Raw genomic sequence first — 49,358 nt, 5'->3', positions numbered from 1 at the left:
CTGCCTTGTGAAGCTACCCGGGTGACGCGCCGCTTTCGAGGATCCGCATAGTGGTGGTGTCCGGGTTGAGCAGGATTGCCGCCTCATCCCTGCGGTGGCGCAGCTCGTTGTCCAGGTAGGACTGCACTGCTTCTGCCATGGGCACGTTGCGGTTTTCCTTCTCCGACATGTACCAGCGGTGTTCCAGGACCTCGTGTACCAGCTCAGCCTGCTCCAGCTTGCTGCCAAGCTCCCTCGGCACGGATTTGACGATCGGCTCGAAGACCTGTGTGACCCACAGATGGGCGCTCAGTTCCTCGTCCATGTCCGGGTTGTTGTCCGCCCGGTAGGAGTCAAGGTCGTTCAGGAGCCGGCGGGCCTGGTTCTCCTGTGCATCCAGCCCGGTGAGGCGCAGCAGCCGCCGCTGGTGGTGGCCTGCGTCGACCACCTTGGGCTGGAGCTGCACCTGTGAGCCGTCCGGCGTGGTGCGGATGGTGAGTTCGTCGACGTCGAACCCCAGCTCGTTGAGGCGGCGGATACGGGCGTTGACGCGCCAGCGCTCACCGAGTTCGAAGGATTCCTGCTCGGTGAGTTCCGCCCAGAGGTTTCGATAACTGTCCATGATGCGTTCACTGGTGGCCAGCGGATCGATGCTCTCCTCGACCAAGCCGCCCTCGGCCAGGTCCATGAGCTCCCCGGCAATGTTTACGCGCGCGATCTCCAGGTCATATTCGCGCTGGCCGCGGGAGAGCTCCGGATAGAGTTCACCGGTTTCGGCGTCGACCAGATAAGCGGCGAAGGCTCCGGCATCCCGGCGGAACAGTGTGTTGGAAAGAGACACGTCGCCCCAGTAGAACCCCGCCAGGTGCAGCCGGACCAGCAGGAGCGCCTGCGCGTCAATCAGGCGGGTCAGCGTGACTTCCCGGAGCGTCTGGGAGAACACGGCCCGGTACGGCAGCGAAAAACGCAGATGGCGCGTGACCAGCACCGGGGCCAACTCGTTGCCCTCCGCATCTTGGCGGCCGGTAATGACCGCAACCGGTGCAACGCAGGGGACGTTCAGCCGCCGAAGCTTGCGCAGCATGTGGTATTCCTGCCGGGCCACGTGTTCGCTGGTTTCCTTGATGGCGATGAGCGAATCGCCCATCCGCGCGAACCGGACAACGTGCCGGGAGATGCCGCGGGGAAGTGCCGCGAGGTTTTCCTTGGGCCAGTCTTCCAGCGGTATGGACCACGGCAGGTCCAGCAGGGCCGGGTCCATCGAAGCGGCAGTAATGTTCAGCGATCCGAGAGGCTCCTGTGTGGCCTCGGAATGGCTGCGGGGGAGCTTGCCGGGCTGCTCCCAGTTGGTTGGTTCGTCTCGCCAGTTGGCGCGTGGAGCTTCAGTCATTGGCATTGATGCCTTCTATCGGCGCTGGGATGGGGGTTAAACCAGTGCGGTGGCCTTCCCCTGAAGTCTAGATCAGGGGATAGGCCACCGCACGCGCACAGTGTTGCTAAAGGTTATGCTTCGTCAGCAAGTCGCTTACCGGTGCTCGTGTCAAACAGGTGCACGTGGCCTGCCTTCGGCTTCACGAACAGGGTGTCGCCCTTAGCCGGGGGCCTGCGTGCATCCACGCGTGCCGTGATCTCGTGCTCCTGGCCGTCCAGGAAAGTGTGCCCGTAGACGAACGCGTCTGCGCCGAGTTCCTCGACCACATCCACTTCGACCTTCAGACCCTCGCCGTCGGCGGCCACATCCATGTCTTCCGGGCGGACACCGAAGGTCACGGTGTTGCCGGCAGCGGCGTCGAGAATGCTGCGGGGAACCGGGTACACCGTGCCGCCGAACGTCACGCCGCCCTCGGTTACCGGCAGTTCCAGCAGGTTCATGGCGGGAGAGCCCATAAAGCCGGCGACGAAAACGTTCATCGGCTTGTCGTAGAGGTTGCGCGGGGTGTCGACCTGCTGGAGGACACCGTCCTTCAGCACGGCAACGCGGTCGCCCATGGTCATGGCTTCAACCTGGTCGTGCGTGACGTAGACGGTGGTGACGCCGAGACGGCGGGTCAGCGATGCGATCTGGGTGCGGGTCTGCACACGCAGCTTGGCATCGAGGTTGGAGAGCGGCTCATCCATGAGGAAGACCTGCGGGTTCCGCACGATGGCGCGTCCCATGGCAACACGCTGGCGCTGGCCGCCGGAGAGTGCCTTGGGCTTGCGGTCCAGGTAATCCTCAAGGTCCAGCAGCTTGGCGGCCTCGCGGACACGCTCCAGGCGTTCTTCCTTCGGGACACCGGCGATCTTCAGCGCAAAGCCCATGTTGTCCGCCACGGACATGTGCGGGTACAGGGCGTAGTTCTGGAACACCATGGCGATGTCGCGGTCCTTGGGCGGAACGTCGGTGACATCGCGGTCACCGATGAGGATGCGCCCGGAGTTGACGTCTTCCAGGCCGGCGAGCATTCGCAGCGAGGTGGACTTGCCGCAGCCGGAGGGGCCTACGAGCACCAGGAACTCGCCGTCGGCGATTTCGAGGCTGAGGTTGTCGACTGCAGGGCGCTCGGTGCCCGGGTACAGACGTGTAGCTTGGTCAAACGTTACCGTTGCCATGATATTTCCCTTCACGGGCAGGTACGTGCCCGACGATCCGTTGTGAATGGGTGGATGTTCAGTTGTGAAACAGCAGTAAAACAGGAGAAAAACAGTGACGGACGCCACGGAAGTGCTCACTGATGGAAAGTATGCCACGTCCGTCAAGCGGACAGAAGCAAAACAGGTAGCCGGGAGGTTAATTCCCGACGGCGGCCAGGCGCAGCTCGTGCAGGTGCTCCAGAACGGCGGCGAACTCCTCGGGTGACTCCACCCGGAACTGGGCCGCGGTTTCGCCTGGGCCCACCTTGATTCCCACATCCGCGTCCTGCAGCACGGCGAAGCCCCGTTCATCGGTGACATCGTCGCCGGCGAACAGCACCCCGGTGGCGCCGGTCAGCTCGCGCAACGCCACGATGCCCTCGCCCTTGTTTGCATGGACCACGGACGCTTCCAGGACACGCTTGCCGTCCGTGACCTGAACCCCGTCAAGTTTCCCCAGCCGCGCACGGGCCGCGTCCACCGCGGCAGCGGCGTCGTCGTCGGAAGCGCTGCGGGTATGGAGCACTACGCCCGCCGGCTTGTCTTCAAGCCTGCAGCCGTCCCATGCCTGGGCCACCTCGGCGACGGCGGCGCGGGCCCGGACCAGCAGGTCCGCCTGCTCCGGCGTGAGCTCCAGGGGCGCCGCGTTGGGACCAGTCCAGGTCTCGGCGCCGTGGCTGCCAACCAGCAGGGTCTCCGGCTCGGGCTCGGCCACGGCCCGCAGGCTGTCCAGGGCGCGTCCGGAAATCAGCGCCGTGGAGGTTCCCGGCGCACTGGCCAGGGAACGCAGCGCCGCGGCTGCGGCCGGAAGCGGCCGGGCGTCCTCGGCCCGTTCCACCAGCGGAGCCAGGGTGCCGTCAAAGTCGACGGCGACCAGCAGGGAGTCAGCGGCGGCGAGGGTAGCCAGGGCAGAGCGCAGGTCCATCGGTATCACTGGGGCTCACCTTCCAGGCGCAGGGCGTTGAGGAAGTTCTGCGACCAGCGCTCGACGTCGTTCTGCAGTACCTGCCGGCGCATCAGGCGCATGCGGCGCTGGGCTTCGCGCGGCTGCATCTGGATGGCGGAAACGATCGCGTCCTTCAGTCGGTCGATGTCATGCGGATTGACCAGCACGGCCTGGCGCAGCTGGTCTGCGGCGCCGGCGAATTCGCTAAGCACCAGGGTTCCGGTGTTCTCCGTCCGGGCTGCCACATACTCCTTGGCCACCAGGTTCATGCCATCGCGCAGGGCGGTGACGAGCATGACGTCCGAAGCCAGGTAGAGGGCAACCATTTCCTCCACCGGATAGGAATGGTGCAGGTAGCGGATGGCCGTGTTGGACATGGTGTCGTAGGTGCCGTTGATGCGGCCGACGGTTCCTTCCACCTCTTCGCGCAGTAGCCGGTACTGTTCCACGCGCTCACGGCTGGGGCTGGCCACCTGGATCAGGGCCGCGTCCTCGACGCTGATCCGGCCATCCTCGAGGAGTTCGCCGTAGGCCTTGAGGCGGTGGCTGATGCCCTTGGTGTAGTCGAGGCGGTCGACGCCGAGCAGGATGACCTTGGGGTTGCCAAGCTCGCGGCGGATCTGCTTGGACCGCTCAATGATGTCCTCGCGCTGGGCCAGTTCGGTGATCTGGTCCACGTCGATGGAGATCGGGAAAGCCTCGGCGCGGGAGATGTAGGTGTTGCCTTCCTCATCGGTGATGTGTACCTGCTGCTGGCGGACCGAGTGTCCGGCGAAGCGGCGGACACAGCGCAGGAAGTTCGCGGTGTCGCTGGGGCGCTGGAACCCGATCAGGTCCGCGCCCAGCAAACCGGCGATGATGTCCCGGCGCCACGGCAGCTGGGCGAAAATCTCCAGCGGAGGGAAGGGGATGTGATTGAAAAAGCCGATCTTCAGGTCCGGGCGGGCCTTGCGCAGCATCTGCGGAACCAGCTGCAGCTGGTAGTCCTGCACCCACACGGTGGCGCCTTCAGCGGCGACTTCGGCAGCGGCCTCAGCGAAGCGGCGGTTGACGGTGCGGTAGGAATCCCACCAGGTTCGGTGGAACTCCGGCGGCGCAATGACGTCGTGGTAGAGCGGCCAAAGCGTGGCGTTGGAGAAACCCTCGTAATAAAGCTCTACCTCGGAGGCGCTCAGCGGCACGGGCCGCAGGTGCATGTTGTCGTGGTCAAACGGTTCCAGCGTTTCATCCGGCGCACCGTGCCAGCCAACCCACGCGCCGTCGGCCTTTGCCATGACCGGCGCCAGCGCCGTCACGAGGCCGCCGGGGGAGCGGCGCCACGCGTCGCCGCCCTCTGACCCGTTGTCCGCTACGCGGTCCACTGGCAGGCGGTTGGAGACCACAATGAAGTCGTAATCGCCGTACCCGTCCGTTGAAATCTCTGCTTTCGATTCAGCGGCAACAGCGTTCACCTTTTTGCACTCCTAAGTTGACTTGTTTGTTCGCCACTCTATCCAACGGGGGAACCTTTGTACCCACTCCGGGCGTTGACGGTGGGGTGCAGGGATATCGTTGTCCCTGAAGACCGCGTATCTAATGCCGCCGGAGAGGCGGCCGTTTGAGAGACAGAAGGAACTATGAGCGACCGGAATCCCAAGGCCACCAAGGCCGAGCGCCAGGCCGCAGCCCGCGAAAAGGCACGGGCCCTGCGTGAGGCACAGCTGAAGAAGGAACGCCGCAACAAGCTGCTGACCCGGTGGGGCATCGTCGCTGGAATCGTGGCAGTGATCGTGATCGTTGCTGTGATTGTCATCAACAGCGTCCGCGGCGGCATTCCCGACGCCGGACCGGCCCCGGCCAACGGCAACGTCGACGGCGGGTTCACCCTGACATCAACGACGTCGCTGGAACCTGCGGACACCGGCGAGGTGGACGTCAACAACCTTCCCGAAGCGACCACCACCAACGAGGCAGGGGATACAGTGCCTGCCGGCGTTGAAGCGGCCGGCCCGGGCGAGCCGATCCAGATCGTTGAGTACGTGGACATCAACTGCGTCCACTGCGCCGATTTCTCCGCCACGTACTCAGACCAGGTCAAGACCTGGCTCGACGCCGGTGAGGTCACCCTGGAATACCGCACGGTTGCTTTCCTTGACCGCAACTCGCCTACCAATTACTCCTCCCGTGGCGCCAACGCCGCTGCCTGCGTAGCCGACAAGAACCCGGAGTCCTACTGGGACTTCATGAAGGCGATCTTCGCCCAGCACGCTGCCGGTGAGGTCAACAACGCCGCCCTGGTTGACATGGCCGAGTCCGTGGGCGCTACCGAGGCAGCTGACTGCATCGAGAACGACGGGTTCCGCACCTACGTCAAGTACGCCGACGCCCTGGCCCGCGCGGCTGAAGTCGGCGGCACCCCCACCGTCTACGTCAACGGTGCCGAGGCAGACCTGAACTCCTTCGTGGAGACGGTCCAGAGCGCTATCGACGCCAACAAGGCTGAGGCTTCCTCCTAGCTCCGCTCCTGTCCGGCATACCCGCCGGGACGGAACCAAACCGGTTTCGTTCCGGCGGGTGTGCTGGGCTAATCTTGTCTAGCGCTGTTCTGTTGTTTGCTGGTTACCGCAACGACGGCGGCGCGGGGCCGGGTTTCCGGTCCATGCCTCCTTAGCTCAGTTGGCCAGAGCACCTGTCTTGTAAACAGGGGGTCGCCGGTTCGAATCCGGCAGGGGGCTCCACGAAACCCCTTCTGATCAGGCGATACGCCCGATCAGGAGGGGTTTTCTTATGGGATGAACAAGGTCAGCTGGACGTTTAGGACAAGCTTCAAGCCGGGTCCGGGCCGTGATCAGGCGTTGGCGCTGACTACCCGAAGGTCGTCTGCACGGTGGAGGAGAGCCCAAGCCAGTTCAGGACGAACGGTGCGAGACCGATGGCGGTCAGGACACCGGCGAGAATCCACAGGGCCAGTTTCCGTTTCTTCGACTCGCGCAGCCGGGTCGCCATCGCAACACCTGCGACTACGAGTGGCAGTCCCGGGACGACGGCGGACGCAAAAATCTCCAGGGCGATGAAGCCCGCAAACATCCAGTCGGTCCGGCTGTAGAGCCTCTCGTCTCTGTTCTGTCCCATTGGCTTACTCATCGGGCCATCCACAACGCATGCGTTCCCTTCGGCTTTCGAGGATAATTCCCCATCACACCGGCGACGCTAGCGAAGGCCCGGCCCTGATCTCAAAGCCACAGGATGTTTCGGCCCAAAGGGGCCCTAACATCCCGCAGGTGGTTGTTATCGCCCGGCCGGCCCGCCTAGGGCCCGGCTGCGGAGAGCGTCAGTCGTCTACCAGCCGGCCGACCCTGGCCTTTCTGACACCGGTGCAGTAACCACACGTGACGCCCGGGGGTCACAGGAAATGATCTTGGCATGGAGCCCCTACGCAGGGCGCCGTGGCCGAGCCAGGAAGGCTCGGCCACGGCGCGTGGTGTTAGCTGTGCCCGGATTGCACCGGGAACATCGCAGGCTCAGACGGTGACTGCTCGGTCCGTCCCGTGGGACCCGGGCAGACCGGCTGAAGAACCGCTCGGCAGGTTAGCGCTGCGCACTTCCTGGTACTGGGGCAGGTGGGTGTACAGCTCATCGCGCAGCGGGTTGCGGTGCCGCTTGAGAATGGTGAAGAGCTGGTAGACAGCGACGGCGACGTTGGCCGCCAGCGAGATGGCCGACACCACGAACAGTGCGGTCGGGTTGTGCGAGGACTCGACGGCGAACTCAGACGTGCTGACGAACGACGGAACCGCCATCGTGAACATCATCCACAGTGCCAGGGTGTGGGCGCGGTGCTGCAGCCATGCACCCTTCTTGAGGAAGAACGCGGGGATGGTGCAGGAGATAAGCAGTGCCGCACCGGCGTAGAACGAGTGGTCACCGACGCAGTTGTAGACGTAGGCGAAGTTCCACAGGTCGTAGGCGATGATCCAGAACCACATCATGTCCGGCCAGATCATGTCCTTTGACTTGTCGCGCGAGATGATGATGCCCGTCCAGCCGCAGATGGTGAGCAGGTTCAGGATGCCGGCGACGGCGTTCATGTAGTTCCACGGGCCGCCGACCATAAACACGCCGTCGTGCATGCCCTGCAGCCCCGCCACCTCGAAGTCGCGGATGACTGCCTCGGCGATGTTGATCGCCAGGATCAGCGCAGGAAACAAAAGCATCCAGCGGTTCTTCGCCAGGCGCGGGACGTACCGGATGAGCATAAAGCCCAGGCACCCAAGCAGTGCGGAGTAGACCTTCACCCAGTGGAACCACGTGCCCGTGGACGATCCGTCACCGGCCGTCGTCGGCCACACAAAAACGGTCAGCAGGATGGGCAGTGCCACGAAAAAGGCCAGGCCGGCCCACTTCCAGCGCCGTGTCACCTCATTGAGTGCGATGAGGCCAACCAGGACGACGCCGAACATCGCCCAGGAGTACCAGGGAATCGATTCGTACAAGAACATCTAGGGACCTCTCCTTAGCAGCCCAGTGTCATTAATGCCTTCGGATTAAAGGTAAAAACGCCCGCGCCGCAGGTCATTAGACAGGTGGGGCGATGTGTCCAGCCGTGCCCGGTGTTACCTTCAGGCATGACCGATGAGGTCCGCCCAACGAAGCGTTCCACGGATGCAAGAGCGGCTCTCGCAGCCGCGCTCAAGGCCCGGCTGCGCTCCCAGCCGCTCGATAAGGTGACAGTCACCGAGTTGGTGCGGGACTGCGGGCTGACGCGGCAGGCGTTCTACTACCATTTCCCGGATGTGCGGCAGCTCGCCGTCTGGGTGTTCGAGACAGAAGTAGCCCGCCGGGTCCGAGCCTTCGCGGCCAAAGAGGGATGGGCCGACGGCCTGGTGAGGTTGATGCTGTACATGCGCGAGAACCGCTCAACGACCCTCGGGGTACTCAACGGGGTGGGCCAGCCAGGGCTCGAGCGTTTCCTGTTTCGGCAGATGCGGCCTGTCACTGAGGCAGTCATGGATCAGGACGGCGGCGGACCGCGGCGCCCGCAGGACCGGGTGCTGGTGGTCGACTTTTACACCTCAGCCGTGCTCGCAGTGGTGCTCCGGTGGGTCGCCGACGGCATGGCCGAGCACCCCTACCGCGTGGTCGGCGATCTTGAAATCATGCTGCACGGCGCCGTTCGGGAGTCAGTCCGCCGGCTGGATGCACGCGCTGCGCCGCAGGGAACGAAGCGCACGCAGTAAGCCGGCAGTTTCCGGGACCGTGAAGGCTGCTGGCACTAGGATGGCCGGCAAGGTCCAGACCGTCCCCGGACGGCGCCGGGATGCCGCACTGCAGAAACGAGGATTTCGATGAACCACAACACGGCTCCGGAGGCCGGTGCATGAACGCCCTGGTCCAGGGCTCAATCGGGTTGTTCCTGCTCGCGGCGGTGCTCGGCGCAGTGGCCCGCTTCATCGGGGCCGGTCAGCTAAGCCGCAACCAGGCGATCGGGATCCGGACCCGGGCCACCATGACCTCCGATGAAGCGTGGACGCGCGGACACGAGGCAGCGCTGCCGTGGATGCGTGCCGCAGCGCTGGGCGGGCTGGCAGCGGGCCTGGCCTGCGCCGGCGTCGGAATTGCATTTGAAGGGGACCCGGACAACGTTCTAACGGGGGTTTTGACCTTGGGCGGCTATGCCCTGGTCACCGGACTCATCATCACCGCAGGAGTGGCTGCGAACCGGGCCGCCTTAAAGGTCTGACACAGGAAAACCGGCACGGTGACCTGTTTGATATCCATTTGTGTCCTAAAGCGGCGAAGGCAAAAAGCAATGTTCGCTATTCTCAAGGTGGAACAACGCACAAACTCAAGCGCCGGGCCGAAGCCGGTGATTTCCATGGGGGTGGAATCACCGGCTCCGGGCCGGCACCTGTCTTTTAAGCGTGGGTGGAGCTGTCCCGGTAATCGGTGTACATGTACGGGTTATCCATGATGCGGGTTTCCGGGATGTCCGGGTTCATGTCCTGCTGCCAGGCCTCGGGACCCAGCTCCGACTGCAGATGTTCCACGGTCGTCTCCACCCGGCGGCGCAGGGCATCGAGGTCCACGCCCATCAGCCGGTGGTCATATTTGACTGTTCGTCCGTTGACCAGCACCGTGTGGACGTCGCCCCGTCCGGCCTGCAGAGCCACCTGGCCGTAGGGATTCAGGACCGGGAAGGCCGACGGCGAATGATCGTTGCGCAGGAGCACCACGTCAGCCTTTTTTCCTGGTTCCAGGGACCCGACGGCGTGGTCCAGTGACAGCGCTGCCGCCCCGCCGCGGGTGGCCCAGTCCACTACGTGTTCGGCCCGGAGCGAGGAGTGGGTGACCGTATCCCCCTTCTCATGGGCGCGCATGTGTTCGTACGACCGGTCGGCGCCGAGGGTGGTGCGCATGGCAGTGAACAGGTCCGAGCTGAACCAGACACTGGTGTCGATGGAGAGGGACATGGGGATGTCATGCCGGCGCAGGACCCACGACGGCGGGTAGCCCTGCCCGCAGCTCTGCTCGCTTTCGGTGGACAGGGACACAGAACCTCCGGTGGCAGCAATGCGCTGGTAGGAATCCTCGCTCAGCGTGGCTGCGTGGACATAGACGGTCCCGGGGACCATAAAGCCGTGTTCGTGCATCAGCCGCACGCCGTCGTCGTTCGTGGCGCCCCAGACGCCGGCATGGGTGGTGACCGGCAGGTCCAGTTCGCGGGCCACCTCGAATGCCGCCTTTTCCGGGAACGCCGGGTCTCCGGTGACATCGAAGGCCAGCTGGAACTTCATCATGTCCGTGCGCGGGTTCCGGCGCTTGACGAAGTCCGTGAACTCCGGCTGGGCGGTCCATTCCCAGGGCCCGGCAAAGATGTTTCCGGGAGCGAAGACAAAGCGTCCGCCGGTCTCTTCCAACGCGGAAAGGGCGGCTTCGGCATGGTCGAGTGTGCTTAGGCCGTGGGACCAGTCCACGGACGTGGTCACCCCGGCGTCCAGCGCGTCCCAGGCGGAGAGGGCATTGCCGGTGGCGATGTCTTCGGGGCGGAAAGCCTTGCCGTGCTCCAGGTAGTACCAGACGAAATACTGCGTGAGCGTCCAGTCCGCGCCGTAGCCGCGCATCGCCGTCTGCCACATGTGACGGTGGGTATCCACCATGCCGGGCATGACGATGCCACCGGCGGCATCGATTTCGAAGGTACCCCCGGGGACTTCGAGCGCCGGGCCGACGGCGGCAATGTCCTCACCGATGACCAGCACGTCAGCGTGCTTCAGGACGCGGCGGGTGGCATCCATGGTCAGGATCGTGCCGCCCCGGAAGACGACGGGCTGGTTCTCCTGAGGGGTGGGGGAAGTGCTGTTCATGCTGGGCTCCTGGAAGAGTTGGGGAGGGCAGGGACGGAGGTGCGGTGTGGGTTATCAGGCGGTAGGACTTTCAGCTGTTCTGCGGCGGACAAGGGTGAGGAAAACCAGGGCAGCGACCGCGGCCAGCAGGACTGCAGCCGTTCCGACTGCGGTTCCGCCGAGCAGAGGGGCCAGGCCGGGGAAGCGTTCTGCCAGCAGCGCATCGGCGGAGAACGCCCCTGCCCCGGTGAAGGCCAGGCCGGAAGCAGCCGCAGCGAGGACAAACGGGTACTCGCCGCCTCCGGCCGCGTTCCAGAAGGAACCGGCTTTGAGCTGTGAGACGGCGCCGGCTACGGCCATGGTTCCGGCGGCGGCGGCAGCGCCGAGCGGAAGGAAGAGGCCCAGCAGCAGGGACAATCCGGCCAGGGATTCAGCGATGGAGGCAGTGCGGACCATAACCCGGCCCGGGCGCAGCCCCAGGGACTCGAAGATCCCGGACATGATGTTGAGCCCCTGTCCCTGGAACCAGCCGAGGGACTTCTGCGCGGCGTGGGCCAGCAGGACGGAACCGATCAGCAGGCGAAGCAGCAGCAGTCCTTCATCCACGGGTTCCTCCGGTTCCGGTCGTCCCTGCCCCGGCGGGTGTCACAGTGCCGTGGACGGGTAGGGGCGGCCCGTCCAGTGTTCCAGCCGCTTTGCCCAGTCCCGCTGGTAGGACAGCGGACCCTTTTCCCGGGTCCAGTCTTCCTCGAAGACGCCGATGAACAGGGTCAGGTACAGGAAAAAGTGGCAGCCGTTCTCGAACAGCCAGACGTAGTCATAGGTCTCCAGGGCCGTCCGCTCATCTGCGGTGAAGGAGAGCCAGGTGGTCCGTTCGGCCGGGTTCAGCCATTGGCCCACTTCTTCCTCCCACTGCATAACGGCAGCCGCGGGATCGGACTTGTAGCGGGCCACCCACGAGGGGTCGCGGTCCACGGTGAAGAGGAACTTGTTGACGTAGTACCTGCTCAAGCCGTTGCTCCTTCGCGGTCCGCGTACATTGGGCCCACGACTGCGCCGGAGGAAGCCGCAGCACGCACGGCAGCCTTCAGGAGGTGGTCCTTCTGGGTGGGATACCAGGTCATGAACATTTCCCGGGTATGGAACAGATCCAGCTGGTCCACGTAATCCGCTTCTTCCCCGGCCGCGATGCCCATCATCAGGATCAGGTCCATGAAGCCGTGGGTTGCGTTGCCCGCAGCTGCCATTGACTCGTGGGTGACGTTGGCAAGGATGGCGTCGATGTTGCCGGTGGACAGCCATTCAATGGCCTTGGCGTCAAAAGCAGGATCCGGGCCGTGCTCCCCGAACATCCGGGGACCGCCCAGTTCCAGGGACAGGTGGCCGGTTCCGACCGCTGCGACCTTCCGGTCCGAGGGGAACGCTTCAATGACACGGCGGATAGCCTGCCCAAGGTCCCAGAACCGTTTGGGGGAAGGCAGCGGCGGGGCGAAGATGTTCGTGTAGATCGGAACAATCGGCAGGTCCGCCTCCGGCCGGACGGTGATGATCGGGCAAATGATGGAGTGGTCGATCTTCAGTTCGTGGCTGAAGGAGAAATCGAATCCGGCGTCCATGAGGCCCTGGTGAAGATACCCGGACAGCTCGGTGTCGCCGTCGAGCAGGTAGCGGGGCAGGCCGAATTCGCGCTCCTCGTTGTAGAAGGTGGCGTCGTACTTCTCCTGCTTGCCGATCAGGAACGTTGGGTAGTTGTCCAGGAAGAACTGGTGGAAGTGGTCCGCGCCGACCATTACCAGTACGTCCGGCTGCGCGGCGGTCAGGGTTTGCCGGTATGCCTCGACTTTCCGCTGCCATTCATCGGCCTGGGGCATGCGGGACTCGGAGTGGTCGGTCGTGGCCTTCAGATAGAACGGATGGTGCGTGCTGGCCAGCACTGCGGTGAGCTCGGCCATGGGGTCCCCTTTCCGGGAGAGTTTTCAGATGGTGTCGGGATCGACGTAACCCGCATTGCGGTCCACGGTCATGTAAATGCTGTTGGCAATGGGATTCCGGCGTTCTTCAGCCAGCTGGCCCAGGAGCCCGGCCGCACGGGCCAGCAGCGCGAAGCCCCGCAGCAGTTCCTGGGGCAGCCCGAGATCCGCCAGCGCAGCGCCGCAGACACCGGCCCCGTTTAGCGGCAGCTGCCGGCCAAGGGCTTCGCCGCTCATCCGGCCGACGGCCTCGAACAGGCGCAGGTGCGGGCCCCGCAGGCCTTCTTCTTCGGCGATGCCGATCAGCACTGGGGTGCGCGGGTCGCCGTCCTTGTGGTTGGGATGGCCCAGTCCCGGGACCAGCTTGCCCTGGTCCCGGCGGGAGCGGATCGCCTCGAGTGCCAGCGCGTCCCAGCCGGCGTCGTCACCGGGCAGTTGTTCCTGTCCGTCCAGGACCTCCGCCAGGAACAGGGCACAGTCCTCGGTCACGCCCAGGAACCGGGACCCGCCGCCCAGCAGGCCCGCTGCCAGTGCACCCTGCAGGGAATCGGGGGCGCTGAGGTAGGTGAGCCGGGCCGCGATGGCAGTGGGGGTGAAACCGTGGTCGGCCAGCGCAACCAGCACGGTTTCGAAGACCCGCAGCTCTGAAGCAGAGGGCCGGCGCATGGCCACCAGCCAGAAGGCGAGTTCGCCGAAGCTGACCTTGCCCATCAGGTCCCCGGCCAGGTCCTGGCCCAGAAGCCGGATTTCAGTCCGGCTGGAGGTGCCCAGGGAGGTGGGGAAGAACAGGCCCTGCCCGGTCTGCGCGCTCATCGGGATTCCTTCCGTTCGGCGGGGGAGAGCTCATCGCTGAGCCAGGCCCGAATCCGTTCGGTATGTTCTCCCAGCCCGGGCGGGGCGAGGTCGTAGCGCGGTGGAGTGGCGGAGTAGGTGACGGGGTTGCGTACCACCGGAACGCTGTTCTCCCCGGAGCCGGCGTGGACCACCGGCTCCAGGCCCAGCTCCTGCGCGTACTCCACGCCTTGGGCCACGGTGTTGATGGGCCCGCACGGGACTCCTGCTGCGTTGAGCCGGTCGAACCAGTAGGAGGCCGGGTGAGTGGTGAGCTGGTTGGTCAGCAGGGGACGCAGCTCTTCGCGGCGTGCGGTGCGGTCGCCGTTTTCCGCGAACCGCGGGTCAAGTGCGACTTCGGGGATTCCGAGCACCTCGCAGAGCCGGGTGAACTGTGCGTTGTTGCCCGCTGCGACCACCAGGTCGTCGTCGGCGGTTGGGAGCGGCTCGTAAGGAAAGAGGCTGGGGTGTGCATTGCCCATCCGGAACGGAACCGAACCGCCTGCAACATAGGCCGCCGTCTGGTTCACCAGGCCGGAGAGCGCAGCGGACATCAGGTTGGTTTCCAGCAGCTGGCCTTCACCGGTGGCGTCCCGGTGCCGCAGGGCGGCGAGGATGGCGACGGCGGAGTGCAGGCCCGCCATGACGTCGAAGACGCTGATGCCGGCCCGGTAGGGGGTTCCGTCCGGGTCCCCGGTGAGGCTCATGAGTCCGGACATGGCCTGGACAATCAGGTCGTATCCCGGGAGGGCAGCCCCTGCCTGTGTGCCGAAGCCGCTGATGGAGCAGTAGACCAGGGACGGGTTGGCCTGGCGGACCGTCCGGTAGTCCAGGCCGAATCGGGCCAGCCCTCCCGGCTTGAAGTTCTCGATCATGACGTCCGCACGGCGCGCCAGTGCCCGCGCCGTAGCCAGATCGGCGTCGTCCTTGAAGTCCAGGACTACTGAACTCTTGTTCCGGTTGATCGAGGTGTAATAGGTGGACACGCCGTCGGGCCGGACGGGAGGTACCCAGGAACGGGTGTCATCGCCGGCAGGGCTCTCCACCTTGATCACCTCTGCGCCCAGGTCCGCGAGCAGCATGGTGGCGTACGGTCCTGCCAGTACCCGGGAGAAATCCGCCACCACCACCCCTTCCAGGGGCTGGGGAGATGCGGCTGGGGGAGATTCGGGCACGGTACTTCCTTTCGGAGGAAACGGCGGCTATCGTCGTCGTGTCCGCTAGGCGGACAACTGTCCGCCAGTTCGGCGGTGGCACAAGAATGGACGCTTGCCAACACCGTGTCAAGGGTCACAGATCCAAAAGAAAATGGGGGACCAAAAGCATGCCGGGAGAACGTGGTCCGGATTTCATAGAGGCGCTGGCCCGGGGGCTGGACGTGATACGGCATTTTGGGCCGGACGGCGCCGAAATGTCCCTGAGCGAGGTGGCAGCAGCCACCTCGCTGGCGCGGCCAACGGTGCGCCGCATCCTGCTCACGCTGGCCGAACTTGGTTACGTCAATGCCCATGAAGGGCGCTTCAGCCTCACGCCCAGGATCCTGGAATTAGGGATGGCATACGTCGGGTCCCTCGGACTCTGGGACATGGCCCGGCCACACCTGCAGCGGCTGGTTTCCCGGACCGGGGAATCCTCCTCCATGGCGCAGCTGGACGGTTCGGACATTGTCTACGTGGCCAGGGTGGCGGTGCCAAAGCTCATCGCTCTGCGGGTGGAGATCGGCACAAAGTTCCCGTCCCTGCGCACCTCCCAGGGGAAGGTCCTGCTGGCCGGACTGTCCTTTGACGACGCGCGGCGCGCTCTTGGGGAACATACGCGCTCCGGACTGCCGTCGGCACCGGTGCCCCCGGAGAAAGAACTGCGGGACATGCTCGACGGCGTCCGCGGCCAGGGCTGGGCGCTCGCCGACGAGGAGCTGGCCCCCGGAGTCCGCTCGGTTGCCGTCCCGGTCCAGGATGGATCCGGCAAGGCCGCGGCCGCCATGAACGTGACGGTGCACGCGGCTGAAACCAGTGTGGAGAAGCTCCTGGGTGAGTATCTTCCGCTGCTGCAGGAGGCCGCCGCGGATACGAGCGCGGACTGGTCCCGGTGGCAGGCCCGCCCGCGCTCGGCCTAGCTGAGGGCTGATCCGTCAGCGGGCGGCCGGACGGCTTTCGCGTTCGGCGCTGTCCAGGATTGCGGTCAGCCCCGCCCGGAACGCCGTCTGTGAATCCAGCCGCCGAAGGTCGGCGTGATGCTGGTCGAGGAGCGGGTAGCCCGAGAGCCGGGTGAAGATGCCCGGATTCAGCCATGGCTCCTGTCCCGCTGAGCCGGGACGCCGCTGAACCTCCATTGAAATGCCGGTTCCCAGCGCCAGGGTGTAGCTCTCGAGGGCAGCGTAGTAGTGCACTACCCGGTCCGGCGCCAGGCCGGCGTCCGTGAGGCATTCGAGCACGAACTCGATTGCCTGCAGTTCTCCGGGTCCGTATGTGTCAGTGGCGAAGGATTCGCTGCCCAGGGCTGGGTGCTGCATAAAGGCCTCAAGCAGCTCGCTGATGTACGTTTCCAGCCGGGTTCGCCAGTCCTGTCCGGCTGCGGCGGCCTGGGTGCGCTGCAGGGAAAGATTGAACAATCTGTCCAAGGCGGCCCTAATGACCGCATCGCGGTTGCGGAAGTGGCGGTACACGGCCGTGGCGTCAACCTCGAGCTCCTGCCCGAGTTTGCGGACTGTCAGCCGCTCCCCGGGTTCCTGCCGCGCAAGGCGCAGCACGGCGTCGATGATGCTGCCGGGGTCAAGGCGATTGCGCCGTTCCTGCGGCGGGGTTGGCTGCGCCTGCGCCATCTTCTCAAATCCCTTCCGTCCGATCCGGGTCATTTCCAAGCTACAGGATTACCCGATCGACCTGCGTCGACAACTCTGTCATCAATGATGTCAACACTGTTGACCAAACGTGATCCGCGTCATATCGTGTGTTTGGCAGAGCTGGAAATTCCTATGAAAGGACCCTTCGTGCACGCGGAAACACTCCTGGAGAACGGGTGGCTATACACCGGCATCGATGCCGGTCCGATCCGGGCCAGCCTTGCCATTGCAGACGGCCGAATAATCGCCGTAGGCCCCGGCAGCAGTCTGGAAGACGTGGTCGGTGCCGAAACCAGGCGGGTGGACCTGCAGGGCCAGCTGGTGGTTCCGGGCTTCCAGGACGCCCACATCCATCCGGTTTTCGCGGGGATTGAAATGCTCCAATGCGATCTCACGGGTGCCGGCACGGCTGAAGAAGCACTGGCTGTGATTGCGGAGTACGCGGCTTCTCACCCCGAGGAGCCGTGGATCCTGGGGGCAGGCTGGTCCATGGAGCTCTTTCCCGGCGGCACGCCCCTGAGACAGCAGCTTGATGCCGTGGTGCCTGACCGGCCGGTCCTGCTGCAGAACCGCGACCATCACGGAGCGTGGGCCAACACTGCAGCGTTCCAGGCCGCAAACATCACGGCCCAGACTCCCGACCCGGAGGGCGGACGCCTGGAACGTGAGGCTGACGGCACTCCCGCCGGCACCGTGCATGAAGGTGCAGTGGACCTGTTCAACCGGGTCAAGCCGGAGATTCCGTACGACCTCGCGTACCGGGGGCTGCTCAAGGCGCAGCGGGAGCTGCTGGCACAGGGAATCACTGCGTGGCAGGACGCCTGGGTGCCGGTCCCCGAGGGCGGGCATGCAGACCACCTTGGGGTTTACATGGACGCCGCTGCAGCAGGTGAGCTGCTGGTCCGGGTCACGATCTGCCAGTGGTGGGACCGGACCGCAGGGCCGGGCCAGCTGGAGGACATCCGGGACCGGCGCGACGCCGTCGCCGCAGCCTTTGAACCGTGGCAGCTGAAGGCCAGCTCCGTCAAGGTGATGGTGGACGGGGTAGCCGAGAACTACACGGCAGCCATGCACCACGTGTATCTGGACCACCACGGGCACCCCACGGAGAACCGGGGAATCGAGTTCTTCGACCCCCAGGAGATGAAGCAGTTCGTTACGGCAATCGATGCCGAGGGCATGCAGGTCCATTTCCATGCACTCGGAGACCGGGCAGTCACGGATGCCCTCGATGCGCTGGCGGCGGCACGCTTAGAAAACGGAAGCAGCGGCAACCGGCATCATCTGGCTCATCTCCAGGTAGTGCGGCCGGAAGATGTGCCGCGCTTCGCGCAGCTGCAGGCCGCTGCGAACATGCAGGCACTTTGGGCCTGCCACGAAGACCAGCTGGACACTCTGACCCTGCCTTTCCTGGAACCGGGTGCTGAAGAACGCCACTATCCCTTTGGTGAACTGGCAGCACACGGCTCCCGGCTGGTGGCTGGCAGCGACTGGCCGGTCTCCACCGCCGACCCGGTCGCGGCCATCCATGTGGCCGTTAACCGCCGGTCACCGGGCTCGGACCTGCCGCCCCTGGGCGCGGATTCCCAGAAACTCAGTCTCAAGCAGAGCCTGGATGCCTACACGCAGGGCAGCGCCTGGATCAACGGCCTGGAGGAACAGACCGGAACGCTGGAGCGCGGCAAGCTGGCGGACCTGGCTGTGCTCGACGCGAACCTGTTCGACCTGGACCCGGAAGACCTGCACCGCGTACGGGTGACCCAGACCTGGATTGGCGGGAAGTGCGTCTACCAGCTCGGTGCCGCCGGGTCCGCAGCCGCCACGCACGCCGCGGTGGCGGGGTGAAACCTGCCAGGGACAAGGTGCTGAACAGGGCCCGGCGGTTCAAAGCTGCCGCTGCCTCAGCCGCAGCGGCAGCTTTGGTCCTGAGCGGCTGCACCGCACAGCCGCAGGGCGCGGAAGGCTCCAACGGGCCCAAATTCACGCTCAGCAGTTCCAGCCCGGACCCCGGTTCGGAGATCGACAATTTCAACTGGGCTATGTATGCGGAGCCCTTCTCGCTGGATTACGCCTACGCGTTCGACTATCCGGACAATACAGTGCTCTCCAACGTGTGTGAGTCGCTCTTCCGCTGGAACGCAGACTTGACCACTTCACCGGGGCTGGCCGCGGGATTCGAGAATCCTGATCCCCTCACTTGGGTTTACACCATCCGTTCCGGCGTGAAGTTCCACGACGGAACACCCATGACGGCTGCGGATGTTGCTGCTTCGCTGCGGCGCCACCTGGATCCGGAGGTGGGTTCTTTCTGGGCGTCATCCTTCCAGAATGTTGAATCGGTTGAGCAGACCGGCGACTACGAGGTCACCGTGAAAACGGTCCGTCCGGACTATGTGTTCAACTCTTCTTTGGTTGGCGCCCCCGGAGTCGTGGAATCGGCCCGTACGCTCACGGAAACGGGTCCCGACTACGGGAACTCCACCACCGGCGTGAACTGCACGGGCCCCTTCCAATTCGAGTCCTGGAACGCCGGGGAGAGCATCACGCTCACCCGGTTCGAGGATTACTGGGACAAGGACCTGATGGCCAAATCCAGGCAGGTGACGTTCCGGATTCTTCCTGACGCCAATTCACGGATCAACGCCTTCCAAACCGGAGAGCTTGACGGCGGATTCATGATCCCGTCGAATGCGATCGACATCCTCAACGCCAACAAGGACGCCGGCACCATGTATTTCGGCAAGGACTCATCCGTTCAAAGCATGGTCTTCACGGGTCTGGACGGAACTTTTAAGGATGTCCGGGTCCGCGAGGCACTCATGATGGCCCTGAACCGGCCGGCCTTGATCAATGCTGCAGAGCAGGGCTACGCCGTCGGCACCGATTCCCTGACCACCAGGAACGTGTGGAATGAGGCGGCACCGGCGACAGTCGATGATGCCTTCGCTGCCCTGCCGGCCATTCCCTACGACGTCGAGGAAGCCCGGAAGCTTGTGCGCGAGGCCGGAGCAGAAGGCAGCAAATTCGTCTTCGCCACGGCATCGCTGAACGCTGCGTTCGACATCACGGCCCGGGCCATTGCCTCGGCCGCCAAGGAAATTGGGCTCGAACCCGAAATCCAGACCATGTCCAACGACAAGTACACCACCCTGTTCTCCGACCCGGAGGCCCGGGCCGGAGTCGACCTGATGGTGACCTCCTGGTACCTGTCCGCCAATGAGCCACTGGAAATGTACAGCGTGCTGCGCACCGGTGACTTCAGCAACTACGGCGGGTGGAGCAGCCCAGAGTTCGATGAACTGGTCAACGCGGCCTTTGAAGTCCGGGACCCGGACGAACGGGCGCGCCTGACTGCGAAGGCAGCAGAGCTGGCCGGCGAGGAAGTCGTCTGGGGCCCGCTGTATGAGAGCGTCACCACGATGTGGCTGGGCAACCGCATAACCGGCGCAGATCCTTCCATCAACTACATGTACTTCCCATGGGCAGCCAAGATCGGGGGTCGCTGACGTGACCACAGCAGTACAGGCACCACCCATCTCCGGTTCTCCGGCACCCGGGAGAAAGCCCGGAGGACGAACCAGACGGACGGCAGTCTTCGTTGTGCAGAAGCTGCTGGTCCTCGCCGCAACGCTCCTGACCGCTTCGCTGGCTGTCTTTTTCTCCCGGTTCCTCGTACCCGGGGATCCGGCGCGCTTCCTGCTGCGCGGACGCAGCCCCAACCCCGACGCACTCGCGGAGATCACCCGCCAGTACGGGCTGGATAAGCCAGCCTGGGAGCAGTACCTGAACTGGCTGGGCGGCATCTTCCAGGGCGACTGGGGGCGCTCCCTCACATATCGGCAGGATGTCTCCGAAGTGCTCCTGAGCCGGCTGCCAACCACCCTGCAGCTGGTGGCGCTGGCCGCCGTCTTCATCACCCTCCTGGGTCTGCTGGCGGGAACCATCGCCAGTCTGAACAAGGGCTTCGGCGACAGGTTCATCCTGATCACCCTGACGGCCGCCGGCGCAGTCCCTCCGTTCGTGGCGGCGATCGCCCTGGTTGCACTGTTCTCGGTAGGCCTGGGCTGGTTCCCGTCGTTCGGGAGCGGTGAAGCCGGGTGGGACCGGATATGGCACCTTGCGCTGCCCGCGCTGGCGCTGGGCATTACGTACATCGCCATGGTTGCCCGGGTGACCCGCTCTTCCATGAACGACCAGCTGGTCCGCGAACACGTGGAGGTGGCAACCAGCCGCGGACTGCGGCGCGGTTCGGTGGTGACCCGGCACGTCCTGCGGAACGCGCTGGGTCCCATCCTTACTGTCAGCGGTGTGCTGGTGGCCGGGCTTCTTGTCTCCAGTGCCATTATCGAGCGCACTTTCGGCCTGGCCGGCATCGGACAACTGCTGGTGCAGTCGATCGACCGGCTCGACTTCTCCGTGGTGCAGGCCATCGTGATGGTGGTCGTAGCTGCCTTCGTCCTGGTCAATACCCTTGTAGACCTCATTCAGCCGCTTATCGACCCGCGGATTGCCGCCGGAACGGAGTCCCGATGACGCTGGCACTTCGCCTTCCCCGGCCGGCCGGGCTGCTCCGGTACGGACAGTACCTTTCGCCTCTGGGCTGGGCCGCCGCGGGTTTCGGTGCACTGGTTGTGCTGCTCTCCGTCCTTGCTCCCGTCCTGGCGCCCTATGACCCCGACTATGTAGACCTGAACAATGTGCTGGCGGGCCCGGGAGGCGGGCACCTGCTGGGTACCGACGCCCTGGGCCGTGACCTGCTGAGCCGCCTCATGCACGGCGGACGCACCTCGCTGCTGGGCCCGGCAATCGTGATGGTGGGGTCCACTGTTCTTGGCCTGCTGCTGGGGCTGGCGGCCGGCTGGTCCCAGGGCTGGCCAGGGCGGCTGCTTAGCCGGTTCTTCGATCTCCTCTTCGCTTTTCCGGCACTGCTGCTGGCCATGCTGGCCATTGCACTGTTCGGCAAGGGCCTCACTGCACCGGTCATTGCCATGACCATCGCCTATGTTCCCTACGTGGCCCGCCTGACACAGTCCCTGGTGATGGCCGAGCGCGGCAGGCCCTATGTCCAGGCATACCAGGTACTCGGATTCACCACTCCGTGGGTGGTCCTGGGCCGTGTGCTGCCCAACCTCGTTCCCACCGTCGGCGCACAGGCCACCCTCAATTTCGGGTATGTCCTTGCGGACCTAGCGGCTCTGTCCTTCATTGGGCTGGGTATCCAGCCGCCCACCAGCGACTGGGGAGCCATGATCGAAGAATCCAGGGGAGCGCTGCTGGGCGGACATCTGCTTCCTGCCTTCTGGCCGGCGCTGGTGATCGTCCTGGTGGTGGTCGCCGTGAACATCATCGGCGAGGAGCTCTCAGACCGAATCGGAGGAAAACTCGCATGATCCCGCTCTTGGACATCCAGAACCTGACCCTGGGTTTCCCGGGCAGGGCACCGCTGCTGGAGGACGTGTCCCTGCAGGTAGGCGACGGAGAAGCCGTTGCACTGGTGGGGGAATCCGGATCCGGAAAATCCCTGACCATCCGGGCCGCCCTTGGACTTCTTCCGGAGCGCGCGGTTGCCTCCGGGAAAGTGTCGGTCCGCGGGCTGGACACCCTGACAGCGAGCAGGCAGCAGCTGATGGGCCTGCGCAGGCGGGGCGCCTCGATGATCTTCCAGGACCCCCGGGCCGGAATCAACCCCGTCCGCACCGTGGGGGACTTCCTCGGGGAGTCGCTGCGGCTGCAGGGGCTTTCCCGGGCGGAAACGGCCCAGCGCTCGGTCGCTGCGCTCGAACAGGTGGGGCTTCGCCGGGCCCGGGAACTCACGGCCCAGCATCCGCATCAGCTTTCCGGAGGAATGCTCCAGCGCGTCATGATCGCGGCAGCACTGCTTAATTCCCCGGGGCTACTCCTCTGCGACGAACCTACGACTGCCCTCGATGTCACCACCCAGGCCGGAATCGTGAGCCTGCTGCGTAAGCAGCAGCAGGCACGGAACATGGGCATGCTCTTCATCACGCACGACCTGAATCTTGCCGCCAGCCTGTGCGAACGTGTCTATGTGCTGCGCAACGGCCGCGTTGTGGAGGAGGGAGCCACCCGGGACGTCTTCCAGGCACCCCGGCAGGAGTACACCCGCCAGCTGGTCAGCGCTACACCCACCATTGAACTGGACCAGGTGCCGGCCCCCCAGGCCCCGTCTGGCGGGCAGCCTCTGCTTGAAACCTCCGGGCTTTCCAAACGCTACGAGCTGGCGCACGGCGAAGTGCTCACAGCCCTGAACGACGCCGGTTTCAGCCTTCCGGAGGGCGGTTCCCTAGGGGTCGTGGGAGAGTCCGGATCGGGCAAATCCACCCTTGCCCGGCTGACAGTGGCCCTGGAGACAGCTACGGAAGGCGATATCACCCTCGGCGGAAATGCACGTCCGCGCCGCAGGCTCAAGGCCGCGGAACGCAAGATCCTTGCCAAGGACGTGCAGATCGTTTTCCAGGACCCGTACCTTTCCCTGGACCCGCGGATACCCATTGGCAAGGCCGTAGCGGATGTCTTCCGCCTGCACCGGCGGCAGGGACGCATCGAGGCATCGGCCAGCGCCCGGGAGCTTCTCGGCCGGGTGGGGATCGGGGCGGAACGCTGCGACGCGCTGCCGCGGGCTCTCTCCGGCGGCCAGCGCCAGCGGGTTGCCCTGGCCAAGGCGCTCGCGGCACGTCCGCGCCTGCTGGTCCTGGACGAAGCCACGAGTGCACTGGATGTCTCGGTCCAGGCCCAGGTGCTGGACCTGGTGGAAGAACTCCGGGACCAGTTTGGCCTGACTATCCTGTTTGTCACCCATGACCTGGCCGTTGTCTCCCGGCTCTGCTCCGAGCTCTTGGTGATGCACCAGGGCAGGATCGTGGAGCAGGGGCCAACGGCGCGCATCCTCCAGGATCCCCGGGAGGACTACACCCGAACCCTTATCAACTCCCGTTCCCGGCCGCTGTGGGAAGAGGAGACGGCTCCGGCCTGAGCGCGGCATCACCCCAGAAAACTGGTCGTTGACCCTTTCAGCCAGTACATCCGGGTGCGGGCACACCGCATCCTGACATAGGAGAACACTCTCGTGAACACCACCGTTTTCGAACGGAACGCTCCCCGTCCCGGCGTCGCAGCCAAGGCACTGGCCGGTGCAGTACACCGCCCGTTCTGGATCGATGAACTGGAGCGCGCCGCACCCCGCCACCCGCGGCTCGAAGGAACCGCGTCGGCGGACATGGTGATTATCGGCGGAGGTTACACCGGGCTTTGGGCCGCGCTGCGTGCCAAGGAACGGGACCCGGGCCGGAGCGTGATCCTGCTTGAGGGGCGCCGCATTTCCTGGGCCGCCTCCGGCCGCAACGGAGGGTTCTGCGAATCAAGCCTCACGCACGGCTATGAGAACGGGCTAAACCGCTGGCCGGACGAACTTGAAACCCTGGAACGGCTTGGCCTGGAGAACCTTGAGCGCATGGAGGAGGCCATTGCGAAGTACGGCATGGACTGCGACTGGGAACGCACCGGGGAACTCAATGTTGCCGTTGAACCGCACCAGGTGGAATGGCTTCAGGAAGATGCGCCGGGCAGCGTCTTCCTTGACCAAGCTGCCGTCCGGGCGGAGGTGAACTCGCCTACCTATCTGGCCGGCCGCTGGTACAAAGACTCGGTGGCCATGGTCCATCCCTACAAACTGGGGCTGGAGCTGGCGCGGGCCGCGGCAGAACTGGGCGTGGAAATCTACGAGGACACCCGGGTCCTGGAGCTGGGGGAGTACGACGGCGGCGTGAGGGCGGTGACTGAAAACGGAGAGGTCCGGGCGGGGCAGGCAGTACTGGGCACGAACGCCTATCCGTCACTGCTTAAACGCAACAAGCTGATGACCGTGACCGTGTACGACTACGCGCTGATGACCGAACCGCTCACCCCCGCGCAGCTTGACTCGATCGGCTGGAGGAACCGGCAAGGCATCGGCGACATGGCCAACCAGTTCCACTACTACCGGCTGAGCAAGGACAACCGGATCCTGTTCGGCGGCTACGATGCCCTGTATTTCCGCGGCGGACGGGTCAATCCCCGGCACGAGAACCGCCCGGCGACCTGGGAGAAACTGGCTGCCCATTTCTTCACCACCTTCCCGCAGCTTGAAGGAGTGAAGTTCAGTCACAAATGGGCGGGGCCGATCGATTCGAGCACCCAGTTCAGTGCCTTCTTCGGAACGGCCCGCAAGGGACGGGTGGCGTACGCCGCCGGTTTCACCGGCCTGGGGGTGGGGGCCACCGCCTTCGCAGCGGATGTCCTGCTGGACCTGCTCTCGGGGGAATCCACCGAGCGCACCCGGCTGGAGATGGTGCGGAAACGTCCGCTGCCCTTCCCGCCTGAGCCGCTGGCCTCAGCCGGCATCAACCTGACCAGGTGGTCCATGGACCGGGCCGACCACAACGCCGGCAAGCGGAACATCATCCTCAAGACGCTGGATGCCGTGGGGCTGGGCTTCGATTCATGACCATGGGCCGGTCCGGCGGCTAACCAGCCGTCGGGTGGGCCCCGGCGGCATTGCGGGCTGCCAGGATGTGCGTGCGCATGACGGCCTCGGCCCATTCGCCGTCACGGGCCCGAGCCGCGGCCACCAGCTCGGCATGGTGGAGCATGCTGCGGCGCAGCGCTTCGGGACTGTACTTGCCGAAGGTATGGGCAACCACTGCCGGGCGCATCAGCGTCTGCAGCGCCACCGCGAAGTGCCGGTTGCCGCAGCGTTCCACGAACAGGCCGTGGAATTCATTGTTCAGTGCGCCAAGGGTCCGAAGGTCGCCTTCCGCTGCGGCCGTCTCCATCGCCGTGTTCAGCCCCGCCAGCCGGTCGACGTCGTCATCCGAGAGCCGCGGGACGGCGAGCAGGGCGGCATGGGGCTCGAAACCTGCCCGCACGTCGTAGAGGCCCGCCACGTCCTCGGGCGTGAAAGAGACCACCTGGGCGCCCTTGTTCCGGCTGATCTCCACGATGCCCTCGGCGGCCAGCCGGTTCAGTGCCTCGCGGACCGGCGTCCGCGAAACGCCCAGCCGTTCAGCCAGTGCGGCCTCGCGCAGCCAGGATCCGGGGGCGACATCGCCGGAGGCTATCAGTGCGCGGAGCCGCGCATACGGGCTCTCATCGGCGTCCGCGGGAGCGGGGGAGTGTTCCATGCGAACTACGTTATCCTTTGCCGGAGAAGGGTTCCTCCGCCGGCCAGCGGGCTTGGGCGAGCTGTGCCCGGGTGCCGCCGCGGGAAACGAACGACGCCGAGGCCCGGCCGGTCAGCTCAACGATCCGATCGACTGCCAGCAGGTAGCTGTCAAGGTCCACCCCCGTGTGGATGCCCAGGCCGTCGCACAGATGAACCAGATCCTCGAACGGGGCGTTGCCCAGCACTGACGGATCGCCCGGGAACCACAGATCCCCGCCCAGCCCGGCGAAAGAGCCCTCAATCCAGTCCGTGCCGGCCTGCAGGGCAGCCAACGCGTTCGCGGGGGCAAAACCGTTGCGGTTATGCAGATGGACGCCGACTTCCAGGCCGGGGTGAAGCTCACGGACTTCCCGGATTCCGTCATAGATCTCTCCGGGCTCCTCCTGCCCGGAGGTTCCGGCCAGATAGGCGCCGGCTGATCCGGCGGACACCGCAGCGTCCACCACCCGCAGACGCTCTTCGCGCGTCACCGGGCCCCGTCCCGGAGCGAAGAACGAGCAGGCGACGGCGGTCACCAGTCGGAGGCCCGAGGTCCTTGCCAGTTCCCCGATGCGGGCCAGCCCATCGAGTGCTTCGTCCACGGTGAGGCGCTGGTTGCGCCGGCTGACCTCCTCGTCAGCCGAGACAACCACCACGAGTTCATCCAGTCCGCAGTCCACGGCGCGTTCAGCGCCCCGGAAGTTGGGCGCGAGTCCTCGGTAGCGTACGCCGGCGACCCGGGGGACTGCCGCCATGACCTCAGCGGCGTCCGCGAGCTGCGGCAGCACTTTCGGATGGGCGAAGGACACCGCCTCAATTTCCCGGACTCCGGCGTCAATGAGCAGCTGCACCAGCTCCACCTTGGCGGCAGTGGGCAGCGGCTCCGGCACGGACTGCAGCCCGTCACGGAGCCCTACTTCCACCAGCCGGACCGACGCAGGGAGACCCGGCAGGCTCATGCCACGCCCCGGGCACGGAGGTCCTGCAGCTGGCTTCCGCTGATGCCGATGCCGGCGAGCACTTCTTCGGTGTGGGCTCCCAGCTCCGGGCCGGGCCAGCGGACGGTCCCGCGTGTGCGGCTCAGCCGAGGGAAGACATCCTGCATGGCGACCGGGCCGAGCGACGGGTGCTCCACCTCGGTGATGGACCCGCGGGCGGCAAACTGCGGATCAGAAAACATGTCCACGGGCCGGAAGATCCGTCCGGATGGGACCCCGTGTTCCTCCAGCAGCAGTTCCAGGTCCGCGGCATCCAGGCCTGACGTGAAACCTGCAATCAGGTCATCGAGTTCGCTCTGGCGTTCCCCGCGCGCACCGTGGGTGGCGTAGCGGGGGTCAACGGCCAGGTCCGGGTTCCCCATGGCCTTGGCGAGGCGGGAAAACACGGTGTCCTGGTTGGCGGCGATCAGCAGCCATTGTCCGTCCCGCGTCGGGTAGACATTGCTCGGAGCCACGTTGGGCAGCACCGCACCCGTGCGTTCGCGCTGGTACCCGGTGACCTGCCACTCCGGTACCAGTGATTCCATGACCCCCAGCACGGCCTCGTAGATGGCCGAATCCACGATCTGCCCCTGTCCGGAGGAATTCCTCTCCTGCAGGGCGGCCAGTGCACCGATGGTGGCGAACATGGCCGCGAGGGTGTCTCCGATGGAGATGCCCACCCGGGACGGGGGCGTTGAGGGATCGCCCACCACATAGCGCAGGCCGCCCATGGCCTCGCCGATTGCGCCGTACCCGGCGCGCTGGGAATAGGGGCCGTCCTGTCCAAAGCCGGACACGCGGACCATGACCAGTCCCGGGTTTTCCCGGCGCAGTTCCTCGAATCCCATTCCCCAGCGCTCCATGGTGCCTGGCCGGAAGTTTTCGATAACGACGTCGGCGTCCGCAATCAGCTGCCGGGCCAGGTCCTGGCCCTCCTTCTCCCGGAGGTTCAGCGTCACCGAACGCTTGTTGCGTCCCACAACGGAGAACCACAGGGAAACGCCCTGCGGAAGCTGCCGGCCCCACTGGCGCATCGGATCCCCTCGTTCCGGATCTTCGATCTTCACCACGTCAGCTCCCAGGTCACCCAGGAGCTGCCCGCAGAAAGGGCCGGCCAGCAGCTGCCCCATCTCAACCACCCGGATGCCCGCCAGCGGGCCGCCGGGTTTCGTTTCTGCTGCCATCGGGTATTCCTCCTGAGCTGGGCAAAAGATGCCAATCTGCATACAACTTGGCAGTCTTACAGCTGAACTGTCAAGGCATGCATCGAGCTGCCGCCAACGCTTGTATGCAATCCCTTGACAGTCCAAAGGTGCACATCTAGCCTGATCCCACGAATGTGACCCAGGCAACAGCAGCATTCACCCGTTCGGATTCCCTTCCGCCGTATCCGCCCAAGCGGAGGTGCGGCACCACCCCCCCAAGGAGAACTGATGGCGTTTCGGCTAGGCGTGGATGTGGGCGGCACATTCACGGACATATTGCTGGTGAATGAAGATACCGGCCAGACGCACCGGTACAAGACGTCCTCCACCCCGCAGGACCAGTCCGTGGGGGTCCTCTACGGGATCCAGCAGGTCTGTGCAGCGGCCGGGATTGATCCCTCCGAGGTCAAGGACGTACTGCACGGAACCACGGTTGCCACCAACGCCATCCTGGAGCAGAAGGGCGCCCGGGTTGGGTTGGTGACCACCCGCGGTTTCCGGCAGGTGCTGCAGATTGCCCGGTCCTTTGTTCCCGGCGGACTGGCGGGCTGGATCATCTGGCCCAAGCCGGAACCCCTGGCAGACCTTGAAGACACGGTCGAGGTAACTGAACGCGTCTCGACTACCGGCGAGGTGCTGACCGAGCTGGATGAAGACGACGTGCGCCGCCAGCTCGCCAAACTGCGGAACAACGGCGTCGAAGCCCTGAGTATCTGCCTGATCAACGCCTACGCCAACGGCGACCACGAGGCACGCATCGCTGAGATAGCGGCAGAGGAGCTGCCGGGCGTTCCGGTCTCCCGGTCCTCCGTGGTGCTGCCCGAGCTGCGCGAATACGAACGCGCCATCACCACGGTTGCCAACGCCTACGTGCAGGGACAGGTCTCCGGGTATGTCCGCAGCCTTGATGAGCAGCTCACCGGTGCCGGGATGGATGCCCAGCTCTCGATCCTGCGCAGCGACGGCGGGCTGGTCTCCGGTGCCGTTGCGGCGGACAACCCAGTATCACTGCTGCTTTCCGGACCGGCCGGCGGCGTCACCGGCGCTGCCTGGGCCGCCGAACAGGCCGGCTACACCGATTTCCTGACCTTCGACATGGGCGGGACCTCCACCGACGTGGCACTCGTGCAGAACCTGCAGCCGCGGATCGGCCGGGAAACCACGGTGGGCGACCTCACCGTCCGTGCCACCTCCGTTGACGTCCGCACCGTCGGTGCAGGCGGCGGCTCGATTGCACATGTGCCGGCGCTGACCCAGGCCCTGCGCGTAGGCCCGCAGTCCGCCGGAGCCGCCCCCGGGCCGGCGTCGTACGGGCGCGGTGGAACTGAACCGACGGTGACCGACGCGAACGTGGTGCTGGGCTACCTGCCCGCCGAACTGGCCGGCGGCGAGATCGGTCTGGACACCGAGGCTGCGGCAGCAGCAGTAAAGACTATTGCCGACGCCACAGGCCTGAACGACGTACAGCGGGCAGCCGAAGGAATTGTGCACATTGTCAACGAAAACATGTTCGGTGCGCTGAAACTCGTGTCCACCCAGCAGGGTTTTGATCCCCGGGACTTCGCGCTGGTTGCCTTCGGCGGAGCCGGACCGCTGCACGCCAACGCGCTCGGCAAGCTCACCGGAGCATGGCCGGTGATCATTCCACCGTCCCCCGGGGTGCTTTCCGCCTACGGCGACGCGACCACCAGCCTGCGGAACGAAGCAGCGCGCACCCTGGTGCGGCCGTTCAGCGACTTTACCGACGCCGAACTGGCGGGCCTGCTCGATGAACTCGCCGCCACCGCCCGCGAATCCCTGCTCGCTGCGGGCCTGGGGGAAGAGGACCTCACCATGGGCTATTCCGCCGACGTCCGCTACCACGGCCAGGGCTTCGAGATTCCGGTTCCGCTGGACTACGCGGCCTTCGCCGCGGGAGAAGGAGCCGGCTTTGCCGGCCTGCGGTCAGCGTTCGACGCCGAGCACCAGCGGCTCTTCTCCTTCCTGCTGGATAACGAGCACGAACTCGTCACGGTCCGTGCCACCGTCAACGGACCGCATCCTGAGGTCGCCTCGATCACCCTGGAGGCGGGAGGCGAGGACCCGTCCGCCGCTGAGCGGACCCGTACCAGCCTCTTTGTGGACGGGGAGAGCGTCGAGGCGGTGGTGTACGACCGGAACCGCCTCCTGGCCGGAAACATCGTGCCCGGTCCGGCCATCATTGCCGAAATGGACTCCACCACGCTGGTCCTTCCCGGCCACACCGCCACCGTGCATCCGCACGGCAGCCTGCTCATCCGCCCCGCAGATTCGAAGGAGTAGCCCCCATGGCCCAGCTAGTGGAAACCGCAGCCGAGCCGCTGCGCGAGGTGGACGTCGACGTCGTCACCTTGGACCTGATCGAAAACGCGCTTCGCAGCGCCCGCTATGAGATGGACGAGACACTCTTCCGCACCGCCCTGAGCCCAGGCATCCGGGAACAGCACGACGAGTTTCCGCTGATCGCAGACCCCAGCGGCAAGATGATTGTGGGCCAGTTCGGCCTCTCGATTCCGGACTTCCTGGAGAACTTTCACGGGACGATCGAAGAGGGCGATGTCCTGATGACCTCGGACCCGTATTCATGCGGCGCAGCGATCAGCCACGCCAATGACTGGCTGGTGGTCATGCCCATCTTCTACGAGGGCCGGATTGTCGGTTGGGCCTCGCAGTTCGGCCACATGACCGACGTCGGCGGCAAGACACCGGCGTCCATGCCCACCGACGCGCGCACCATCTTCGAGGAAGGAGTGGTGATCCCGCCGTTCAAGCTCTACCGGCGCGGCGAGCGGGATGACACGGCGCTGGGCATCATCCTGAACCAGGTCCGCAAGCCGGACTGGAACCGGGCGGATCTCAACGGACTGGTGGCAGCATGCAGCACCGCCTCCCGGCGGGTGCAGGAAATGTGCGCCCGCTTCGGTGTGGACACCTACACCTCCGCACTGAACGCCCTGCTGGACCGGAACTACCGGGCCATGAAGACGCTGCTTTCAATGGTCTTCGAGGAAGGCAAGCCGCTCTCCTTCACGGATTACATTGACGACGACGGCCGCGGCTTCGGCCCGTACGAACTGAAAATGACCATCACCCGCACCGGGGACAAGGTGCTGATCGACCTCACCGGCAGCAGTCCGCAGGCGCAGGGGCCGATCAATTACTACATCAACGAAAACCTGATCCGGATGTTCTTCGGCATCTACATGATCACTGTCGCAGACCCGCAGATCCTCTGGAATGACGGTTTCTACCCGCTGGTGGACGTTGAAATCCCCGAGGACACGTTCTGGAAGCCGCGCTACCCGGCGGCCCTGAACGGCCGCAACCACGGCATCGGCCGGCTTTTTGACCTGTTCGGCGGTTTGCTGGGCCAGGCGAATCCGGATCTGCTCAACGGCGCCGGGTTCTCCTCCTCGCCGCACTTTATGTACTCGGGGAACTACAGCTCAGGGGACCGCCGCGGCGAGTGGTTCCAGCTGTACTCCATCGGTTTCGGCGGGATTCCGGGACGGCCGGTGGGCGACGGCCCGGACGGGCACTCCCTGTGGCCCTCCTTCACCAACATTCCGTGCGAATATCTGGAGTCCTACTACCCGCTGGTGATCGACCGGTGGGAAACCATCCCGGACACCGGCGGTGCCGGACTGCACCGCGGCGGCAACGGCGTCGACGTCGCCTACCGTTTCCTGGAACCGGGCACCATCGCCATCCACGATGACCGCTGGCTCACCTATCCCTGGGGCGTGCGCGGCGGGGAACCCGGCGCCCGCGGCCGGAAGTGGATCGAGAAGGCTGACGGCACCACCGTGGTCCTCCCCTCGAAGGTCCATGACGTTTCGGTGGCACCCGGAGATGTGCTGCACTTCGTCACCTGGGGCGGCGGCGGCTGGGGAGATCCGCTGGCGCGTGATCCGGAGCTGGTGTGCAAGGAAGTCCGGCGGGGCCTCGTGACTCCGGAAGGTGCGCGGGCCTATGGAGTGGTGTGCTCTGAAAACGGGGAGCTCGACGCCGATGCCACCGCGTCCCTGCGCGGAAAACTGGCGGAGGGGCGCCCGGACGAGCTGCCGCTGTTCAACCGCGGCGGGGACCTGGCAGATCTGCTCGCGAACGCAGAAGCGGAGACGGGATTAAAAGCGCCGTCCCCACCGGTGGCAATGCTGTGAGTTTCTCGGAGGGATTCGACGGCACCCTTGTCCCGGGGGCGGTGCCGGCCGTTGTATCCGTGGACCTGATGCGGGCATACTTCGATCCGCAGAGCCCGCTCTGCCTGCCGGAGAAACAGTTTTTGGACACCGCTGCCCAAGTGCTGGAATCGGCCCGGGCCAACAGCGTTCCGGTGCTGCACACCCGGGTCAGCTACGGTCCGGAGGGTGCGGACGGCGGGGTCTTTATCCACAAGATCCCCGCGCTGCGGCTGCTGATCGGGGACAGCGAGCTGGGGCAGATCATGCCCGAAGTAGCGCCCTTGGATGGCGAAACGGTGCTGGTGAAGCAGTACGCCAGTGCGTTCTTCGGCACGGACCTGGCCCAGCTGCTGCACACCTGGGGCGTGGACACAGTGGTGATTGTGGGAACCAGTACCAGCGGCTGCATCCGCGCCAGCGCTGTGGACGCCATGCAGCACGGTTTCATCCCGATCGTGGTGGCTGATGCCGTCGGGGACCGGGATGAAACCGTGCACGGCGGTTCGCTCTATGACCTGCAGGCGAAGTACGCGGAAATTTGGCAGAGTCCCGCGGTACTGGAGTACTTCAGCGCGGCCGGGGATTAGCCCTCAGCCGGGCCCCACCACGGTTCCTTGGCGGCGTCGTACGTGCCGTCGTTCTCAGCCAGGTTCAGCCACTGGTTGACGTACTCCTGGAACACCGTGTCCCCAAGCGGCAGCAGGTAGGCCTTCTGCGAGAAGTTGAACGGATTGTCCGGGTCCACGGCGCAGAGTTCGGGGTATTCATTGGCCACCCACTTCACCTCGGCGGCGTCGGTGGTCATCACGTCCGCCCTGCCGGCGACGATCTCGTCGAAGATCGTGTTGTTGTCCTCGAAGCGGATGATCTCGCCCTCGGGGTAGTTCGTGTCCGCGAAGATTTCATTCGTGCCCCCAATCGGGGTGATGGACCGGACGCCCGGGGTGTTGATCTCCTCCACGGTGTCGTAAAGCTCCTCGTTGCCGCAGAGGGTGATCGGGGTCTTGCCGTCGTCCAGGACCGGATCCGTGTAGAACGCCTGCTCGGCGCGGGCCAGGGAGATGGACACACCGCCCACTCCGATGTCACAGCCGGCCAGGAAATCGGGCATCAGGTCTTTCCAGCTGGTCTGCACAAACTCGACGTCGACCTCCAGCCTGGCCGCGAGGTCCTGCGCCATGGAGATATCGATCCCGCTCCACTCACCGGTATCCGGATCCTTGTAAGTGAAGGGCCGGTAGTCGCCGGTGGTGCAGACCTGCAGCGTTCCGCGCTCGGTGATCTCAGCCAGCCGGGAATCGGTGCCGGATTCGTCAGCGGAAGCGGACGGTTCCTCTGACGCAGAGGCTGTGCATCCGGTGGCCAGGAGGGCAGCGGCGGCAAAAACGGGCAGCAGGCGGTACTTCATGTAGTGCTCCTTCTTTCGTGGGGCGGAGCGTCATTGCTCCGTCCCACCAGACCTAGCAGGAGACGTTGGGTGGCGTCTGCCCTAGTCAGACGCACATAGGGGGTGCGATGCCGTTTTGTTACCGCCGGGACGGCACTAGTGTTTTATGGCCAGGGAGGTGCCGAAGCCCAGCAGGGCGAGCCCCGTCAGCCGGTCCGTGATCTTCACCGACCGCGGAGCCTGCAGGGCCTTGCGGGCCAGATGAGCGGCCGAAATGATCAGCCCGAACCAGACAACGCTCAACAGCACATGGATGCCGGCGAGGGCCAGGCCCATGAGCAGGGGAGAGACTCCGGCAGGCATGAACTGGGGAATCATGGCGATGTAGAACACGCCCACCTTGGGGTTGAGCAGGTTGGTGCCCAGCCCTTTGGCCCAGGCGGCTGCCAGCCGCTCGCCCGGCGGTGCCGGAACGCCGTCTACCGGTACGGGCGCATGCCGGCGGCGGAAGGACTTCCACAGCAGGGAAGAACCCAGCCAGAGCATGTAGACGGCGCCAGCCAGTTTCACTGCTGTGTACGCCGTTTCGGACGCTGTCAGCAGTGCGGAAATACCCACGGCGGCTGCCGCCCCCCAGGCGAAGGCGCCGGTATTGATGCCCACTCCGGTAGCGACGGCATGCCGGGGGCCCTGGCTAATGGCCGAGCGCAGCACCATGGCCGAGTCCAGGCCCGGCATGATGGTCAGCAGGACGGCGACGGCCGTGAAGCCGAGTAGGGCCTGTTCAACAGTCACCCGCTTATCGTATCCCTGCGGATCACCCCTCTCCCCGCCGGCCACCCCCGGATGGCGTGGGAAAGTGGAGGTGTGGAACTTAGCGATACTGTCCAGCCCATTCTCCTGCGCGTGGACAAGGAGAACCCGGCTGCGCACGCTGACGCCGTGGCTGCCGCTGCCGTGGCCTGTGTCCTGGCCTTTGCCCGCAGGGAAAGTGATGAACCGTGGGCGGACTGGGTAGCCGGACGCTTCACCAAGACGGTGCGCCGGGCCGGTCCCAAACCCTTCGCGAAACTTACGGCGGATGCGCCGTCGGGAATCGTTGCGATTGGCACGGCGGAGGCAGCGGCCTTCGAACCGCAGCGCTATGGAGACATGCCGCGGGCGCTGCGCTCCCTGCAGGTCTCAGGCACCCAGCTTCCCGCAGGGGACCCCGTGCCTGCCCGGCCAGGGAGTCCGCTCATTGTCCTCAACCAGGAACTGGAGATGTCCACCGGCAAGGCTGCGGCCCAGGCGGCCCATGCCTTGCTGGCGTGGTACTTGGAACTCGGCCCGGAACGGGCCGGCGCGTTCGCGGCGAACCCGGGCGCCGCAGTCACCGAAGTCCGGGCAGCGCGCTTCCGGGAGCTGAGCTCGTGCGCCGGCACCGGTCCGTTGATTGTTGACGCCGGCCTCACCGAAATCGACCCCGGCTCCGCAACGGCGTTCGTGGCTGCGGCAGAGCTTCCCGTGCCCCGCGGCTAGCGGGCGAGGTCTTTTTCCGCAGCCGGCAGCAGCTGTTCCTCGTCTTCGCGGAGGTCCACCGGACGTTTGCCGGAGAGCAGGGGATTGGGCCGGAAGAACCAGCTGACCAGTTCCTCGTCCCGCCACCGGGCGAGACGTCCTATCCGGATGATGTCCTTGACCGCAGGAAACATCCGGGTTCGTTTTTCGTCGAACTGGAACCCGGGATAGAGCACGCTTCCGTTCTCCACGATGGCCAGCACCGGGGCCTTGCCGGTGAGGTTGCGGGCCCGCATATTTTCCGTGCCGCCGAAATCGAGCCGCTCGGCGAGTTCACTGGCCGTGTACAGCCCGAACCCACTGCGAACCTGGTCCCAGTGTTCCGCGGCGGCCGCGCCTTTGGCGCCTTTGCTTCCGGGACGGGATGCTGGCTGTGGCGTCATGGGTGACAACGTACTCCCCGACCGGTCTTTCGGGGAGACCTGTTTGGTCCTGGCGGGGACCTGCAGCAGTAATCGCTAGCCGGCCATCCGAAGCGCGCCCAGGCGCCGGGCATCCCTGGCCCGGGCATCCAGGTCTGCGGCCGCCTGGGCAGGCAGGTCGATAATTCCCTTCAATGAGCGGCGCAGGCTCCGGTAGGCCCCCTCGACTTCGGCCGGTGACGCGCCGCCGTCGAGCAGGAGATTAAGGGCTGATCGGGCTGTCGCCAGCTTCCCTCGCTCGGCGTCCGTGAGCCTGGACTGTCCGCAGCGGCGGGCATAATTCTCGGCCGTGCGCAGCGCCACCTCGAAACGGTCGACGGCGGCGTGCAGCCGGTCGGGGTCCGCGCCACGCTCCGCTTCGCGGATTCCCTGCATCGCCACGATGACTTCCCTGATGACCGGGTCGCTGTAATCGGTCATGAGGGGGTACTCGATGAGCAGTGAAACATCTGTCTCGTACCGGGACCAGGCGACCAGCGCCGCATCCCTGCGGCTCTGGGCCAGCTCCCAGGAAGACTCCGCCGCAGCGGCGCGGGACCGCCGGTTCCGCCGCGCCCTGAACACGCTCGCCGACTTTCCGGCCGCTACACCCAGGCCGGTCAGGGCCGCGATGCCGGCCGGGGGAACGACGAAGGCCAGGACAAAGGTGTATGCCGGCGGCACAGCGCCAAAGATCGCCCAGGACGCAAAGGAGAGGAGGGAATAGACACCCAGGACCACCAGTCCGGAAGCCAGGGCGAAAAGAACCAGTGCAGTCGCAGCAATCCTGCGGGCTATCCTCTTCAGCATGCCGACAGGATAGCTCCCGAAGCTGGAATCCGGCAGGGAACGCGGGCAGGGGAGCTGAACAATAAGGCTGCCGTGGACCTTTCAGTCAGCGGCGCGCTGGAACTTGAGCAAAAAATGCGCGTATCTTTCGCGGATGCAGGCCCTCGGTTCCCTAAGGTTCCTGCATGGGGACTTACAACACACTTACGCGAACGAAGCCCGTCACCGATGCCCTGACACCTGCATCCGCAGGACCAGTCAGCCGCTGGGTCCTGGCCAGCCGTGCCCGGGCCGTCCCAGCTCCTCCGGCGCTGGGACCAGGCCAGGTCTACGTCACTCGCCGGGGCACCGTCTTCCATTCCGCCTGGTGCCAGGTTGTCCAGCGGACCTGGGAGTTCAACCGCCCGGCCCTGCAGGTCTGCGGCCGGGACGCGGCAGGCCAGCGCCGCCTGTGCCGTTCCTGCCTGGAAGAGGCACGTCGCCTCTAGAGTTCCGGCGTGTCCCAGGGCGAACAGCTGCTAGCGCGCGCCCCGAAGCCGCTCCAGCTCGCGGCGGTCCTTCTTTGTTGGCCGCCCGGTGCCGCGGTCACGCTGCGGAATACCCAGGGCCGGAGCGGCAGGGCGTTGGGGGGTGTGGTCAGTGAAGAAGTGCGACGCAGCTTCGGCGCCCACCCGCTTCGCTATCAGCCCGCGGACCTCCAGGATGCGCTCAAACCCGGGCTGCCGGACCCGGACTGTGTCTCCCGGCTGGACCGGAGCTGCGGCCTTTGCGGCGTTGCCGTTGAGCTTCACGTGGCCTGCCCGGCAGGCAGCCGTTGCCGCGGAACGGGTCTTGTAGGCACGGATAGCCCAGAGCCACGCGTCAATGCGCACCGGGCGGGAGCTGTTGTTCGGAATGCTCATGGTGATTCCCGAGTCTAGTCGGCCGGGCCGCTCCGTCTGCTCCGGAAGCCCAGCAGTCTCCGGGCATCGTCCTGCGCACGCAGCTGGTCCGCAGATGGAAGGGCGCCCTGGAGGACGGAGCCGTGCAGGGGCACATCGCGGGAAGCCAGGAGGCGCCTCAGCTCAGCCGGGGTGAACGGATCGGGATAACCGCGGTGGGACACGGCGTGGCAGGTTGGGCACAGGGGCACCAGGTCAGTCACCGGGTCCAGCTCGTATGTGTCCGAGAGAAGGCTGGGCGGGACAACGTGATGGACCTGCAGGACGCCGGTGCCGTCAGGACCGAAAACCGCCTCGGGATCCAACCCGCAGGCTGAACAGGACGGACCGTAGTGGGCAAGGCAGATACGCCGGGCCTCGGCGTCGTGCTCCCAGCGGCTGGTAAGGGACCAGCGTACGGCCGGCTGCGGAAGGGATCCCGGGAACAGGCCTTCGTAGGTCTCCGCGGCATCGTGCTGGGACCACGCGCGGCGCAGCCCCTCGCTGGCGGGATGGCTGAGGATGGCGGAGCCGCCGGCCTCGGGGCACACGGCGAAGACTTCCTGCGGCAAATCCGGCAGGAGGATCAGTTCGTCCAGCGGCAGCAGGACGTCGATGTCGATGTCTACCAGCCGGGCCCAGGTCTCCGGCGAGCCCTGCCGGTCCGCGATGCCGTAGGGGGAGGAAACTACTACGCCGTGACCGGCCAAGCCGGCGCGCTCGCCGGGAACCATGAACCAGGCATCCGAGCCCGGCTCCAGCCCGTCCCCCGCTGGCGCGACGTCCCAAACCGCACGGAAGAACCCGGCGTCGGCTGCTATTGCGGCGGCCTCCCGGTAGTCGGGCTGCCATGCCTCCGGCCAAACCGGATCCCAGGCAAGAAGGACTGCGGTCATGCGCAGTCCCGGACGCGGGCCGTCAACGCGGCTGGTAGGTGAGACAGTCGGCCAGCTCCGCGCCTGGGCCCACCCGCACATCGTGTGCGTCGCACATCAGGTGGTTGTTGTGGCGGCATTCTTCACGCTGGCACGCCCCAACGGTGGCAAGGACCTTGGGGAGGCCGCCCGTGGCGGAGGTGTCAATGAACGTGGCGCAGCTGGCATGGTCCTGGGAGCCTCCCACGGTGATGGCGTAGGCAGTGCAGCCGTCGTGGTTGAAATCGCAGTTGTGGACCGAACAGTCTGATACGGGTGCTACATGGTCAGTCATGGTTCCTCCCGTGCTTGGTGCCGGATTGGATCGTGCCCGAGTTCCGAACGTACCACCGTTGGCAGCGAATAATTAGCACGAATTTCTTGGGCGTAATTCGGCGGTGTGGGGTAGCCGGGAGCTACTGGCGCAGGATCGAGACGGCCACCAGGACGGCAGCGACGGTGAGCACCAGCCGGAGCAGGAAGGAAGCTTCCGGGTAGATCCTGCGAAGCGGCTCCGGTACCTGCCATCGGGGAGCGGGCCAGGACCTGGCATCGCAGCGAATCACCGTCGCGGTGAAGACGATGGCCCCGCCAACACCGCAGATGGTGGTGAGCACACCCACCAGGGGGCTGTCGCTGTTGAGCCCGCCGGAAGCCACTACGCCCACGGCTAGTCCGAGGGCACTGCCTCGGCCCACGAAGTCCAGGTAGCGTCCCATCGCCGGCAGGAAGACGGAAAGAAAACGCCGGGCCGCGCCCCTGCGCAGCAGCGGCACCGCGGCCCGCAGGTGTTGCCGCGAGGCGGCGCGGAGTTCGTTCCAGTCCGCAGCGGAGCTTATCGCCGGTGCCAGTCCGGCCACCGCATTAGCCAGGAGCGTCTCCTGTTCCGTAACGAGGTGTGGCCGGCGCAGGAACCCGGCCAATGCCTCAGCGCTTTGGCGGCGCTGCGCGGGGGAGGGCCTGGAATGCCTGCGCTGGCCTTGTTTCCGCACCCAGGCGCTCTCGTCGGAGGAGGGAAGCATCAGCCGCGGGTCGGTGAGGGTGCGGACCATACGCCTGCCTGCCGCCGCCGCTGAACGGTGCGGCTGTTCTGCCGGCTGACGCAGCTCGGCTGCGCGCCGGGCCGTGAGCTCAAGGCAGTGGTCAGTCAGGGCCGGCAGGACCGTGTTGTCCCAGCACGCCCGCGCAACGATGAAGATGCCAAAAACCGCCGAGACCAGGGCCGTGGCCTGGCTGACAGTCCAAAAATCCAGGCCCGCCCACAACTGCTGCACTTTATCCCTTGCCTGCTGTCCTGACACGTAACGGCAGCCATCTGTGCCGACGCTGAAATCTTGCCACAGCAGAGCATTTGGAGGCGCCGATGCGACTCGGTATAACCGGTGTATGACCTCCGTGCACGTTGAATCCATTTCCTCAGCGGTACGGCGGGCGGCCGGGACCCAGGGGCTGGTGCTCGACGCCGCGCAGCTGGCGGTGCTTCCGCTGCTGGCCCGAGCCGGGGCCGCGGCCACCTCCGGGGCAGCCGGCAGCTCGGTGTACCTGTGGGGGCCTCCGGGCCGCGGGAAAACCTGGCTGCTGGATGCCTTCTACGAATCTGTTCCCCTCGCGGAAAAGCGCCGGCTGCACTTCCACGATTTCTTCCGCGAGCTGCATGCCCGGACCTTCGAGGGATACGGCCGTAAGGGTTTCGCCCAGCAGTCTGCGTTCGCCGCCGGGCTGGACGCCCTGCTGGGGGACGCCCGGCTGCTCTGCTTCGACGAGTTCCACGTTAACGGACCCGCGGATGCCGCCTTCGTGACGCGGTTGCTCCGCCAGGTGGACGAGCGGGGGATCGTGCTGGTGGCGACGTCGAACTACGCGCCGCACGAGCTGCTCCCGGATCCGATGTTCCACCACCTCTTTGAGCCGGGGATCGAGCTGATCACCACCCGCCTGCAGGTGGCGGCTCTGGACGGCCCGCTGGATTACCGGTCTGCCCGTCCCCGCGGTACGTCCGGCTTCGCTGCGGGGCACCATCTCCGCCGTCCGGATGCGCGGTCCCTTGCAGCGGCCGGACTGCGGACGCCGGAGCCGGAGGAAGCGGAAGTGCTGGCCCCAGGGTCGGTGGCCCTGAAGGCGGCCCGGGCTGCGGACGGCCAGGTCTGGTTTACCTTCGCTGACCTGTGCGCGGCCCGGTCAGCGGCGTCGGACTATCTGGCGCTGGCCGGCGAATACCGCCACTGGGTGGTATCCGGGGTTCCGGACACCACCCACGAAGCTCCGTTTGCCTGGCAGCGGTTCGGTAACCTGGTGGACGTGCTGTACGACGCCGGCTGCCGCCTTGATGTACTCGGGCTCAGCGACTACGCAGGCACGTTCCCGGGCACTGCCCACGGTATTGACCTGGCCAGGATCAGCAGCCGCTTTGGGATGCTGGCCCCGCCCGTCCCGGTGTAGGCGGCTCAGGCATCCACGGGCTGTGCCTCGCGCTCCGGGTCCTTCCGGGTGCGGCGGTGACGCAGGTGCTGGATGCCGGAGACAACCAGGGCAATGGCCAGCACCAGGTAGAGGGTAACGGTGATGGGGCTGCCCACCAGGATGCCAAGGTCGCCTTCGGAAACGGCCAGGGCCCGGCGGAGTTCGGTCTCAGCCATCGGGCCAAGGATTACGGCGATCAGCACGGGGGCCAGGGGAATGTTGAAGCGGCGCATCATGAACCCGACCAGCCCGATGGCGATGAGCAGCCAAAGGTCAAGGACCGAGGAGCTGACGGCGTAAACGCCCAGCATCGAGAACACCGTAATCCCGGCGTAGAGGTAGTGCCGCGGAATGTTCAGCAGCTTGGCCCACACGGTGGCAAAGGGCAGGTTGATGATCAGCAGGATCACCAGCCCGATGAACAGCGAGGCCAGCAGCGCCCACACCAGTTCACCGCTGCGCTCGAACAGCAGCGGTCCGGGCTGCATCCCGTATTGCTGGAATGCGGCCAGCATGATCGCTGCGGTTGCTGAGGTGGGCAGCCCCAGGGCCAGCAGGGCGCCCATGGCGGTTCCGGCCGTGGCGTTGGAGGCAGCTTCCGGAGCCGCGAGGCCCTTGATGGAGCCGGTGGTGCCGAACTCCGGGTCCTTGCGGCGGGCGGCGAGCTTCTTCTCCGTGCCGTAGGCAAGGAAGGTGGGTACCTCGGCGCCGCCGGCGGGAATCAGCCCGAACGGCGCGCCGAACGCGGTGCCGCGCAGCCACGCGGGCATGGCCCGGCGCACATCGCGGAGATTGATGCGCGCCCGGCCGCGGGTCTTGATCTGGGTAGCCGCCGGATCCCGGTGGATGCGGGAGGCTATGTGGAACACTTCGCCCAGCGCCAGCAGGCCGACGGTGATCACGATGATGGAGATGCCGTCAAACAGCTGGGGCATGCCGAGGGTGAAGCGCGCGGTACCGCTGGGACCGTCGATGCCCACGAGTGCCAGCGCCAGGCCGATGCCCAGGGCCGCCAGCCCGCGGACTACGGATTCTGACACCACCGCGGAGATCGCCAGGAACGCGAACACTGCCAGTGCGAAATACTCCGCGGGTCCGAAGACGGTGGCGAGTTTCACCAGGGTGGGGGCGAAGAAGACCACCAGGGTGGTGGCGATCAGGCCGCCGATGAAGGCACCGATCGCCGCAGTTGCCAGTGCCTTTGCGGCCTGGCCGTTCTTGGCCATCCTGTGGCCTTCGAAGGTGGAAGCGATCGCGGAGGAATTGCCGGGGGTATTGAGCAGGATTCCGGCCGTCGAATCGCCGAAAAGCCCGCCGAAGTAGATGCCCGCGAACATGATGAAGGCTGCGGTGGGATCAAGGGAGAACGTGACCGGGAGCAGCAGGGCCACCGCCATGGCAGAGCCCAGGCCGGGCAGGACGCCGACCGCGGTGCCAAGGACCGCGCCGATCAGCACCCACAGCAGGTTCATGGGTGTAAGTGCGGCTCCGAAGCCGTCGAAAAGCAGGGATAGCTGATCCATCTAGAGAAGTCCTCCCAGGAAGCCGGAGGGCAGGTTCAGGCCCAGTCCGGCGTTAAAAGCGAGCTGGATTGCCGAGGCGAAGAGCAGGGACACGCCGGCGTCGAAGCCTGGACGTTTGCTGCCGAGCGCGTAGCAAATGATCCAGAAGAGAAAGGCTGCGCTGAGGATCCAGCCCAGGATGTTCAGCACGGCGGTGAAGACCACCACGCCCAGGAGCACCAGCCCCACGGTCCGCCAGTCGGAATAGGTTCGCCAGGTGCCGGCCGGCGCTGCCTGCGACTTGTCCACCGGAAGCCCGGCCAGGTCGCGGAGCATGTCATCGGAGAAGTTGCCGCGGTCGGGGTGCTTGCGGGTGTCCGGAACGGTCGGGCTGCGCAGCACTGAAATGGTCAGGGCCGTCGCGACGCCGTAGAGCAGGATGCACACCAGTACCGGGAAGAAACGGGGTCCCGGTGTTGCGGTGCCCTGCACGTTCATGGTGAGGGTGCCGACGGTCAGGAACACGGCCAGGGCATAAAGCACGACGGCGACCAGCAGCTCGCTGCGCCCGCGCAGCAGGCCGCCTTCCGCGGCGTCGGGCGGTGTGCCGTGGTCATGTCCGGCCTCTGGCCTGCTGCCGGTGATGCTCATAGTCCCAGGTCCTTTACGATCTCGCGTGCGGTGGCCACTTCGCCGGCAATGAACTCCTCGAGCTCTTCTCCGGTGGCAAAGCTGTCCGTCCAGCTGTTGCGTGCCAGGGTGTCTTTCCAGTCATCGGTTTCGCGCATCTCGGTGATGATGGCCGTGAACTCCGCCCGGGCGGCGTCGGAGATGCCGGGGGCGGCAACCACGCCGCGCCAGTTGGACATGGCCACGTCCACGCCCTGTTCCTTGAAGGTGGGTACGTCCACGCCGTCGAGCCGCTCTTCAGAGGAAATGGCCAGCGCCCGCAGTGATCCGGCCTCGATCTGGTCAGCCACTTCGTTGTAGCCGGACATTCCCGCCGCCGTTGTGTGCGAGAGCAGCGAGGTCAGGGCCTCACCGCCGCCGGAGTAGGCCACGTAGTTCACCAGTTTGGGGTCCAGTCCCACTTCCTTCGCGAGCAGGCCGCTCAGCAGATGGTCGATTGAGCCCAGGGAACCCCCGCCAATCGAGGTGCCGCCCGGGTTCTGGATCCAGGCGGCCAGGAAATCATCCAGTGTCTGGAACTCGCTGTCCGCCGGGACCACCAGAGCGGCGTAGTCGTCTGCCAGTTTGGCGATGGGAACCACGTCCGCCATGGACTCCGGGTTGTCCGCCAGTTCGATGGCACCGATCATGACGCCTCCAGTGACCAGCAGGGCATCTTCCCGCCCTGGCGTCTGCACGAACTGGCTCAGGCCGATCGTTCCGCCTGCGCCCGGAACGTTGACCACCTGCGGATTGTTCACGATTCCGTTGCCCCGCAGGGCCTGCTGGGATTCACGGGCAAATCCGTCCCAGCCGCCGCCGGGCGCGGCGGGAGCAATCAGGGTCAGTTTGCTGCGGGCGGTGGCGGTTCCGCCGGATGATGCGGCGTTGATCAGGGCAAGCACTGTGATCAGCGCCGTAACCAGGGCGAAGGCGCCGGAGCGCAGGTTTAGCTTCATGGTTCCTGTTCCAAATAGCGTCGTGGTGGTCATTGGCTGCCTTTGTACACAAGGGAAGTACCTGTATATACCGTGATCCACATCACTGCAAGACTGCTCAAAGCCCTAGCCATATAGGGAAGAGCCTGCTATGTCCGCCTTCTTGATTCGTAAACATCTCGAATCTCTTCCGCATTGTATTTTTATGGACTAGTTTGTATACAGCACAGCAGCGACGACGAAAGAGAGTGTTTTGGTCATGCCACACGAGAATCAGCTGGACGCAGATGTCTTGGTGATCGGCGGCGGAAATGCCGGCTTCACAGCAGCCCACGCGGCCGCCGAACGCGGGAGGAAAGTGATCCTGCTGGAAAAGGGGACTGAGGAACTCTCCGGCGGCAACAGCTTCTACACCGCGGGCGCAACCCGGATTGTCCACGGGGGCCTGGAGGACCTGAGCGGGTTCATCGAAGAGGATGAACGGCATGCCGTAACCGAAGTCCCGCCATACACGGCCGAGGACTATGCCTCCGACCTGGCCAAGGTCACCGAGGGGCGGAACGACCCGGAACTCACCAAGGTCCTCATCGCCGAGAGCCAGTCCACCCTGCGCTGGCTGACCGGACTGGGATTGAAGTACCGCCTGATGTACGAACGCCAGGCGTATGAGCGCCCCGACGGCAGCTACCTGTTCTGGGGCGGACTGCACGTGGGCAACGTGGGCGGCGGCGAGGGCATGATGGCCGACCACGCGCGGGTGGCAGCCCGCCTGGGCGTGGACGTGCGCTACGGCCACGCCGCCACCGGACTGCTCGTCGAAGACGGTGCGGTCACCGGCGTCCGGGCACTGACGCCCGAGGGGGAACGCACCTTCACTGCCGAGTCAGTGATCCTCACCGCGGGCGGATTCGAATCCGATCCGCAGAAGCGCCGGGAATTCCTCGGAGAGGGCTGGGAAAACGCGAAGGTCCGCGGCACGCCGTGCAATACCGGAGACATGATCACGGCGGCGCTGGAAATCGGCGCTGCCCGCGGCGGGGACTGGAATACCTGCCACAGTGTGCAGTGGGATGCCTTCACCCCGCTGAACGAATCCAACCGGGAGCTGACCAACCGCCTCACCCGGCAGAGCTACCCCCTGGGCATTATCGTCAACCGCGACGGCGAACGCTTCCTTGACGAGGGCGCGGACTTCCGGAATTACACCTACGCCAAGTATGGGCGGGAAATCCTCCGCCAGCCCGGGTCAATCGCCTACCAGATCTTCGATGCCACCCTGCGCCCCATGCTGCGCACGGAAGAGTACGACATGCCCGGCGTGTCAGTGGAAACGGCGGACACCATCGCTGAACTCGCTGCCAAGATCGGGATCAGTCAGGAGAAGCTGGAAAAGACCGTCACGGAGTTCAACAACTCCATTGACCGGTCCGTTCCGCTGGATCCGAACGTCCTGGACGGCCGGGCTGCCCGGACCCAGCCGCCCAAGAGCAACTGGGCCAGTCCCATCGAGACCGGGCCCTTCTACGCCTTTGGCGTCACCTGCGGCATCACGTTCACCTTCGGGGGAGTGCGGGGAGACACCCACGGACGCGTCCTGGACGAAAGCGGCGCACCGATCCCCGGACTCTTCGCCGCGGGGGAGATGCTCGGCGGCCTGTTCAGCACGAACTACCCCGGCGGCTCGGGCCTGGCAGCCGGATGTGTCTTCGGCCGGCGGGCCGGAGCGCTCGCGTAAAGTTGCCGGTAGACCTTCCCTAACGGCTCTCGCGCAAGGAAAACCCACAGTGGCCCAACCGGCATCTTCCCGCAAGGACGGCGAGTCGATCTTCCTGGCCCTGAGGTCGGAGATCCTCTCCGGGCTGCATCCTCCCGGAACGCCCATGCGCGAGGTGAACCTCGCAGAGCGGTTTGGCGTCTCCCGGACTCCGGTCCGGGAGGCGCTGTCCCGCCTGCAGCAGGAACGCCTGCTGGAGCGGGTCGCCCGCGGCCTGCAGGTACCCCAGGTGGACCCGCAGCAGGTCATCCAGGTCTATGACATGCGGATCCTCCTGGAAGAAGAAGCTGCCGGACAGGCAGCCAGGGCACGCCGCTTTACCGACCAGATGCGGCTGGAAGCCCTGCTTGAAAGGGACCGCAGCCTGCAGGACCCGGACGACCAGACCCGCATCAAAACCAACCTTGAGTTCCATTCCGCAGTGTGGGCCTGCGCCCACAACCCCGTGCTGCAGGACCTGCTCGAGCGCCTTTCCACCCATCTGGTGCACGCGCCGCATTCAACCCTTTCAGTGGGGCAGCGCTGGGAGGACGCCTTGGAAGAACATGCCGCACTCGCGGCAGCGATCGACAGGGAGGATTCCGAAGCAGCCCGGGCCATCGCCCGGAAACATATGGCAACTGCGCGCAGCCTGCGTCTCCAGCTGCTGCGCGAGGGCGCCCTGCAGGAACAGCTCCGCTCCTACCAGGGCTGATTCGGGCAAAGGAGGGCCGTCAGCGCAGCGAGTCAAGTTTCGCTTCCGCTTTCTCTACCGCCCGGCGGGCCGCCCTCGCCTCACGCCGTGCCTTGTCCCGGGCACGCTCAAGGGTTCCGCGCCGCCGGTCGAGGTCGCTGATTTCGCGCTCCAGCTCGCGGATCCGCTCCCGCAGGTCATCAATCTCATCGGTCAGGCCGTCGCGGAATGAGGCCTGGCCGTCAACCTCGGACTGGACTTCCGCGAGTTTCTGTTCCGCCTGTTTCGCGGCTTCGCTGGCCTTCGCCAGCTCCTGCTCCGCTTCCTCCCGGGCTTTTGCCCGGGCTGCCTGCTGCTGGCGCGGCGTTCCCTTTGCCGGCGCCTTGCCGGCATCCGCGCCGCCGGGTTGCCTGGTCCTGGCGCCCGCGGACACCAGCGGGGAGGCAGACTCCGGATCCGCGACGGCGCCGTCGAGGTCCACCGGCTCCCAGCCGTTCGCTGCCAGCCCACGCACGAGCCGCCCGGAGGCCAGGGCCGCTGCCGCGTCAGGGTCCGTCATGGCTGCCCAGAGAGTCTGCTCCACTTCGGCGGCCACTGCAGCGCTTACCGGGTTGCCGAGCCTTTCGGCCAGCTCCCGTGCATCCCGGGCCAGGCTCCTGAGCATGCGGTGGCGTTCGGAGTTCAGCCTGCGCAGCTCTTCCCTGTCGAGGTCTGCCTGCGCTTCCCGGAGGGACGCACCGAGGGCAAGGACACTGGCGATCGCGGGCCCCTCTTCCCGGATAAGCATGTTGGCCAGCCAGGCAGCAGCCGACGGTTTGGGCAGGGCCTTCAGGCGCTTGCCAAGATCGGCATGACCCTCACGGGTGGCTGCCGCCGCCTCTGCGTTGCGGGAGGCCGTGAACTCGCTCGGCAGCAGCCCGTACAACCGGGTGACTGCCTCTGCCGGACCTGCGGCCTTCGAACTCTGGGAGGGACTCATCCCGGGTAGGGGCCGAACCGGCCAATGGCCACGAAGACGTTCACCGCCAGCAGGATCGCGGGAAGGGCTACCCGCTGGCGTTCGCGGCGCCTCAGATGCACCACCACGGCGCCTGCCATCATCAGGGCCAGGGCACAGGCCGCGATCGGGGTGAGGACGGGAGCCACATCGGTGGCGGCCGGAAGCAGGAGTCCCAGCGCACCCAGGATTTCAGCCACGCCAATCAGTTTGACGCCCCAGGCCGGGAAGTCGGCGGGCCACCGCAGGACACGGACCAGTTTGGTATAGGGCTGGACCAGGCGCATGGCTCCAAGGCCGAAGTACAGCAGGGCCAGTACGATTTCCGCTACCCACAAAAACACCAGCATGGATGTTCCTCAATCCCCCGTTCCGTTCCGGTCAGGCCCGGCCCTGTCATCCTATCCAGCCGTTCCGCCGAGGCACAGCTACGGTGCGGTCCGGCCCTGGAATCCGGGCGGCACGGCAGTGCTGGACCGGACAAGGAACTCGGTGGGGTAGGTGCCGTGCAGCAGTTCGCCGTCAACCGGCTCATTGCGCAGCAGGGACAGCACGGCGCCGACGGCGGCGGCTCCCTGTCCTGCCGGGTCCTGGCTGATGGTGGTGAGGCCAAAAACGGCCGAGAGCTCATGGCCGTCAATGCCGATCACGGAGAGATCCTCCGGTACGCGCAGGCCCAGTTCCCGCGCAGCCAGGATTGCCCCCACCGCGATTTCATCGGCGGCGCAGAAGATCCCGGTGACGCCGGCCGACGGATCCGCCAGCAGCGCCTTGGCGGCAGCGAATCCGCCGGCAACGCTGAATTCGGAGCTTCGCAGCCACTGTGGCCTGGGGGTGAGGCCGGCTTCCGCCATGGCAGAGCGGTAACCGTCCTGCCGGGTGCTTCCCATCCGGAAATCGCGTTCGAGTTCCTCCCCGCCGCCGATGTGGGCGATCCGGGTGTGGCCGAGTGAGATGAGGTGCCGGGTGGCCAGGGCAGAAATGCTGAACTCGTCAACCCGTACCGTCGGGGTGTCCGGCAGCGGGCCGCCAATGGCAACGATCGGCTTGCCTACCTCGCGCAGCTGCTCCAGCTCTTCCTCGGTGGGGCGCAGGGCCACGGTGATGACGGCGTCGAGCCTCTTGCGCTGAAGCATCTCCTTCAGCACGCTTTCTCGGTGGCCCGGGCCGTCGGACGTGTTGTACAGGGTGAGGTCATAGCCGGCCTCGATCAGCGCCGACGCAGCGCCCTCCAGGACCTGGGAGAAGTACCAACGCCCAACCGTGGGAAGAACGATTCCGATGTTCCGGCTCCGGCCCGAGGCCAGCGACGACGCGTTATAGGAGATGACGAACCCGAGTTCCTCCGCTGCGGCCTGGACCTTCCGGCGGGTCTGCTCGGAGACCCTGCCGTTGCCGCTCAGCGCCCGGGAGACTGTCGCCGCAGAGACTCCTGCCCTGGCGGCGACTTCACGAATACCTGCCCCGCGGGCGCTGCGTTCCACTGGCTCAGGCTAGCCGAATCCACACGGCGGCGTCCGGAGCCAGGACACCGTTGCTGCCGGCCTCCGGAATGCTGCGCACCAGGATCTCTCCGGCAGGCAGTTCCACGGGCTCCGAGCCCATGTTCATCATGGCCAGGACGTTCCCGTTGACCAGCGACACAACGCCCTTGCCGTCATGCTCGGGCCACCAGGCCAGGGACCCGTGGCCCAGGTCCAGTTCCCGGCGCAGGGCCAGTGCTTCCCGGTAGACGTGCAGGGTTGAGTCCGGATCCTGCTGCTGCAGGTCCCGTGCGAGTTCCCGCCACTGTTCCGGCTGGGGCAGCCAGCTCTTTCCGGTGCTGCTGAACCCGTACGACGGCGCATCGGCGACCCACGGAAGCGGAACGCGGCACCCGTCCCGGCCCAGGCGCTCGCCACCGGTGCGGTGGAAGGTGGGATCCTGCCGGTGGCCGTGTTCGAGCATGGTGTGGTCCGGCAGGCCCAGTTCTTCGCCCTGGTAGAGGTAGACGCCGCCGGGGAGCGCGAGCATGAGGACGGTGGCTGCCCGTGCACGGCGCAGCCCCAGTTCGTGGTCCGGCTGGAAGTCCTCCGGTCCCAGGCCATCGCCGGGCCGGGTATGCCCCTCGGCCTGGCCGAAGCGGGAGACGTGGCGGACGACGTCGTGGTTGGAGAGGACCCAGGTGGTGGGGGCGCCGACTTTGTCGAAGGCTTCGAGGCTGGTGGTGATGATGCGGCGTAGTTCGTGGGGGTTCCAGGGGTGGTGGAGGTAGGCGAAGTTGAAGGTTTGGTGCATTTCATCGT

The 49,358-nt window shown here is 65.9% G+C and carries 49 protein-coding genes and 1 tRNA gene; 19 read left to right on the top strand and 31 right to left on the bottom strand.

The window, feature by feature from the left end; translation table 11 throughout:
- Window positions 1–13 precede the first annotated feature (13 nt).
- The 4 genes from ABFX29_RS16580 to ABFX29_RS16565 form a co-directional block, all read right to left on the bottom strand.
- Complete coding sequence (locus ABFX29_RS16580; protein WP_152229438.1) at window positions 14–1,369, bottom strand: DUF4032 domain-containing protein; 1,356 nt, start codon at window positions 1,367–1,369, stop codon at window positions 14–16.
- 113 nt (window positions 1,370–1,482) lie between these two features.
- Window positions 1,483–2,571, bottom strand: a complete 1,089-nt coding sequence (locus tag ABFX29_RS16575) for an ABC transporter ATP-binding protein (RefSeq protein WP_152229439.1) — start codon at window positions 2,569–2,571, stop codon at window positions 1,483–1,485.
- Window positions 2,572–2,749: 178 nt separating this feature from the next.
- A complete protein-coding gene (gene otsB / locus ABFX29_RS16570; RefSeq protein ID WP_152229578.1) occupies window positions 2,750–3,517 on the bottom strand; it encodes a trehalose-phosphatase in 768 nt (255 codons plus the stop codon).
- Window positions 3,518–3,522: 5 nt separating this feature from the next.
- A complete protein-coding gene (locus ABFX29_RS16565; RefSeq protein ID WP_152229440.1) occupies window positions 3,523–4,989 on the bottom strand; it encodes an alpha,alpha-trehalose-phosphate synthase (UDP-forming) in 1,467 nt (488 codons plus the stop codon).
- A 165-nt stretch (window positions 4,990–5,154) separates the two neighbouring features.
- Between ABFX29_RS16565 and ABFX29_RS16560 the strand changes: the two genes are divergently transcribed.
- Both ABFX29_RS16560 and ABFX29_RS16555 read left to right on the top strand, forming a co-directional pair.
- Window positions 5,155–6,033: a DsbA family protein gene (locus ABFX29_RS16560; RefSeq protein WP_152229441.1), complete on the top strand. Its 879-nt coding sequence runs from the start codon at window positions 5,155–5,157 to the stop codon at window positions 6,031–6,033.
- A 145-nt stretch (window positions 6,034–6,178) separates the two neighbouring features.
- Window positions 6,179–6,255: transfer RNA gene (locus tag ABFX29_RS16555), tRNA-Thr, on the top strand.
- A gap of 127 nt (window positions 6,256–6,382) precedes the next feature.
- Here the strand turns inward: ABFX29_RS16555 and ABFX29_RS16550 are convergent.
- Together ABFX29_RS16550 and ABFX29_RS16545 are read right to left on the bottom strand one after the other, a co-directional pair.
- Window positions 6,383–6,649, bottom strand: coding sequence for a hypothetical protein (locus ABFX29_RS16550; protein ID WP_152229442.1), 267 nt, complete (start codon window positions 6,647–6,649; stop codon window positions 6,383–6,385).
- 389 nt (window positions 6,650–7,038) lie between these two features.
- The gene (locus ABFX29_RS16545; RefSeq protein WP_152229443.1) at window positions 7,039–8,016 is read right to left on the bottom strand and encodes a DUF5692 family protein; all 978 of its coding nucleotides are present in this window, start codon (window positions 8,014–8,016) and stop codon (window positions 7,039–7,041) included.
- Window positions 8,017–8,142: 126 nt separating this feature from the next.
- Here ABFX29_RS16545 and ABFX29_RS16540 point away from each other — a divergent pair, with 126 nt between their 5' ends.
- Both ABFX29_RS16540 and ABFX29_RS16535 read left to right on the top strand, forming a co-directional pair.
- On the top strand, window positions 8,143–8,754 hold the full coding sequence (locus ABFX29_RS16540) for a TetR-like C-terminal domain-containing protein (RefSeq protein WP_152229444.1): 612 nt from the start codon (window positions 8,143–8,145) through the stop codon (window positions 8,752–8,754).
- 140 nt (window positions 8,755–8,894) lie between these two features.
- The gene (locus ABFX29_RS16535; RefSeq protein WP_170287818.1) at window positions 8,895–9,257 is read left to right on the top strand and encodes an SdpI family protein; all 363 of its coding nucleotides are present in this window, start codon (window positions 8,895–8,897) and stop codon (window positions 9,255–9,257) included.
- A 175-nt stretch (window positions 9,258–9,432) separates the two neighbouring features.
- Here ABFX29_RS16535 and ABFX29_RS16530 read toward each other — a convergent pair whose 3' ends face one another.
- The 6 genes from ABFX29_RS16530 to ABFX29_RS16505 are packed head-to-tail and all read right to left on the bottom strand — an operon-like array spanning window position 9,433 to window position 14,836.
- The gene (locus ABFX29_RS16530) at window positions 9,433–10,881 is read right to left on the bottom strand and encodes an amidohydrolase family protein (protein WP_152229446.1); all 1,449 of its coding nucleotides are present in this window, start codon (window positions 10,879–10,881) and stop codon (window positions 9,433–9,435) included.
- A gap of 54 nt (window positions 10,882–10,935) precedes the next feature.
- Window positions 10,936–11,466, bottom strand: coding sequence for a DoxX family membrane protein (locus tag ABFX29_RS16525; RefSeq protein ID WP_152229447.1), 531 nt, complete (start codon window positions 11,464–11,466; stop codon window positions 10,936–10,938).
- Between the two features lie 39 nt (window positions 11,467–11,505).
- Window positions 11,506–11,871: a hypothetical protein gene (locus ABFX29_RS16520; RefSeq protein ID WP_152229448.1), complete on the bottom strand. Its 366-nt coding sequence runs from the start codon at window positions 11,869–11,871 to the stop codon at window positions 11,506–11,508.
- Window positions 11,868–12,812: a DODA-type extradiol aromatic ring-opening family dioxygenase gene (locus tag ABFX29_RS16515; protein ID WP_152229449.1), complete on the bottom strand. Its 945-nt coding sequence runs from the start codon at window positions 12,810–12,812 to the stop codon at window positions 11,868–11,870. Before ABFX29_RS16515 ends, ABFX29_RS16520 begins: the two co-directional genes overlap by 4 nt.
- 24 nt (window positions 12,813–12,836) lie before the next feature.
- On the bottom strand, window positions 12,837–13,643 hold the full coding sequence (locus tag ABFX29_RS16510) for a citryl-CoA lyase (RefSeq protein ID WP_152229450.1): 807 nt from the start codon (window positions 13,641–13,643) through the stop codon (window positions 12,837–12,839).
- Window positions 13,640–14,836 carry a CaiB/BaiF CoA transferase family protein gene (locus ABFX29_RS16505; RefSeq protein ID WP_152229451.1) on the bottom strand — a complete coding sequence of 399 codons (1,197 nt, stop codon included), beginning with the start codon at window positions 14,834–14,836 and terminating at the stop codon, window positions 13,640–13,642. The genes ABFX29_RS16510 and ABFX29_RS16505 overlap by 4 nt, the downstream gene beginning before the upstream one ends.
- Window positions 14,837–14,985: 149 nt before the next feature.
- Between ABFX29_RS16505 and ABFX29_RS16500 the strand changes: the two genes are divergently transcribed.
- Window positions 14,986–15,777, top strand: coding sequence for an IclR family transcriptional regulator domain-containing protein (locus tag ABFX29_RS16500; protein WP_152229452.1), 792 nt, complete (start codon window positions 14,986–14,988; stop codon window positions 15,775–15,777).
- Between the two features lie 15 nt (window positions 15,778–15,792).
- Here the strand turns inward: ABFX29_RS16500 and ABFX29_RS16495 are convergent, their stop codons facing one another.
- Window positions 15,793–16,515 (bottom strand): TetR/AcrR family transcriptional regulator, encoded by a 723-nt coding sequence (locus ABFX29_RS16495; RefSeq protein WP_170287819.1) that lies wholly within the window; start codon window positions 16,513–16,515, stop codon window positions 15,793–15,795.
- 120 nt (window positions 16,516–16,635) lie between these two features.
- Here ABFX29_RS16495 and ABFX29_RS16490 point away from each other — a divergent pair, with 120 nt between their 5' ends.
- The 6 genes from ABFX29_RS16490 to ABFX29_RS16465 all read left to right on the top strand — a co-directional run bounded on the left by ABFX29_RS16490 (window position 16,636) and on the right by ABFX29_RS16465 (window position 25,006).
- Window positions 16,636–18,348, top strand: coding sequence for an amidohydrolase (locus ABFX29_RS16490; RefSeq protein WP_170287820.1), 1,713 nt, complete (start codon window positions 16,636–16,638; stop codon window positions 18,346–18,348).
- Window positions 18,345–20,009, top strand: coding sequence for an ABC transporter substrate-binding protein (locus ABFX29_RS16485; RefSeq protein WP_152229454.1), 1,665 nt, complete (start codon window positions 18,345–18,347; stop codon window positions 20,007–20,009). The genes ABFX29_RS16490 and ABFX29_RS16485 overlap by 4 nt, the downstream gene beginning before the upstream one ends.
- A 1-nt stretch (window position 20,010) precedes the next feature.
- Window positions 20,011–21,036 carry an ABC transporter permease gene (locus tag ABFX29_RS16480; RefSeq protein WP_152229455.1) on the top strand — a complete coding sequence of 342 codons (1,026 nt, stop codon included), beginning with the start codon at window positions 20,011–20,013 and terminating at the stop codon, window positions 21,034–21,036.
- On the top strand, window positions 21,033–21,893 hold the full coding sequence (locus tag ABFX29_RS16475) for an ABC transporter permease (protein ID WP_152229456.1): 861 nt from the start codon (window positions 21,033–21,035) through the stop codon (window positions 21,891–21,893). Before ABFX29_RS16480 ends, ABFX29_RS16475 begins: the two co-directional genes overlap by 4 nt.
- Window positions 21,890–23,497, top strand: coding sequence for a dipeptide ABC transporter ATP-binding protein (locus ABFX29_RS16470; protein WP_152229457.1), 1,608 nt, complete (start codon window positions 21,890–21,892; stop codon window positions 23,495–23,497). The genes ABFX29_RS16475 and ABFX29_RS16470 overlap by 4 nt, the downstream gene beginning before the upstream one ends.
- 93 nt (window positions 23,498–23,590) lie before the next feature.
- Window positions 23,591–25,006 carry an NAD(P)/FAD-dependent oxidoreductase gene (locus ABFX29_RS16465; protein WP_152229458.1) on the top strand — a complete coding sequence of 472 codons (1,416 nt, stop codon included), beginning with the start codon at window positions 23,591–23,593 and terminating at the stop codon, window positions 25,004–25,006.
- A 19-nt stretch (window positions 25,007–25,025) separates the two neighbouring features.
- Here the strand turns inward: ABFX29_RS16465 and ABFX29_RS16460 are convergent, their stop codons facing one another.
- From ABFX29_RS16460 to ABFX29_RS16450, 3 genes are read right to left on the bottom strand one after another with little or no spacing between them, the layout of a single operon-like run.
- On the bottom strand, window positions 25,026–25,682 hold the full coding sequence (locus ABFX29_RS16460; RefSeq protein WP_152229459.1) for a GntR family transcriptional regulator: 657 nt from the start codon (window positions 25,680–25,682) through the stop codon (window positions 25,026–25,028).
- A gap of 10 nt (window positions 25,683–25,692) precedes the next feature.
- The gene (locus ABFX29_RS16455) at window positions 25,693–26,661 is read right to left on the bottom strand and encodes a beta/alpha barrel domain-containing protein (protein ID WP_152229460.1); all 969 of its coding nucleotides are present in this window, start codon (window positions 26,659–26,661) and stop codon (window positions 25,693–25,695) included.
- Window positions 26,658–27,866, bottom strand: coding sequence for a CaiB/BaiF CoA transferase family protein (locus tag ABFX29_RS16450; RefSeq protein ID WP_152229461.1), 1,209 nt, complete (start codon window positions 27,864–27,866; stop codon window positions 26,658–26,660). The genes ABFX29_RS16455 and ABFX29_RS16450 overlap by 4 nt, the downstream gene beginning before the upstream one ends.
- Window positions 27,867–28,115: 249 nt before the next feature.
- On the opposite strand from ABFX29_RS16450, the gene ABFX29_RS16445 reads away from it, so the two are divergent.
- Genes ABFX29_RS16445 through ABFX29_RS16435 form a run of 3 tightly spaced genes read left to right on the top strand, consistent with a single transcriptional unit; the run spans window position 28,116 to window position 32,676 of the window.
- A complete protein-coding gene (locus ABFX29_RS16445; protein ID WP_152229462.1) occupies window positions 28,116–30,188 on the top strand; it encodes a hydantoinase/oxoprolinase family protein in 2,073 nt (690 codons plus the stop codon).
- A 5-nt stretch (window positions 30,189–30,193) separates the two neighbouring features.
- Window positions 30,194–32,068, top strand: a complete 1,875-nt coding sequence (locus tag ABFX29_RS16440; RefSeq protein ID WP_152229463.1) for a hydantoinase B/oxoprolinase family protein — start codon at window positions 30,194–30,196, stop codon at window positions 32,066–32,068.
- Entirely contained in the window at window positions 32,065–32,676 is a 612-nt protein-coding gene (locus ABFX29_RS16435; RefSeq protein ID WP_246167749.1) for an isochorismatase family protein, read from the top strand. The genes ABFX29_RS16440 and ABFX29_RS16435 overlap by 4 nt, the downstream gene beginning before the upstream one ends.
- On the opposite strand, the gene ABFX29_RS16430 is transcribed toward ABFX29_RS16435, so the two are convergent.
- Together ABFX29_RS16430 and ABFX29_RS16425 are read right to left on the bottom strand one after the other, a co-directional pair.
- Window positions 32,673–33,497 carry a transporter substrate-binding domain-containing protein gene (locus tag ABFX29_RS16430; protein WP_152229464.1) on the bottom strand — a complete coding sequence of 275 codons (825 nt, stop codon included), beginning with the start codon at window positions 33,495–33,497 and terminating at the stop codon, window positions 32,673–32,675. The two genes, ABFX29_RS16435 and ABFX29_RS16430, sit on opposite strands and share 4 nt — an antisense overlap.
- Before the next feature lie 135 nt (window positions 33,498–33,632).
- The gene (locus tag ABFX29_RS16425) at window positions 33,633–34,271 is read right to left on the bottom strand and encodes a LysE family translocator (protein ID WP_152229465.1); all 639 of its coding nucleotides are present in this window, start codon (window positions 34,269–34,271) and stop codon (window positions 33,633–33,635) included.
- Between the two features lie 72 nt (window positions 34,272–34,343).
- Between ABFX29_RS16425 and ABFX29_RS16420 the strand changes: the two genes are divergently transcribed.
- The gene (locus ABFX29_RS16420; protein ID WP_246167751.1) at window positions 34,344–34,997 is read left to right on the top strand and encodes a peptidyl-tRNA hydrolase; all 654 of its coding nucleotides are present in this window, start codon (window positions 34,344–34,346) and stop codon (window positions 34,995–34,997) included.
- Here the strand turns inward: ABFX29_RS16420 and ABFX29_RS16415 are convergent.
- Together ABFX29_RS16415 and ABFX29_RS16410 are read right to left on the bottom strand one after the other, a co-directional pair.
- On the bottom strand, window positions 34,994–35,419 hold the full coding sequence (locus ABFX29_RS16415) for a hypothetical protein (RefSeq protein WP_152229467.1): 426 nt from the start codon (window positions 35,417–35,419) through the stop codon (window positions 34,994–34,996). The genes ABFX29_RS16420 and ABFX29_RS16415 overlap by 4 nt on opposite strands.
- Before the next feature lie 75 nt (window positions 35,420–35,494).
- The gene (locus ABFX29_RS16410; protein WP_152229468.1) at window positions 35,495–36,247 is read right to left on the bottom strand and encodes a hypothetical protein; all 753 of its coding nucleotides are present in this window, start codon (window positions 36,245–36,247) and stop codon (window positions 35,495–35,497) included.
- A 164-nt stretch (window positions 36,248–36,411) separates the two neighbouring features.
- Between ABFX29_RS16410 and ABFX29_RS16405 the strand changes: the two genes are divergently transcribed.
- Window positions 36,412–36,714, top strand: coding sequence for a hypothetical protein (locus tag ABFX29_RS16405; protein WP_152229469.1), 303 nt, complete (start codon window positions 36,412–36,414; stop codon window positions 36,712–36,714).
- A gap of 30 nt (window positions 36,715–36,744) precedes the next feature.
- Here the strand turns inward: ABFX29_RS16405 and ABFX29_RS16400 are convergent, their stop codons facing one another.
- The 4 genes from ABFX29_RS16400 to ABFX29_RS16385 form a co-directional block, all read right to left on the bottom strand.
- On the bottom strand, window positions 36,745–37,128 hold the full coding sequence (locus ABFX29_RS16400; RefSeq protein ID WP_152229470.1) for an RNA-binding S4 domain-containing protein: 384 nt from the start codon (window positions 37,126–37,128) through the stop codon (window positions 36,745–36,747).
- A 14-nt stretch (window positions 37,129–37,142) separates the two neighbouring features.
- Window positions 37,143–38,042 (bottom strand): HNH endonuclease, encoded by a 900-nt coding sequence (locus ABFX29_RS16395; protein ID WP_152229471.1) that lies wholly within the window; start codon window positions 38,040–38,042, stop codon window positions 37,143–37,145.
- Window positions 38,043–38,064: 22 nt separating this feature from the next.
- Window positions 38,065–38,355 (bottom strand): DUF1540 domain-containing protein, encoded by a 291-nt coding sequence (locus ABFX29_RS16390; protein WP_091607887.1) that lies wholly within the window; start codon window positions 38,353–38,355, stop codon window positions 38,065–38,067.
- A 121-nt stretch (window positions 38,356–38,476) separates the two neighbouring features.
- Window positions 38,477–39,334, bottom strand: a complete 858-nt coding sequence (locus tag ABFX29_RS16385; RefSeq protein WP_152229472.1) for a hypothetical protein — start codon at window positions 39,332–39,334, stop codon at window positions 38,477–38,479.
- Window positions 39,335–39,446: 112 nt separating this feature from the next.
- On the opposite strand from ABFX29_RS16385, the gene zapE reads away from it, so the two are divergent.
- Window positions 39,447–40,499, top strand: a complete 1,053-nt coding sequence (gene zapE / locus ABFX29_RS16380; protein ID WP_152229473.1) for a cell division protein ZapE — start codon at window positions 39,447–39,449, stop codon at window positions 40,497–40,499.
- 5 nt (window positions 40,500–40,504) lie between these two features.
- Here the strand turns inward: zapE and ABFX29_RS16375 are convergent, their stop codons facing one another.
- The 3 genes from ABFX29_RS16375 to ABFX29_RS16365 are packed head-to-tail and all read right to left on the bottom strand — an operon-like array spanning window position 40,505 to window position 43,650.
- On the bottom strand, window positions 40,505–42,043 hold the full coding sequence (locus ABFX29_RS16375) for a tripartite tricarboxylate transporter permease (RefSeq protein WP_152229474.1): 1,539 nt from the start codon (window positions 42,041–42,043) through the stop codon (window positions 40,505–40,507).
- Window positions 42,044–42,673: a tripartite tricarboxylate transporter TctB family protein gene (locus tag ABFX29_RS16370; RefSeq protein WP_152229475.1), complete on the bottom strand. Its 630-nt coding sequence runs from the start codon at window positions 42,671–42,673 to the stop codon at window positions 42,044–42,046.
- Window positions 42,670–43,650: a Bug family tripartite tricarboxylate transporter substrate binding protein gene (locus ABFX29_RS16365; RefSeq protein WP_152229581.1), complete on the bottom strand. Its 981-nt coding sequence runs from the start codon at window positions 43,648–43,650 to the stop codon at window positions 42,670–42,672. Before ABFX29_RS16365 ends, ABFX29_RS16370 begins: the two co-directional genes overlap by 4 nt.
- A 238-nt stretch (window positions 43,651–43,888) precedes the next feature.
- Here ABFX29_RS16365 and tcuA point away from each other — a divergent pair, with 238 nt between their 5' ends.
- Window positions 43,889–45,364, top strand: coding sequence for an FAD-dependent tricarballylate dehydrogenase TcuA (tcuA, locus tag ABFX29_RS16360; RefSeq protein WP_152229476.1), 1,476 nt, complete (start codon window positions 43,889–43,891; stop codon window positions 45,362–45,364).
- Window positions 45,365–45,413: 49 nt separating this feature from the next.
- On the top strand, window positions 45,414–46,097 hold the full coding sequence (locus ABFX29_RS16355) for a GntR family transcriptional regulator (protein WP_152229477.1): 684 nt from the start codon (window positions 45,414–45,416) through the stop codon (window positions 46,095–46,097).
- A gap of 19 nt (window positions 46,098–46,116) precedes the next feature.
- Here the strand turns inward: ABFX29_RS16355 and ABFX29_RS16350 are convergent, their stop codons facing one another.
- The 4 genes from ABFX29_RS16350 to ABFX29_RS16335 form a co-directional block, all read right to left on the bottom strand.
- Window positions 46,117–47,055, bottom strand: a complete 939-nt coding sequence (locus tag ABFX29_RS16350; RefSeq protein ID WP_152229478.1) for a hypothetical protein — start codon at window positions 47,053–47,055, stop codon at window positions 46,117–46,119.
- Window positions 47,052–47,423, bottom strand: a complete 372-nt coding sequence (locus ABFX29_RS16345) for a DoxX family protein (protein ID WP_152229479.1) — start codon at window positions 47,421–47,423, stop codon at window positions 47,052–47,054. Before ABFX29_RS16345 ends, ABFX29_RS16350 begins: the two co-directional genes overlap by 4 nt.
- Before the next feature lie 78 nt (window positions 47,424–47,501).
- The gene (locus tag ABFX29_RS16340; RefSeq protein ID WP_152229480.1) at window positions 47,502–48,557 is read right to left on the bottom strand and encodes a LacI family DNA-binding transcriptional regulator; all 1,056 of its coding nucleotides are present in this window, start codon (window positions 48,555–48,557) and stop codon (window positions 47,502–47,504) included.
- A gap of 4 nt (window positions 48,558–48,561) precedes the next feature.
- Window positions 48,562–49,358, bottom strand: a 797-nt coding sequence (locus tag ABFX29_RS16335; RefSeq protein WP_346038509.1) for an alpha-amylase family glycosyl hydrolase, incomplete at its 5' end; no start/stop codon positions are given.

It is taken from the genome of Arthrobacter gandavensis, from assembly GCF_039528575.1.
In the GTDB taxonomy this organism is placed as follows: domain Bacteria; phylum Actinomycetota; class Actinomycetes; order Actinomycetales; family Micrococcaceae; genus Arthrobacter_B; species Arthrobacter_B citreus_B.
Note: the sequence above shows the minus strand (reverse complement) of the source record. Positions and strands in the feature narration are given on the sequence as shown.

What these genes read in the sequence shown, in the direction of transcription:
- ABFX29_RS16580 (WP_152229438.1), bottom strand. Translation starts at nt 1,369, where the DNA reads ATGACTGAAGCTCCACGCGCCAACTGGCGAGACGAACCAACCAACTGG.
- ABFX29_RS16575 (WP_152229439.1), bottom strand. Translation starts at nt 2,571, where the DNA reads ATGGCAACGGTAACGTTTGACCAAGCTACACGTCTGTACCCGGGCACC.
- otsB (WP_152229578.1), bottom strand. Translation starts at nt 3,517, where the DNA reads ATGGACCTGCGCTCTGCCCTGGCTACCCTCGCCGCCGCTGACTCCCTG.
- ABFX29_RS16560 (WP_152229441.1), top strand. Translation starts at nt 5,155, where the DNA reads ATGAGCGACCGGAATCCCAAGGCCACCAAGGCCGAGCGCCAGGCCGCA.
- ABFX29_RS16550 (WP_152229442.1), bottom strand. Translation starts at nt 6,649, where the DNA reads ATGGGACAGAACAGAGACGAGAGGCTCTACAGCCGGACCGACTGGATG.
- ABFX29_RS16545 (WP_152229443.1), bottom strand. Translation starts at nt 8,016, where the DNA reads ATGTTCTTGTACGAATCGATTCCCTGGTACTCCTGGGCGATGTTCGGC.
- ABFX29_RS16540 (WP_152229444.1), top strand. Translation starts at nt 8,143, where the DNA reads ATGACCGATGAGGTCCGCCCAACGAAGCGTTCCACGGATGCAAGAGCG.
- ABFX29_RS16535 (WP_170287818.1), top strand. Translation starts at nt 8,895, where the DNA reads ATGAACGCCCTGGTCCAGGGCTCAATCGGGTTGTTCCTGCTCGCGGCG.
- ABFX29_RS16530 (WP_152229446.1), bottom strand. Translation starts at nt 10,881, where the DNA reads ATGAACAGCACTTCCCCCACCCCTCAGGAGAACCAGCCCGTCGTCTTC.
- ABFX29_RS16515 (WP_152229449.1), bottom strand. Translation starts at nt 12,812, where the DNA reads ATGGCCGAGCTCACCGCAGTGCTGGCCAGCACGCACCATCCGTTCTAT.
- ABFX29_RS16510 (WP_152229450.1), bottom strand. Translation starts at nt 13,643, where the DNA reads ATGAGCGCGCAGACCGGGCAGGGCCTGTTCTTCCCCACCTCCCTGGGC.
- ABFX29_RS16500 (WP_152229452.1), top strand. Translation starts at nt 14,986, where the DNA reads ATGCCGGGAGAACGTGGTCCGGATTTCATAGAGGCGCTGGCCCGGGGG.
- ABFX29_RS16495 (WP_170287819.1), bottom strand. Translation starts at nt 16,515, where the DNA reads ATGACCCGGATCGGACGGAAGGGATTTGAGAAGATGGCGCAGGCGCAG.
- ABFX29_RS16490 (WP_170287820.1), top strand. Translation starts at nt 16,636, where the DNA reads ATGAAAGGACCCTTCGTGCACGCGGAAACACTCCTGGAGAACGGGTGG.
- ABFX29_RS16475 (WP_152229456.1), top strand. Translation starts at nt 21,033, where the DNA reads ATGACGCTGGCACTTCGCCTTCCCCGGCCGGCCGGGCTGCTCCGGTAC.
- ABFX29_RS16470 (WP_152229457.1), top strand. Translation starts at nt 21,890, where the DNA reads ATGATCCCGCTCTTGGACATCCAGAACCTGACCCTGGGTTTCCCGGGC.
- ABFX29_RS16460 (WP_152229459.1), bottom strand. Translation starts at nt 25,682, where the DNA reads ATGGAACACTCCCCCGCTCCCGCGGACGCCGATGAGAGCCCGTATGCG.
- ABFX29_RS16455 (WP_152229460.1), bottom strand. Translation starts at nt 26,661, where the DNA reads ATGAGCCTGCCGGGTCTCCCTGCGTCGGTCCGGCTGGTGGAAGTAGGG.
- ABFX29_RS16450 (WP_152229461.1), bottom strand. Translation starts at nt 27,866, where the DNA reads ATGGCAGCAGAAACGAAACCCGGCGGCCCGCTGGCGGGCATCCGGGTG.
- ABFX29_RS16445 (WP_152229462.1), top strand. Translation starts at nt 28,116, where the DNA reads ATGGCGTTTCGGCTAGGCGTGGATGTGGGCGGCACATTCACGGACATA.
- ABFX29_RS16440 (WP_152229463.1), top strand. Translation starts at nt 30,194, where the DNA reads ATGGCCCAGCTAGTGGAAACCGCAGCCGAGCCGCTGCGCGAGGTGGAC.
- ABFX29_RS16430 (WP_152229464.1), bottom strand. Translation starts at nt 33,497, where the DNA reads ATGAAGTACCGCCTGCTGCCCGTTTTTGCCGCCGCTGCCCTCCTGGCC.
- ABFX29_RS16415 (WP_152229467.1), bottom strand. Translation starts at nt 35,419, where the DNA reads ATGACGCCACAGCCAGCATCCCGTCCCGGAAGCAAAGGCGCCAAAGGC.
- ABFX29_RS16410 (WP_152229468.1), bottom strand. Translation starts at nt 36,247, where the DNA reads ATGCTGAAGAGGATAGCCCGCAGGATTGCTGCGACTGCACTGGTTCTT.
- ABFX29_RS16405 (WP_152229469.1), top strand. Translation starts at nt 36,412, where the DNA reads ATGGGGACTTACAACACACTTACGCGAACGAAGCCCGTCACCGATGCC.
- ABFX29_RS16400 (WP_152229470.1), bottom strand. Translation starts at nt 37,128, where the DNA reads ATGAGCATTCCGAACAACAGCTCCCGCCCGGTGCGCATTGACGCGTGG.
- ABFX29_RS16395 (WP_152229471.1), bottom strand. Translation starts at nt 38,042, where the DNA reads ATGACCGCAGTCCTTCTTGCCTGGGATCCGGTTTGGCCGGAGGCATGG.
- ABFX29_RS16390 (WP_091607887.1), bottom strand. Translation starts at nt 38,355, where the DNA reads ATGACTGACCATGTAGCACCCGTATCAGACTGTTCGGTCCACAACTGC.
- zapE (WP_152229473.1), top strand. Translation starts at nt 39,447, where the DNA reads ATGACCTCCGTGCACGTTGAATCCATTTCCTCAGCGGTACGGCGGGCG.
- ABFX29_RS16375 (WP_152229474.1), bottom strand. Translation starts at nt 42,043, where the DNA reads ATGGATCAGCTATCCCTGCTTTTCGACGGCTTCGGAGCCGCACTTACA.
- ABFX29_RS16370 (WP_152229475.1), bottom strand. Translation starts at nt 42,673, where the DNA reads ATGAGCATCACCGGCAGCAGGCCAGAGGCCGGACATGACCACGGCACA.
- ABFX29_RS16365 (WP_152229581.1), bottom strand. Translation starts at nt 43,650, where the DNA reads ATGAAGCTAAACCTGCGCTCCGGCGCCTTCGCCCTGGTTACGGCGCTG.
- tcuA (WP_152229476.1), top strand. Translation starts at nt 43,889, where the DNA reads ATGCCACACGAGAATCAGCTGGACGCAGATGTCTTGGTGATCGGCGGC.
- ABFX29_RS16350 (WP_152229478.1), bottom strand. Translation starts at nt 47,055, where the DNA reads ATGAGTCCCTCCCAGAGTTCGAAGGCCGCAGGTCCGGCAGAGGCAGTC.
- ABFX29_RS16345 (WP_152229479.1), bottom strand. Translation starts at nt 47,423, where the DNA reads ATGCTGGTGTTTTTGTGGGTAGCGGAAATCGTACTGGCCCTGCTGTAC.